This window comes from Delftia sp. UME58, from assembly GCF_014170385.1.
GTDB classification, from domain to species: Bacteria; Pseudomonadota; Gammaproteobacteria; order Burkholderiales; family Burkholderiaceae_C; genus Comamonas; species Comamonas acidovorans.
The window spans coordinates 1-57671 of record NZ_LZZV01000102.1 but is presented as its reverse complement, the minus strand read 5'-3'; the positions used below and the strand labels follow the sequence as shown (position 1 = coordinate 57671).

The window sequence follows — 57671 nt, the reverse complement described above, 5'->3', positions numbered from 1 at the left end:
GTCGATCTACGAAATCTTTAGGATTTTTAGCACCAATGGCTTGTAATCTGTTTACAAAACATTTGTTCTTTAGCATTTCCTGCGGTATTAGGTGATGCCTTCTATTAACAGATGGTCCGTTAGTGCTTCTCCAAGTAGTAGATACTCTGTTTTGCCCACCTTTGGTCTTTCCTGTAACTCGTATCAGTCCTAAAGGATCAAAGTAAAATATTGGATTGGGAGAATATAGATATAGAAGCTCTCCTCCCTCCAACCCAATCGGATCCTGATGCACAAACCTCCCGACCACAGGATCGTAATATCTGAACCGGTTGTAGTGCAGCCCCGTCTCGCCGTCAAAGTACTGTCCCTGGAATCGTAGCGGTTGCTCCACCAGCGCAAGGCTTTGTACCTCACCCTGCGCGGCCAGGGCCAGCGGGTGCTGGTCGTGAGTGAACACCGCCGCATCGTCCGTGCCGGTGCGCAGGTGCTGCAACTGCCGTGTCTGGCCCCAGACCTTGTAGCTGGCGGCCCAGACGATGCGGCCGGCTTCGTCGGTGAGTTCCTGGGGGGCGCCGATCTGGTCGCAGTGGTAGTAGTAGGTGGCGAAGCTGGCTTTGTCCGCTTCTGCCTGTGCGTTGCGGTTTTCTTCGCTCTTCCATTCCGACTCCAGCTTGGCCAGGGGCGCGAAGCTGTCGGGCTCGTAGAGATATTCGCTCAGGCGTGAGCCACGGATTTCTCCGGCGAGCAGGTCGCCGCCGTAGAGGAAGGTGGTGCGCCCGAAGGCATCCTTCTTGTCGATGCGCCGGCCCAACGCGTCGTAACGGTATTTATAGTCGAAGAAAATGCTACCATTACCGGATATTTTCTTGCCAGCGATTTATTTTTATGTCTTGCATCTGAATGCTGAGTTGTCTCTATTTTGGTAAGAAAACAATAATTTCTCCCTGGGGATAGGTCCCCTTCCATCCACAAGGCCATCCTCCTTGTTTATAAATCTCTTCAATTTGAGAGAAGAATACTTCCTTATTTCCACCTAAGCTTGAGTTTAGGGCTATGCAAAATAGGTCATAATGAATATCGTCTATGGCGTCGTATATTTGTTCTGGAATTTTATTTTCAATTTTATTAAATGCGGCATCATACCAGTATTTCAGTAACTCACTTTTTGAAAGGTTGGAATCAAAAATGCGTTCATTAATATTTTTTGTTATTTGTTCACGCAGATCTGTCCATAGTTCAAATCCTTGGATTCCCTGATCTTGGGCAAGATCTAATGCTATTCGAGGATTTCTTTCTACTATTGTGTTTTCTGTAATAGTATTTCCTGCCAAAAAGATGTTGGAATCTATAATTTCCATGGAGGTAACAAACAGGCTTTCAATAGTCATTGTGTACTACTTTCTAAATGTCTTTATTAAAGAATGCCAATCGCCAGGCTGCAAACCATTCTTGAAGTGAAGTTCCAGATTTCCCTTTCTTAAACTTTCATGCAGCTTCTGCTGTAAGCGCTGAACTGCTTTACCTTGATCATTAGGGCATGGATATGTCGCAGCTATATGATCTAACTCTTGCATTATGGCTTCATTGTAGTCACTGTGATATCCACTGTGTGCAGATCGGGTTGTTGCTGAATTTTTCTTAGCAGGCAGCATAATTCCATTGCCTTTGCCATCAAGATTGAATTTTCCGCACCCTTGAAGTGCTCGTAACATCGAACTGCCTGTACGCTTCGGATCATCATATGCCTCAGATGGAAGTATGTGGTGTGCTCTTCGTCCAGGCCAATTATCTTTTCCTGTGATGGCTTTCCCTAAAGCTGTCGAGTTACCAGTTCTTAACCCTAACGGATCTAGAAAATTTAGAGCGCTCGGGCCATAGGAATAAAAATTATTCCCACCAAACAACCCAATCGGATCCTGATGCACAAACCTCCCAACCACGGGATCGTAATATCTGAACCGGTTGTAGTGCAGCCCCGTCTCGCCGTCAAAGTACTGTCCCTGGAACCGTAGCGGTTGCTCCACCAGCGCAAGGCTTTGTACCTCACCGTGCGCGACCAGGGCCAGCGGGCGCTGGTCGTGGGTGAACACCGCTGCATCGTCCGTGCCGGTGCGCAGGTGCTGCAACTGCCGTGTCTGGCCCCAGACCTTGTAGCTGGCGGCCCAGACGATGCGGCCGGCTTCGTCGGTGAGTTCCTGGGGGGCGCCGATCTGGTCGCAGTGGTAGTAGTAGGTGGCGAAGCTGGCTTTGTCCGCTTCTGCCTGTGCGTTGCGGTTTTCTTCGCTCTTCCATTCCGACTCCAGCTTGGCCAGGGGCACGAAGCTGTCGGGCTCGTAGAGGTATTCGCTCAGCACGGTTGGGGTTGAGCAGGTTGCCTGCGGGGTCGAATGCGAAGGTTTCCAGGTTCCGGCCCGAGGTGGGCGATCCGCCGGCAGCATTTTTCTGGGCGGCAAGAATGCGGCCCAGGGCGTCGTAGCGGTAGGTGGTTTCTTCCACGGGGCCGGTGTGGCCCAGGGCGCGCTTGGCCAGCAGACGGCCCAGGGCGTCGCGCTCGAAGCAGGTGACCTTGCCGGGCCCGGCGTCGCTGCCACCGGCCTCGATGACGTGGGTCAGTTCACCGGCGGCGTTGTAGATGTAGCGCTGCCAGCGGTCGTCGAGATCTGTAGATTTCTACAAGTGTCTTAGGTGGCTTTACTTTTTGAAAGACCTGTTTTATGCAAGATCGTCAATGCCATTAATAATTTCGGTAATTAGTTCGGTGCTAATAGTCAATACTATATCCCAAGATTCACAATCTTCCCCGATCAAAAGATAAAGATCTCTGTCATCTCCTTTTTTCCAATGAACTGGGCTGTTGGCGGATTCGCCCAATTTTATATATTCAGTAGAATCTAGATTTAATTTCTTTAATTCTTCAGCTTGAGAGGATGGAATATAAACATTAATTTCAATAAATTGATTTGTTATTTTTATTAGAAATGCGGCATCTCCATTTCCATCGAATGCGTGATCAATGGAAATTTCAAAATTATTTTCATCCATTTAATTTTCCTTAATGAAGATCGTCAACATCAATTCCAGAGCTATTTAGTTGCCCGGCACAATCATGTTCAGATGGTCCACAAGGATCACGCTTAGACGTTCCGACAGACTTCAAACCAGTGACACATTTCATCAAATTCTCTTCTGCATGCAATCCTTTTGATGTTGGAACACGCCAGATACCAAGTTTATCAGTCATCTCTCTTTGTACGGCATCAAATCCATTGCTACTCCCTGCGAGAAGGTTGCCAGATTCATCTTGGCCAACTGCAATCGTTCTTTGGTTGATAGCTGGCTTATGCTTGTCTGCTTCTCGAGTTTTTTGCGCTAGTTTTTGAAGTGTTCCTTTTGGTTTTCCTGTGACAGGATTAATTTCGCAATCGCAAGGGCATCCAGATTTTCCATTAGAAAGCCCCAAAGGATCAATCCAGTCAGCAGGGTTGGATGCATATTGGAAGAGATTGGATTCACCTAATAGTCCAATCGGATCCTGACTAACAAACCGCCCAACCACCGGATCGTAGTACCGAAACCGGTTGTAGTGCAGCCCCGTCTCCTCATCAAACTGCTGCCCCTGAAACCGGAAGGGCTGTTCGATGAGGGTGGCGGAGGTGATGCTGCGCGCTTTGAACCCCACGCCCGCGCGCTGACCGGCCGATCATCGGTGCCGTTTCGCAACACGCTGCGCAGACAGCCTCACCCCAGACCTTGTAGTCCGCAGCCCAGGCTACCTGGCCTTGCTCGTCGGTCGGCTCCAGCGGCGCGCCGATCTGGTCGCACTGGTACCAGTAGGTGCTCTGTTCCTCGCCTGCGCCCTGAATGGTGGCCAGCGGCACAAAGCTGCCTAGCTCCTAGATATAGAGCGCCTGTCTTGCACCCCGCTGGCTGTGCGCCATGAGGTCGCCATCCCACAGGTAGTGGGTGCAGCCGAAGGCATCGCTCTTTGCGACGCGTCGGTCCAGGGGGGCGTAGCGGGAGTCTTGGCGGCCGCGGAGGGTGTCGGCTCGGGCGGAGTTCTGGTGATTTAAAAGACAGGGCGCCCTGGCTGCGGCGCACTTCGCGGTGCAGGGCGTCGCGTTCCATGTCGGCAATGACCTGGTGTGCGGCCGGGGGCTGGCCTGGCACCTGGAGGGACTCGATGTTGATCTGGTGCAGATGGCCCGAGCCATAGAACAGCCAGTGCAGGGTGCGGCCGTCAGGCATGCGGGTGTGGGTGCGGTTGCCCAGTTCGTCATAGCCGTGCGAGAGGCTGCGCTGCAGTTTCTGGCGGGCCTGGCCTGTGGCATTGCCGAGAGCCTGCAGGGTCTGGGTCTCGCTGAGCAACTGGCCCACGGGGTCATAGGCAAAGGCCAGGTGTGAGGCGGCGTTGCTGGCCTGGGTCAGGCGGCCCAGGGCGTCGTAGCGGTAGGTGGTTTCTTCCACGGGGCCGGTGTGGCCCAGGGCGCGCTTGGCCAGCAGACGGCCCAGGGCATCGCGCTCGAAGCAGGTGACCTTGCCGGGCCCGGCGTCGCTGCCGCCGGCCTCGATGACGTGGGTCAGTTCACCGGCGGCGTTGTAGATGTAGCGCTGCCAGCGGCCGTCGAAGCCGACTTCGTCGGTGAGCTGGTCGCGCAGGTCGTAGCGGAAGTGGGTGCGGGCGTGGTTCTCGTTGTCCAGGGCAATAAGGCGGCCGGCGCGGTCGTAGTGGTAGGCGAGGCTGCGGCCTGCGGCGTCAATCCTGGTGAGCGGGCGGCCCATGCCGTCGTAGGTGTAGCGGGTGCTCTGGCCCATGGGGTCGGTGTAGGCCAGCAGGTGGCCTTCGCCGTTCCAGACGTAGAGGTGGGTGGGGCTGGCGGGCTGGCTGCTGGGGCCTGCGGGGCTGGATGGCTCGATGACACGTATCAGCTGGCCCGCATCGTTGTATTCGTAGCGGGTCTGCTGGCCCAGCGCATCGGTGCGCAGCACGGGCTGGCCCAGGACGTCGTAGGCGAAGCGCGTCGTCTGGCCTGAGCAGTCGGTGTAGGCCACAAGGCGGTCGGCCTCATCCCAGGCAAGGCGCTTGGAGCCGCCCTTGGCGTCAATGACTTCCACGGTGCGGCCCCGGGCGTCATGGCGGTAGCGCGTGGTGCGGCCCAAGGGGTCGGTGGCCTGCACAAGGTGGCCCCGGCTGTCGTATTCCTGTTGCCATTTGTGGCCGAGGGCGTCGCGCAGCGTGGTGACCAGGTCCAGCGGGTTGTATTCCAGCGTGGTGGCATGGCCCATGGCGTCGATGATCTGGACCAGGTTGCCGCGTGCATCGCGGCGCAGGGTGGTGCGGCGGCCCAGGGGGTCTATGCGGCCTGTGGAGGCGCCGGTGGCATCGGTGGGCGTCTGCTCGATGATCTGTTCGGGCGTGCCTTCCGCGATGACGGTGGCAATGATGTTGAAGCGCGCATCCCAGTGGTAGGCCGTGGTGCGGCCCAGGCCGTCGGTGTGGCGCGTGACACGCTCATGGGGCAGGTAGGTGAAGCGGTCGTCGTCCTGGCCCGGGACCGGCGTGTCGGCGCACCAGGAGCGCAGCACGCGGCCCTGGGGTCCTTCGATGTCGTACTGGGCGAAGGAACTGTGCTGCATTGGCTTTCGTGGCCCCGTCAAAGAACGCGACATGTGTGAATTTTGTGACGCGGTCTATGGCAACAAACATGTGCTGTTTGCCGCTGGAGATCTTCATTTCGGCGCTGCCGATGTGCACGAAACCCAGCGTCGTTTCTTCAAACTTTCCGTGCCTTCGTGGCAGGTGCGTTGTGGGTTGTCGGCTGATTCCGTGACGCTGCAGGCATCGATGCAAGGCGCTATGGCTGAGCTTGGGTGCTGTCTCCACGAATTGCCCCATGAGATCGTCCATCGACAGATGCCCTTGCTTGCGCAACGCAATCGCCAAGTGTTCTTGCTCTTTGGAAGGATGCTGGCTTGCTCTGTCCCGAGGACCCATAGGCTCATCGAGCACCGAGGTGCGCGCACGCCACTTGGCCACGGTCTTGGGGTTGATGCCGTAGAGCTTGGCCAAGGCCCGATGGCAGCCGGTCGCTAGCTGGAGTTCTGCGCGGATACGCGGCGTCGTGCGGGCGCTGCCATGCGGGCGGATTGCTATAGTGCTTTCTCCTGTTCCAGGCTGAAGAATGCACCATGACTTCCTGGGACCGTACATCTAAGAAGCTTTAGACCATATTAAGCTAGCGCTAGATGTGACTTTATTGAGATTTCCTTCATTATCGTAGTGGAAATATCTGAAAAAGTCAGGTATGCCTCCAGATAATTCCAAGCTGGTATATCCTTGCGCCATAATTGGCTGGTCCGAAGAGTATTTGTAAAGAAAAATAAAACATGCTCCACGCTCACCAACACCAAGATGTAATTTGTTATTATCTTTCAGATCAATCCAGCGATGCATGCCGGCTACTTTAGATTTTCTCTTGCTTGGGGTATCGATGAATTTGCAATTTATATATTTAAATTCAATTACCCCCGGATTTTTCGCACTGAATAAGCATGCATCAAGTGCCTCCATATTTGGCTCGCTGGGCATGACAGTCACAAGATGTTTACCTGCCAGAAATCCAGCGCAGTATTTCCCTAGCCATCGAGCTTGATCAACATTTTTGTATGACCTCTTCATAAGACGTGCCGAAGGAGAACCATTGCTCTCTTCTGAGTAGGGGATGGGAAAGAAATAGTCTCCAGACGAGAACTTCCACTCATCAACATTTGAGGATATTTTCAGATATTCATCGTACCAATCCAGCTTGGGTAGTGTTTCAAACTCTTGCCTAAGCTCTGCAAGATAAGACTTTATTTCAGGATTTTCTAAAATCATATTTTATACGCACTTAGTAATTCATCGATGAATGGAGCTGGTGGAAATTTTTCTTGAACAATAGGTGCAAAATTGTTTAATAATGAATCTCCATTAAATATATTAAGATCCTAGTTGCAGCAACAAGAAAATGTCGTCTTCCAGGCGCCCGACTCCATACGCCGTCCTATGTCTTCCAATGCGTTTTCCAAATTACCACCACGCTTTTCAACACCTTTGAGCACTTGATAGATAAGCTTGTCATTTGCCTTGCTGTGAATATGACGCCCGGCGTGATAGTTGCCAGTGTTGGCTGCGGCTACTCTACCGGGATGATTCGGCTCCGATATTTGTACATTATTGGTTCCCCATACTCGAGCCCCATTTGAAGCACTGTCTATTCCAATTTTGTTCCTGGCAAGAATATCACGGGATTTTTGTACGTGACTACGTGGATTGCTATTTCTGCAATTTTTCTGAACGATATGGTGCGGGGTTTTCCCATCCGGAACTGGACGGCCCGCTAACGCAAGGTTCTTCCTAAGCTTGTCTGCAGTCAGTCCCAGCGGATCGAGATACTCGATCGGATTGGGACCAAATTCGTAGATATTCAACCCGCCGACCAACCCAATCGGATCCTGACTAACAAACCTCCCCACCACCGGATCGTAATACCGAAACCGGTTGTAATGCAGCCCCGTCTCCTCATCAAACTGCTGTCCCTGAAACCTGAAGGGTTGCTCAATGGGTGGTGGTGGAGGCGGTGCAACGGGCTTGGAGCCCCAGGCCCGCGCACTGACAGGCCGATCATCGGTGCCGGTCCGCAACACGCTGCGCATGACCGCCTCACCCCAGACCTTGTAGTCCGCCGCCCAGGCTACCTGGCCTTGCTCGTCGGTCAGCTCCAGCGGCGCACCGATCTGGTCGCATTGGTACCAGTAGGTGCTGTGCTCTTCGCCCGCGCCCTGCACGGTGGCCAGCGGCACAAAGCTTCCCGGCTCGTAGATGTAAAGCGCCTGCCTTGCGCCCCGTTGGCTGTGCACCATGAGGTCACCATCCCACAGGTAGTGGGTGCTGCCGAAGGCATCGCTTTTGGCGACACGTCGGCCCAGGGGGTCGTAGGCATAGCGCGTGGCCTGGGTGACGCCATGGCGCGTGGTGTTCGATTCGATGAGCTGGTGGTCTGCGTTCCAGGTCAGGTCCAGCACTTCCTGGGTGCCGGCCTTCTGGTTGCCCCGGGTGCGCTTTGTGACGTTGCCGTGCACGTCGTATTCAAAGTGCAGGTCCTGGTAGAAGCGCAGGCGGTTGTCGCCGACGACGCCCAGGGTGGTGTCCACGGGCTGGCCGTCTTTGCCGGGGATGGAGTCCACCAGGTTGCCGGCGGGGTCGAAGGCAAACAGTTCGCGGGCCAGCGGGCTGCCTTGGGCGGGCAGGCTGGCGAGGATGCGGTCTGTGGGGCCGTAGCGGAAGTCCTGCGGCCGAGTAGGAGTCAGCCGTATGCTACGGTAGAGCTAACTTAATATCATAAATAAATGGTTTATGTTTAATATTGGTTTGAAATTGTTAAAAAGTTTTTAATAATAGATTGGATTTTGCTCAAGAATTATTATGAGAATAACCTCGAAAATTATTACACCAAGATTCAGTGGCTAATATTTTGCTCAATTATTAATCAGGCTTTTTATTAGGTCCGGATTAACGTCATTTGGAGAAACTCCAGCATTGTTTTGTAGAAATGGATCGGCTCCATTAATTATAAGAATTTTTGCCAGTTCGAAATTATCTGACGTATTTTGAGCGAGCAATCTTAGGAGTGGAGTTGCTCCAGTGCTATTTTTTTCGTTTACGGAAGCCCCAGATTGGATGAGAAATTCTATATTTCTCTTGCATTTGTATTCGCAACTAAAATGCAGAGCCGTCCAGTTGGCACTGTCCTTTTGATTGACGTTGGCACCATTAGCTATGAGCCATTTAAGAAAATTATTATTCTCATCACTCATGGCTGCGCGCATTAAGGGCGTTGTCTGACAATTTCTCCTTGGATCGGCAGAATTTACACTTGCCAAACCTGATGATATTAGTTTCTTCATTGCTTCAAAATCATCTGAAACAAATGCATCCATCATTTCTGAGTGAATTTTGGTACTATTTTTCATGGTAGTTCGTATTTGTGGCTCATATTTAGTTTAGGATCTTCTATTTGATAGAAGTTGGCGTTGTTCATATGATCATTAAACAGGGCTTGACTCATGCATTTTTTTTCTGCTGCCGCCTTCTCTCTCCAAAATTCATGGCCACGTTTATGACCTAGATGATAAGCTCCTTTAATTGGCGTCAGCTCGTTTGCATCTAAAAACTCTCCTGCTGCATTTTTGGCAGCTTTCATCTCAACGGTTGCCCTTACATCTGCTCTAATGTAAGGCCTGTGTAGTGTAGGACAAGAATCATCACACTCGCATCTAGGCTTATTTCCAAATTGCCCATTTGATTTTCTGTCTTGTGATGTCCAATGCAATCCAAGTGGATCAAGGAAAATAAGAGGGTTTGGTGCAAATCTAAATAAATTCAATCCTCCTTCCAACCCAATTGGGTCTTGATGGACAAACCGTCCAACCGCCGGATCGTAATACCGAAACCGGTTGTAATGCAGCCCCGTCTCCTCATCAAACTGCTGTCCCTGAAACCTGAAGGGTTGCTCAATGGGTGGTGGTGGAGGCGGTGCAACGGGCTTGGAGCCCCAGGCCCGCGCACTGACAGGCCGATCATCGGTGCCGGTCCGCAACACACTGCGCATGACCGCCTCACCCCAGACCTTGTAGTCCGCAGCCCAGGCTACCTGGCCTTGCTCGTCGGTCAGCTCCAGCGGGGCGCCGATCTGGTCGCACTGGTACCAGTAGGTGCTGTGCTCTTCGCTCGCGCCCTGCACGGTGGCCAGCGGCACAAAGCTCCCCGGCTCGTAGATATAGAGCGCCTGCCTTGCACCGCGTTGGCTGTGCACCATGAGGTCACCATCCCACAGGTAGTGGGTGCTGCCGAAGGCATCGCTTTTGGCGACACGTCGGCCCAGGGGGTCGTAGGCATAGCGCGTGGCCTGGGTGACGCCATGGCGCGTGGTGTTCGATTCGATGAGCTGGTGGTCTGCGTTCCAGGTCAGGTCCAGCACTTCCTGGGTGCCGGCCTTCTGGTTGCCCCGGGTGCGCTTTGTGACGTTGCCGTGCACGTCGTATTCAAAGTGCAGGTCCTGGTAGAAGCGCAGGCGGTTGTCGCCCACCACGCCAAGAGTGGTGTCCACGGGCTGGCCGTCTTTGCCGGGGATGGAGTCCAGCAAGTTGCCGGCGGGGTCGAAGGCAAACAGTTCGCGGGCCAGCGGGCTGCCTTGTGCCGGGAGGCTGGCGAGGATGCGGCCCGTGGGGTCGTAGCGGAAGTCCTGGCGGCCGCGCAGGGAGTCGGCACGGGCGATGAGCTGGCCTGCTGCGTCGTAGGCGTAGCCGCGTTCAAGCGCAGGGATTGCGGTGGCGTTGGAGCTGCCGGGCCTGGCCACGTGGCCGCTGCCTTGCAGTGCGGCGCGGTGGCGCAGCAGGCGCCCGGCCGGATCCCAGTCGTAGCGGCTGGACAGTGCGCCCTGGCTGCGGCGCACTTCGCGGTGCAGGGCGTCGCGTTCCATGTCGGCGATGACCTGGTGCGCGGCCGGAGGCTGGTCAGGGCCTTGCGCTGGAGCGATGTTGATCTGGTGCAGGTGGCCCGAGCCATAGAACAGCCAGTGCAGGGTGCGGCCATCCGGCATGCGGGTGTGGGTGCGGTTGCCCAGTTCGTCATAGCCGTGCGAGAGGCTGCGTTGCAGCTTGAGGCGGGCCGGGCCTGTGGCATTGCCCAAAGTCCACCAGCCCAAGGCTTTGTACCTCACCCTGGGCGGCCAGAGCCAGCGGGCGCTGGTCGTGGGTGAACACCGCCGCATCGTCCGTGCCGGTGCGCAGGTACTGCAGCTGCTGGGTCTGGCCCCAGACCTTGTAGCTGGCGGCCCAGACGATGCGGCCGGTTTCGTCGGTGAGCTCCTGGGGGGCGCCGATCTGGTCGCAGTGGTAGTAGTAGGTGGCGAAGCTGGCTTGGTCCGCTTGTGCCTGTGCGTTGCGGTTTTCTTCGCTCTTCCATTCCGACTCCAGCTTGGCCAGGGGCACGAAGCTGTCGGGCTCGTAGAGGTATTCGCTCAGGCGTGAGCCACGGATTTCCCCGGCAAGCAGGTCGCCGTCGTAGAGGAAGGTGGCGCGCCCGAAGGCATCATGCTTGTCGATGCGCCGGCCCAGCGCGTCGTAGAGGTAACGCGTGGACTGGCGCCATACCCATCCAAAATAGATAGAGTATTTATGGAATGTGCTCCATTAGTGTTTTCTGAATTCTCTAAATATTCAAGCCTTTTTGCTCTATAGAAATCTATTCTACGAGATCAATCAGTTGGGAATTTTATTTATTCGTCTTGCTCATCAATCCATTTTTTGAGATTAGATGTTTCTTGCGGGCTGTTAAGGCGCGAGATCCATGAAATTTCCTTTTCATCATTCGTATAGTCTGTTACAGAAAAAACCAATATACAGTTGCCGAAAAAATTTTCGGATTTTAATTGCTCAAGTGCAGCTACACATGATTCGAAAAGATTTTTCTGAAATTTTATAAAATCTTTATTGCTGTGTTTTGTGCTATGAAATTTTGATATTTCGGCAGAAACATCGGTAAACCATTCGTGTCCTGAGAATTCGTATTTCCATTCGGCTGTACTCCATTTGTAATACTCAGGGTCTTCTGGGTCTTCTTTAATTTTCTTCTCTAAGAACGAGGTGGTGTTTGCTGATGGGCAAACAGTCATAGCGCCCTCGTCAGAGTATAGGCCAAATGCACAAAAATCCTCTTCTGGATGAGAACTTCTTAAATTGGAAAATGCTTTCAAGGCTGCGTCTTTGATGACTTTTATGAAATCCGCGCTTTCCATGATGTTCCTTATAAACCAAAGCCAGGAGGCGCTGGTCGTGAGTAGACACTGCCGCATCGTCAGTGCCTATGCGCAGGTACTGCAACTGATAGGCCTGGCCCCATACCTTGCAGCTGGCGGCCCAGACGATGCGGCCGGTTTCGTCGGTGAGCTCCTGGGGGCGCCGATCTGGTCGCATTGGTAATAGTAGGTGGCAAAGCTGGCCTGAGCTGTTTCCGTCTCTACCTGCACGTTACAGTGTTCTTCACTCCGCCATTCCAACTCCAAGAGGGCCTGGGGTGAAGGCCTGCCGGGCTGACCCTGGAGTGCGCCTTGCTGGCTGACCTTATGGGTGGTAAGGCTGCCTATTGGGTTCCAGCCATAGCGGCTGGTCAGCGTGCCTTGGGTGCGTTGGATTTCCTGGGGCAGGGCGTCGCCTGACCACTTGGCCGTCGGGGAGGATCTGGTGCAGGTGACCCGAGCCGTAGTAGAGCCATTGGACGCGGCGGCCCCCGGGCAGCCAGCAGTCCGTGCGGTTGCTCAGTTCGTCGTAGCCGTTTGAAAGGCTGCGTTGCCTTATTTAATCAGGCAGCAGCCCCGCGTATCAGCCGAATCATTTTGATATATTTTATTGCACTAATATTTATCGTGAGTAAACCACAAAATCTCCCTTCTTCCAATTTTTACCGCCAATCCATGCGCACGGGAATCCTTGCCTTAGATAAACATCTAGCATTTTTTCGAAATATGGATGAGAGCTAGGCATCATCAATCTCGCTTTCGCACATAATATCAGATCTTCATAAATGGCTTCTGATATGTCAGTGATTTCTTGGGGATCCAAAATTTTGCTAATGGCATGTTTTGAGAAATATTCCCTTAGATGCTCAAAATAATTGATGTTTCCAATTAATTCTGTTAATTTTTTTCTTTTCTCATCAAAAGGTGGTGACTCTATTTCTCCGGATGCATCTTCGGTAATGTCAATGATGAAGCGATAAGGTTTTTTTATGTCCTCATCTTGTTGCATGTACATCGCTTTATGAATATCTAATATTCGATCTTCTGAAATTCTGTCTGTTGTTTGCAGTAGTGGCCCATCTTTCATGAGGTGAAAAATCTCTTGAACATTAATAGGAAAATCATTTTCTGAAATCATTAGAAACCGCCTTTCTTTAAGATATCATCCCACAACTTGAAATTTGATCCTTCAGATTTTCTTATTGGAGTGCCATTCTTCAATTCTTTGTGCAGAAGTTTTTGCATATCACCAAGTCTTTTAGATAGTTTCTTTGGACAGCCGCCGGCAGAAGATATTTCTCTATCAATGGCATCTAGCAGCGCATCACTATATTCGTTGTGACTTCCTCTGTGAGTTGATTTGCCATAATATTTTCCTTTTTTACCGTCAAATTTTCCGGCATATTTAGGTAGATTAATAAGATTTTCAAGAGCATCTTGATCTATACACTTTAATATGGGGCGTTTTTTGAACAATGCTTGTGGAATTTTGTGATGAGTTTGGTGTTTGGGTGCTAACCCCGCGGCCTTATTCATTCTATTTCTATGAGTGCTTAAACCATTTGGGTCAATCCACTCAGTTGGATTGACACCGTATGCATAGAAATTTTCACCACCAAACAACCCAATCGGATCCTGATGCACAAACCTTCCAACCACAGGATCGTAATACCTGAACCGGTTGTAGTGCAGCCCCGTCTCGCCGTCAAAGTACTGTCCCTGGAACCGTAGCGGTTGCTCCACCAGCGCAAGGCTTTGTACCTCACCCTGCGCGGCCAGGGCCAGCGGGTGCTGGTCGTGGGTGAACACCGCTGCATCGTCCGTGCCGGTGCGCAGGTACTGCAACTGCTGGGTCTGGCCCCAGACCTTGTAGCTGGCGGCCCAGACGATGCGGCCGGTTTCGTCGGTGAGCTCCTGGGGGGCGCCGATCTGGTCGCAGTGGTAGTAGTAGGTGGCGAAGCTGGCTTGGTCCGCTTCTGCCTGTGCGTTGCGGTTTTCCTCGCTCTTCCATTCCGACTCCAGCTTGGCCAGGGGCACGAAGCTGTCGGGCTCGTAGAGGTATTCGCTCAGGCGTGAGCCACGGATTTCCCCGGCGAGCAGGTCGCCGTCGTAGAGGAAGGTGGTGCGCCCGAAGGCATCGTGCTTGTCGATGCGCCGGCCGAGCGCGTCGTAGCGGTAGCGCGTGGTCTGGACGGTGGCGGCAGGCTCTGGCTGCGCGTTCGAGCCGGCGATCTTCGGGCCGGGCCTGTCGAGGTAGCGCGTGACCGTGGATTCGAGCATCTGGTGCTCGGCGCTGTAGCGAAAGCGCTGCACGGTGTGCCAGCCGATGCGGCGCTCCACGATGTTGCCGTGCAGGTCGTACTGGAAACGCAGGTCCTGGTAGACGGCGAGCCGGTTGGTGGGCACCTGTTCGCGTTCGTTGCTGGTGCCGCCGCTGCTGAGGTCTCCACCACGGTTGGGGTTGAGCAGGTTGCCTGCGGGGTCGAATGCGAAGGCTTCCAGGTTCCGGCCCGAGGTGGGCGATCCGCCGGCAGCATTTTTCTGGGCGGCAAGGATGCAGCCCAGGGCGTCGTAACGGTACTGGCTGTCGCCGCACAGGCCGTCGCGCGTGGCGACTAGGTTGCCTGTGGGGTCGTACTGGTACAGGCGGGCGATGCGCTGGCCGGAGGGCAGGGGAGTATCCCGGTCCCAGAGGGCCTGGGGTGAAGGCCTGCCGGGCTGACCCTGGAGTGCGCCTTGCTGGCTGACCTTGTGCGAGGTGAGGCGGCCCATGGGGTCCCAGCCATAGCGGCTGGTCAGCGTGCCTTGGGTGTGTTCGATGCCGCTGAGCACTTGACTGTCAGCGAGATCTGGTGCAGGTGGCCCGAGCCGTAGTAGAGCCATTAGGTCAGTCTGTTGCTGCTTACATGTTCAGTTCTGCAGTGAGATTGTGCGAATGAAGGCTAAAGCGGTTCGAATGCTTAATTTATTGATTATTTGGCGTTTGGTATATCAAGACAAAGCCTTAATCCAGATAATTCTCCTGGCATGTTAGATAGAGGTAATTGAATTTCCGTCAATAATGTTGCGAACTGTGAATATTGCTGAAATGGATAAAATCCAGCACCTCCTCCTCGAATAATGATGTCACTGTCTTGTTGTCCAATTCTAGTAAATGTTGCTACTGATAGGGATGCTATGCCGAAGTTATTTGCGGCTTCTTTATTTAATTTTGCATCGCCGAATTGTGTAAGACAGATTTTTTCCAAAGTATTAGAATTTGGAATATCGTTTCCACTAATAAAAAGATTATTCTGATAGTCCTTTGCAACATACTCCCATTCAAAATCCCAAGGAGCCCTATAACCAGTTTTCTTTAAAAATTGAGATGCTTCGTTGACGCTTATATATATGGGAAAAGGACCATCTTCGCTGGAAAAATCCGGCCTTTCTAATTCGCTTGATAGATCAATGTTATCCTCTGCAACCCACTCATACAAAGGAAATCTGCTCATTAAAAATGGATTGACATTCTTCCTTTCGTTTCCATTTGATGGATGAATGAGATGTGAGATCATGTGCCATTCTTCAGTGAAATGTTTATTTCTTATTTCTTCCATGTGAGAGTGCGATGATCCATATTGGAAATTTCCTCCAAATATTAGATTCAGAGGCGTCTCATATTTTTCATCATAAAAGCATGGCACTTCAATAGGTTGTTTGTTGATTGGATTTTGCGCAATAAATGGCTTGATTAACTTGTATCTCTTAGGTAGCCTATTTAATATTTCATTGCATATTTCTTTTCTTCTATCATTTGATGCTGATTGCCACAATTCCACGCTCATAATTTCTTTTATATCATTCATGATTTTCCTTGATTAATCATTCGAACACATTCCTGCGGAGCGCTTTTTCTTATTCCGCAGCTTTCTTGCAGCTGCTCCGGCTTCCCATATTTTACCTTTCCAATAATATAATATCCGGGCAACTCTTCCACTATCAACTGCAGTGTTCATCGCGCCTTTGCAATGCGAGCATGGAGCATATTCTCCATGCATCTCAATTGTATCTGTTGGCGAATAGTCATCCTCTTTTAGAGCCTTTCTTTCAGTGTGCGTCACCAATGAGCATAGGGGATATCCAAGCTTCTTATCCTCTTCTGTCATCCCTCCGCTTACATAATCTCTTTCGGATTTAACATTCCCATTCTCATCCTTTGTTTTTGCTTTTAGCTTGTGTGGTGGCCGCTTGGCTAAGCCAAAAGGGTCATACCAACTTCCAGAGTTGGGGCCATAGATATAAAAATTATTACCACCACCAAACCCAATCGGATCCTGATGCACAAACCTTCCAACCACAGGATCGTAATACCTGAACCGGTTGTAGTGCAGCCCCGTCTCGCCGTCAAAGTACTGTCCCTGGAACCGTAGCGGTTGCTCCACCAGCGCAAGGCTTTGTACCTCACCCTGCGCGGCCAGGGCCAGCGGGCGCTGGTCGTGGGTGAACACCGCTGCATCGTCCGTGCCGGTGCGCAGGTACTGCAACTGCTGGGTCTGGCCCCAGACCTTGTAGCTGGCGGCCCAGACGATGCGGCCGGTTTCGTCGGTGAGCTCCTGGGGGGCGCCGATCTGGTCGCAGTGGTAGTAGTAGGTGGCGAAGCTGGCTTGGTCCGCTTCTGCCTGTGCGTTGCGGTTTTCCTCGCTCTTCCATTCCGACTCCAGCTTGGCCAGGGGCACGAAGCTGTCGGGCTCGTAGAGGTATTCGCTCAGGCGTGAGCCACGGATTTCTCCGGCGAGCAGGTCGCCGTCGTAGAGGAAGGTGGTGCGCCCGAAGGCATCGTGCTTGTCGATGCGCCGGCCGAGCGCGTCGTAGCGGTAGCGCGTGGTCTGGACGGTGGCGGCAGGCTCTGGCTGCGCGTTCGAGCCGGCGATCTTCGGGCCGGGCCTGTCGAGGTAGCGCGTGACCGTGGATTCGAGCATCTGGTGCTCGGCGCTGTAGCGAAAGCGCTGCACGGTGTGCCAGCCGATGCGGCGCTCCACGATGTTGCCGTGCAGGTCGTACTGGAAGCGCAGGTCCTGGTAGACGGTGAGCCGGTTGGTGGGCACCTGTTCGCGTTCGTTGCTGGTGCCGCCGCTGCTGAGGTCTCCACCACGGTTGGGGTTGAGCAGGTTGCCTGCGGGGTCGAACGCGAAGGTTTCCAGGTTCCGGCCCGAGGTAGGCGATCCGCCGGCAGCATTTTTCTGGGCGGCGAGGATGCGGCCCAGGGCGTCGTAACGGTACTGGCTGTCGCCGCGCAGGCCGTCGCGCGTGGCGACGAGGTTGCCTGTGGGGTCGTACTGGTACAGGCGGGCGATGCGCTGGCCGGAGGGCAGGGGAGTGTCCCGGTCCCAGAGGGCCTGGGGTGAAGGCCTGCCGGGCTGACCCTGGAGTGCGCCTTGCTGGCTGACCTTGTGCGAGGTGAGGCGGCCCATGGGGTCCCAGCCATAGCGGCTGGTCAGCGTGCCTTGGGTGCGTTCGATTTCCTGGTGCAGGGCGTCGCGTTCGATGTCGCTGACCACCTGGCCGTCGGCGAGGATCTGGTGCAGGTGGCCCGAGCCGTAGTAGAGCCATTGGACGTGGCGGTCCCCGGGCAGCCAGCAGTCCGTGCGGTTGCTCAGCGCGTCGTAGGCGTGCCGATAGCTGTAGGTCGCCAGCGCTTGCTCGTCTGCACTGGGCGCCATGTGCACCTGGGTCTCTTCCACCAGCCGCGATAGAGCGTCGTAGGCGAAGCGCACGTGCGCATCGGGGTTGCTGGCATGCAGCATGCGGCCCAGCAGGTCGTAGCCATAGGTGGTGGTTCCTCCGTCTCCATTACCTGCCGCGTCGCTGCCCACGTGGATCTTGGCGACAAGGCGGCCCAGCACATCCCTGCGAAACAGCGTGCGCTTGGGCAGGGCTGCGTCGGGCCGTGGATCGTAGGGCGTATCCGGGGGCAGGTGGGCATCGCGCTCGTGCAGTTCGGTCAGTTCGCTGGCGGCGTTGTAGCGGTAGCGCTGTATGCGGCCGTCAAAACCGGTTTCCTCGATCAGGTTGTCTGCGGCGTCGTAGGTGAAGCTGGTGACGGCGCCGTTTTCGTTCTGCAGGGCGATGAGCCTGCCCACGGCGTCATAACGGTAGCGCAGCGTGCCGCCCAGCGCATCGCGGCGCTCCACGGGCTGGTCCAGGCCGTTGTAGGTGTAGCGGGTGATGGCGCCTTGCGGGTCGGTGTAGGAAAGCAGGTTGCTCTGGGGGTCGTAGGCATAGTGATGTTCGGAACCATCAGCGCCCCACATCCGGCGCAGGCGTCCAAGCGCGTCGTGAAGGTAGCGGGTGGTCTGGCCCAGGGCGTCGGTGGAGGCCACTAGGTTGCCCAGGATGTCCCACGCATAGCGCGTGACCCGGCCCGAGCAGTCGGTGTAGGCCACGAGCTGTCCGGCTTCGTCCCACTGCAGATGGCGGGTTTTGCCCAGCGCGTCTTCTATGGCGACGGGCAGGCCGCGCGTGTCGTATTTCCAGCGCGTGGCGTGGCCGAGCGGGTCCAGGCGCTCGACCAGGTTGCCCTGGGCGTCGTAGGCCTGCCGCCAGACATGGCCCAGCGCGTCGGTGACTTCTTCGGGCAGGTTGAGCCGGTTGTACTTGAGGCGGGTGGTGGCACCTGATGCGTCCGTGACGGCCAGCAGGTTGCCCTGGGCGTCGAATTGCCAGCGGGTGGTGCGGCCCATGGCGTCCCGCGCCTGTTGCGGGTTGCCGGCGGCGTCCATGCGCGTCTCGGATCGGACGGGCTGGCCATCCGGCCCGGGTTCGACGATGGCGATGACCTCATGCCGGGCGTTGTATTCGTAGCTGCTGCGCCTGCCCAGGGCGTCGGTGACATGGGTGGTGCGGCGGCCCAGGTCGTAGTCGAAGCGGGTGTCCAGCGTGCCGGGCTCGTCGGTCCAGGTCCGCACGACGCGGCCGCCCGCGTCAAGCCGGCTCCATTCCTGGTGGTAGGTGAAACCGGTGCGGCTGCTGTAGGCCACCATCAGGTGCTGGCGATAGCGATAGTGCGCCACGCCGCCCATGGCATCCGTGGCGGACTGGAGGTTGGCGTGGGCGTCATCCGGGACGTTGCCATCCGTCCCATAGGCATAGCGTGCCAGCAGGCCGCCGACCTGTTCCACACCGTTGATCACACGGGATTCCAGGTGGATCTCCTGCAGGAGCGGGCCGGAGGGGCTCAGGTCTTCACTCCAGGTGAAGCGCAGCTTGCGGCCAGCGCTGTCGGTCAGTCCCAGCGGGCGGGGCGCGCGGCCATCGATGCCTGTGGCAGTGTAGGCCGGGTAGTGAAGGCTGATGGTGTTGCCATTGCGGTCCACCAGGTGCACCAGTGGCAGACGCCATTGGCCGGTGGCCGGGGGGGCGAACAGGTGCCGGGTGCCATCGGCGCTTTCAACGCTCCAGCCGCCTTGCTGGTGGTGGGTGACGGTGATTTTTTCGCGCGGGTCGAAGTGGCTGGTACCGGCGGCAATCACGGGCAGCTGTATGCGGCGCCCGCGGGCGTCGTAGTAGTGCACCGCATCGTGGACCAGCACCAGTTCGGTGGACAGGGGCGTGCTCCATCCCCATCCAAGCCAGCCAGGACGGCGGTCGCTGGAGCGGTAGTACCGCTGCCAGGTCAGGCCCATGGGGCCGGGCAATTCGAAATCCGTGTCGCGCAGGATCTTGGTGCCTGTGGCAAAGATCACGGGATGGCATGTGCCCAGCTCGCAGGTCGGTGGCGTGTCAATGCTTCCCTCGGAGGCGTTATCGATGATGTTGCCCTGCGTGTTGGGATTGACGCTGTTGTCCGTGCGCTGTGCCACGGGGTTGCGGCGCGATTTGGCGCGCTGGGCGATCTTGCCCAGGACAAAGCCAATGGTGATGGCGGCCACGCCATCGGCGATCACTTCGGCGACCTGGTCGATTTTTTCGTCGGTCAGAGGCGGTGTCAGCAGCTCCTGGATTTCCTGGGCGAGTTCGGCGACTTGCTCGGCCGCCTGGGCCATGGCGGCCCCTCCGACGACGAGGTTGACGCCGGGAATGAGCTTGCCCACGAGCTTGAGGGCGGGTCCGATCAGCGCGCTGGGATCGGTCAGGCTTTCTCCAAGGGCCGACAGCTGGCTGGAGAAGGCGCCCGGCAGCTTTTCGATCACCTTCTGCGCCAATTGGTCATAGGGACCGGGCAGCGCCTTCATGGCAAGGCGCATGGCCCAGCCAGGATTGATGACCATGGCGTTGCTTTTGGTCGTGTCGAAGGACCGCACGCTGCCCCGGCTCTCGAACTTGGTATCGCTGCTGTAGCTGGTGGGCTCGGCTGCGCCGCCGACAACGCCGGAACGCACGCCCGCGATACCACCGAGCTTGTCGGGCGTGGCGGGTATGGACTCGAAGCGGCTGCCGGCCACGGCCACGGGGTGCCCATCAATCTTGAGCGTGGCCGTGCCGTTTTTCAGGCCTGGGCCATGGGCCATATTGAGGATGGGAACCGGTGGTCCCTGAGGCTTGGGAAAGACGGGGTTGATCGGGCCAGGAATCATGGCCGGATTGCGGCCTTCGTGGATCGCGCGGCGGTCGTTGACGTAGGTGGCCATGGATGGACTCAGGACTCTTGGGAAATGGAGGATTGGCGCCGCCCGGCTGCGGAAGATCTTCCTGCCGTGCGGGCATGGCGATTCCAGGTGGCGCTCCAGGCGGCCACGCGGGTGTTCAGCCCGGTGACCGTGAGCAGGCCTGCGTGGCCTGCCAGGGGCGACGGCATGACGGGGTGCGTCAGCCACTGGCGCATCTCATGGAACAGGCTGAGCATGAGAGGCGCCCAGGCCGCGCCCATTTGACCAAGCAGTGCTGCCGGGTCCTGGGCTTGCGGCAGGCCGCCCTGTGACGCCAGCGCCGCGGAGAGGCTGGCCAGCTCTGCGCCCCGCCATGCCGAGCCATCCATGTCGGACCAATAGGAGTGCAGGGCGTTGACCGGCATGTGCGCTGCCTTCAGCGCACCGTGGCTGGCCTCGATCAGTGCGCGGCCATCGGGCAGGGTGTCGCTGTCCAGGCGTGAGCGTGGCTCGTCTGCAAAGAATGGTGGATAGACCGTGACGAAATCTGCAGTGGCCGGCTTGCGGGACAACCGTACAAAGGCTGCGCCTTCCGAGGCAATGAAGCCTTCGCAGACGCCGTTGACCTTGGCCCAGCGACGCTGGTAGAGCACGTCCGCGATCTCCGTGTCCACGAAGCTGTCCACTCCGCCGATGATCACTTCGGGCACCGAGGGGTTGTCGTGCATGAAACGATAGGCCTGCGACAGCGCATCGGCGCCTGCCACTGCGCCGCCCGGGTAGACCTTGATGGGCAGGAACTCTGCGGCGAGGTCCAGTGCGCGGGGAAGCTCCAGTGCGAATCGGCCGGTGTCTATCCAGCCCGGCAGTTCAGGCAAGGAGTCGGGCAGTGCCACGAAGAGGGGGATGGGCCGCTGCAGCGGCCAGCCTGCGGCAGGCGCCGGCTGGCCGCGCAAGGCTTCGTGCAGGGCAGGGGCTGCGAGCCGGATCAGGCGTTCCGTTCCTTTGCAGGCTGCATCAATGGCTTGCACCCGGGATACGGTGGCACGGTGCTCGGCCTGGCCGGTGATGACCTGCCGGGTAAAGCTCGACTGGCGTGCAGTGAAGCCGCAGCCGGTCTGCCAGGCCCGGGTGCCGATGGGGGTGCATGCGCCAGTGGCCGCGATGACGAGAGGGTTCATGGTTGTGGCCTGCCGATGTTGAATGCCGCACGTTCGATCACGGAGGCCGTGCTGCAGGCCAGGGCCTGAACGACGGCCAGATCGTCGGCCTCGATCCACAGCGCTGCGCCCACGCGTGAGAGGTGTTCCAGATAGAGCAGTCGTCGCAAGGGCGCTCCCACCATGGCCGAGGACTCTTGCAGAACCACCTGTGTGCGAGGGCGGCCCAGACGCAGTGCAGGGCCTGAAACAGGAAGCGCGGCCAGGGCAGCATCCACGCAGGCGGCACGGCCGGATGCCTCATTACCCATGTCGAAGGCGATATCGGCAGGCTCTCCTGTAAGCAGGGCCGTGGCGTCAGCCAAGATGCGGCAGGCCTCTTCATCCTCCCAGGCCGTATGGGCAGCAAGCTGGCGAAGCAGAGGAATGTCTCCCACAAGCGAGGCCGCATATACCTGCAGGCCCCAGGGCATTTGGGGATGCCGGCCTTCCCGCAAGGCGCTTGCCAGCGCATGTCCATCCCTGGCGGCCAGCAGGGCCAAGGCCACGGTGGAATGCGGCATCCGGGCCAAAAGAGTGCGTGCCACAGGCGTTTCCTGCCGGCTGCCCATGAGCGCCAGCGCCAGCAAGGCGGCCTGCGCATCGCTGTCTTGTTGCGTGGCTGCGATGGCCTTGGCTTCATCGCCACGCCCGGTGCATCGCCAATCACACAGGGCCGCCACGCCGCCCGGCAGACTGGACGTCCATGCAGAGATGGCTTGTGCGAATTCGTCGCTGACAGCTGGCCGGGAAATTGCGAGGCGCTGGAGCAACTGTGCCAATGGCGCGCTTTGCCTGTGCTTTTCCTGGGAGAGCAGCCAGGTGAAGTATTCGGCGACGGTGTTGTCAAAGCAAAACCGCATGGCGTTGAAGACCGCGTTCGGCTGGGCCTGGAGATGGGCTCCCAGCGTTCGCTCCAGCCCATCGTGGACGTGCTTGCGTTGCAGGTGCAGGGCTTGCAGGCAGGCCAGCGCGAAGATGCGGGAGGGCTCATCCAGGATTTCAGCGCCAGCTGTTTCGATGGCCTGCTGGCAGGCATGGTCCAGCTCAGGTGCGTGCATCAGGTGCTGCTTCAGGCCGCTCAGCGCCTGCACGATGCTGTCGTCGAACACGGCAAAGGCGTCGGGGCGCGACGCGGGGCGCTGCAGCAACTGGGAGCGGCGCCAGTACTGCGTTACCAGCGTGCGTGCCAAGCGGGGCACCTGCCCGTCCATGACGGGGATGTCGATGGCCCGGGGAATGGGGAGTTCAATAACGGTCATGATGAAAAGAGGCTGGTCGCTACGTCGCAGCGGCATTGCATCAGGGACAATGCCGCCCAGGAGGAACCCAAGCGATGCTGGACAATCTGACGCCGTTTGCTGCGGAAATACTGCCGGGACATGGCGCCGACGGCACCCTGTGCTCCACCGTGGTGATCAAGGCCACGCTGGATTTCGCGGGCCGCGCAGTGGCACAGGGCAAGGCGGTGCCTGTGTTTCGCGGTGATGAGTCCTTTGATGGGAGCGGGCACGTGGTGCGCCACGAGGCCGATATCGCCCCGCTGAAATCCCGCGTGGATGTTCTGTTCAATGGCCATGCCCATGCACCTGGCGGCAAGGCTGTGGCACGTTTCGACGCGGGTCTGGCCATTGGCGGCGAAAACCGCGTCATCCGCGTCTTTGGCAAGCGCGTTTGGCGCCGCAAGATGGGGCTGGTGCCTGTGGTGCAGGAGCTGGAGCCTGCGCTCAAGGTTCCCCTGACCTACAACCTCGCCTTTGGCGGTGCGGATGCCGAAAACCCCGAAATATTTCACGGCCCCAATCCGGTGGGGGCGGGCTTCAGTGCAGGCCTTCCCCAGGACGGAGCGCCGATGCATCAGCTCGAATGGGCCGATGACCCGCTCCGATCGCCAGCCGACCGGATTTCGCCAGCCGGCTTTGGCTGCATAGGACGCAGCTGGTTGCCGCGTCGTGCCTTGTGGGGCAGCTATGCGGCTCGGGAGCTTGAACAGTCGCCGGGCCTTCTCTCGCGCATGCCGGCCTCTTTTGATCCGGCTGCATGGAACTGCGCCCATCCGCGCATGCAATTCAGGCGGGACCAGGTACGGGCGGGAACGAGGGTTGCCTGGGTCCACCTGAGCGCCGAGGGCGAGGGGGAGACCATCATTCCTGCTATCCGTCCGCAGCTCGGTTGGGTGATGCGTGGTGAGCGCGGCGCTGCAAGTCCCGAATTCGATACGCTGATCATTGAACCCGAGCATGGGCATCTGGTGCTCATATGGCGGCACACGCTTGCAGGGCATGTCCTGCGTGGTCTGGAAAGCGTTCAGGTCCATCTCTGATCCAGCCTTCAGTTGATGCGGACTTCGGCCGCATCCAGATCCAGCAGGTCCCGCGCGTCCTGCTCAATCGTCAGTGCGACCAGACGGACAAGGCCCTGGGCTGTCAGCTTCAGCGTGGCTTGCCCGCAACTGAGCGTGATGCAGTCCTGCGACTGCAGGCGGATGGCACGCTGCCCCCACGGCGCTGCAGGAGAAGGCGAGAGAACGGCTGTAATGGTGGCCTGCCCGGTGGGCAGGACTGCGAGCAGGACCTCGTCTCCGGGAACCAGTTCCGGAAGCAGAACGCCAGCGGGAGCCTGAAGCGAAACCACGGGGTCTTGCGCAAGGGCCACCAGATACAGGTCTTGTTCCTGAGCTTCGATGACTCGTCCAGCCAGGAGCTGTACGTTCGACACGGCGTGCTGCAGGCTGCCGTCATCGGACGGTTCGACAGGAATGCGTGCTTGTGGGATTGCCATGGGATTTCCTTCAAGCGGGGTTGATATGGCTGTCCGGAGACGACACGGTCACCTTGGAGCTGCCGCTGATGGAGATCGTCTGTCCGTTGACCTGCACGGTGCCGTCGCTGGTCATGCGCAACACGGCCTTGCCGCACTTGATCTCGATGGCGTCGCCCACGGTGATGGCCATTTCCTTGCCCACCGTGATCGTCTGCACCTCGCCAACGGTGGTGGCGGAGTTCTTGCCGACCGTCGCCGTATGGTTGTCGGCCGTGTCGTCGGTGCGGTTCTTGCCCACGCTGGTGGACTGGTTCTGACCCGCTGAAACACTGCGGTTCATGAGCACCGTCGTGCTCTGGCTCAGCCCCACATTCACCACCATGGCCGCGCCCACATTGACGTTGTAGGCGGCGCCGATGTTCACCATCTTGGCCAGGCCCACGTTCTGCATGTAGGCCAGTCCGATGGTCTCTGTCTTGAAGCTGCCCACCTTGATCGACCAGTTGTTGCCGATCTTGTCCTTCTCGTTGCGGCCTATGGTCTTGCTGCGGTTCTTGCCGATGGAGATGTTCTCGTCGATGCCGACGTCTTCATTGCGGTTGTCGCCGATGCTGATCTTCTCGTTGTGGTCCACCCGCTCCGTGCGGTTGTTGTGCACGGTGATGGTCTCGTCGCGGTCCACGGTCTCCGTGCGGTCGCGGTGGATGACGTTGGTCTCGTCCCGGTCGATGGTCTTGCGCCGGTCGTTGCCCACCCATTTGTCCTCGTCGTTCTCGACTTCGGTGAGCTGGTCCTTTTGCGCGTGCAGCCACAGCTGTTCGGCGCCCGCCTTGTCCTCGAAGCGGATGGCGTTGGCGTCGCCCTGGCCGTTCTTCAGGCCCGCGCCCGGGGCGCCGCCCTTGCTGGATCTGGTCTTGATGCCCGATTGCGTGGCGTTGGCCGGCAGCGCCCAGGGCGGCATGTTGGAGGCGTTGTAGACGCAGCCCATGACGATGGGGTAGTCCGGGTCGCCGTTGAGGAAGTCCACGATGACTTCCATGCCGATGCGCGGGATGTGCACCGCGCCAAAGCCCGGCCCGGCCCAGCTGGTGGCCACGCGCATCCAGCAGCTGGAGTTCTCGTTCATGCCGCCGATGCGGTCCCAGTGGAACTGCACCTTGACGCGGCCGTACTGGTCGCACCAGATCTCCTCGCCCGCAGGGCCGACGACGACGGCGGTCTGCGGACCCGTGGTGCGCGGCTTGGAGGTGATGCGCTGGGGCTTGAAGGGCAGGCTGGTGGGCTGGGCCTGGAGCACGAATTTCTGTGTCGAGCCCTCGCCGCTGCCGCCGTCGCTGACGCGCGGGTTTTCTTCGAAGGCGTAGTCCACGGCCGTGACCAGGTAGGCCTGGTTCTGGTCGCCGCGCGGGTAGTTGTCCAGCGTGAAGGTGTAGCCCGGCGCCATGGCGCGGTGGTTGGAGCTGCCCTGCACCGTGCTCTGGCGCGTGAGGCTTTGCTGCAGGCGCACGCGGATGTAGTCCTCGCCGTCGCCGGTTTCGGTGTAGCCGCCCGGCCATTCGTAGATTTCATAGGCGTCGTGCGCGTGGCCGGGCGGGTTGCGGCGCATGTTGGACAACTCGGCGCGGGGCTTCTTGAAGTCGTAGTCGTCGTTGTAGTGCCGGCCGGGCTTGACGCGCTGGTGCAGCTCCCAGGCGTGTATGCATTCCTCGCGCGCCACGGCGGCCTTGCCCGGCGGGTGGAAGGGGATGACGGCGCCGCCCTGCAGCGGGTCGTGCGAGGCGACGATGTCGTCGCCCAATGTCAGCACATGCTGGCCCGCGCTGTGCTGGTGGTAGTAGCAGATGCCCTCGTGCTCCATGAGGCGCGAGACGAACTGGAAGTCCGTCTCGTTGTACTGCACGCAGTACTCCCAGGTGCGGTAGGAGCGCGTCAGGCGCTGCTGCATGGGGTGGCCGTAGATGCCCAGGACCTCGTTGATGATGTCCGGCACGGTCTTGTTCTGGAAGATGCGGAAGTCGCTGCGGCGCGTGGCCAGCCACAGCCAGGGCGACAGGCGCGCGCGGTACAGGAAGTTGCGGTGCTCGTCCTGGCCGCGCATGCCGAAGGCCGTGACCAGGCCGTCGATGTAGCGTTTGCCGCCGTCCTGGGTCTCCACCACCACGGTGGCGCCCTTGCCCAGCAGGGCCTTGGGATCGATGCTGTCGCTTTCGCTGAGCAGGTCGATCTCCAGGGTGAACAGATGGCTGATTTCCTCGCGACCCTGCAGCCGGCGCAGCTGCAGCTGGTCTGCCAGGGGGGTGTTGATGGTGACTCTGCGTGTCATGGTGTCGGATCTCGCGGTGCTTGGGGTGGAAGAGGGGTCGGGGCTTCAGGCCTGGATGGCGGGGCCTGCGTGCGCCGGTCGATGAAGGGCTTGCATGGGGTGGCTGGAAGGTCCTCTGCTGCTATCGGGCTGCGTACACCAGCCCTGGACGGGCGCCGTCGGCGTCATCCTGGGCGTCATCCGTGACGGGGTCGCTGTCGAAGGGCTGGCCCAGCGCAATGAACTGGTAGTTGCCGCGCCGGTCGGTGAAAACCGCCAGGCCGCCCGGCGTCAGGGCTACGTTGAACCAGTCGTTGTCGGTTCTGGGCTGGTCCGGGTCCAGCGTGCGGGACAGGCTCCGGGCCAGCACGCTGCCGGCCAGGCTCGCCTGGTTCAACACCCGGGTCTGCCGGCCATCCGCGCCATACAGCCGTAGCTCCCCGGTGGCTTCGACCTTGCGCAGGTCCTCGCCCAGAGGGATGGAGCGCTTCAGGCTGGCCAGCACAAACCGGCCGCCCGGCGCCAGGTGCAGGTCGGGCGGGATGTCGTTGCCACCGCTGCGGAACTCGGCCAGGTGCACGATGCGCGCCTCTGCGCCCAGTGCCAGCGCGGCGCCCATGCCGCGCTGGCCGGGCAAGGCATAGATCAACAGCACATTGCCTGCCGACCATGCCTGGGCCTGCGCGGCCATTGCGGCGGCCGGGTCCTTGTCCTGGGGCTGCACGGCCAGGGTTCCGTCAGCGGCGCGGGCCAGGCGGGGCAATGCATCGAAGCTGCCCAGATTGCGCGCTTGCTGCAGCGTCCAGCCCGGCAGGGCGAAGGTCAGCAGCTGGTAGGGCTTGCGGCCGTCCGCATCGGGGTCCAGCCGGCTGCTGGCGACGATGTTCACCACCCCGTCACTGCTGTCCTGCGCATCCTGCGTGACGACAGGGCGGGCAAGGCAACCGCCAGGTCGAACTCCTGGCCGTGGCAGCGCCGCAATGGCCGCAGGCTTGCCGCTGCGCTCTGACAGTTGAAAACTGCCTGTCTTGGTTTGCTGGACCAGGTCCAGCCTGTCAACGGTGCCGTTGCAGTACACGGCGTAGAGATAGCGGTGGGGGTTCTGGACGGGTGCCGTGGGGGCCGCCGTCTCAGCCATGCCCAGGCCAGGGCACAGCAGCGCCAAGCCGATGGCGCTGGCGGTGGCGCTTCGGTGCATGGAAAGGGATTGCTTATTGCGCTGCATAGACCAGACCAGGCAGCCGGCTGTCGTAGTCGTCGGGGTCCAGGCCCACGACCGGGTCCAGGCCGAAGACATGTCCCAGTTCGACGAAGTGGTAGTTGCCCAGTGGATCGGCGAACACGGCCAGTCCATCCGGGGTGAGCGCGATGTTGAGCCAGTGGCCGGCCGTGCGCGGTGTGTCGCGGTCCATGTCTTCCTTGGGCATCAAGACCATGGAGGGCCCAGCGACGCGGGCATCGTTCAGCGTGGCCAGCTGGCGGCCTTGTGCGTCGTACAGGCGCATCTCGCCGGTGGTGGCCAACTGCTGCAGGCCCCGCTCCACGGGTACGAGCTTGTTCAGGGTCAGCAGCACGTAGCGGCCGCCTGGCGCAAGGCGCCATCCCGGGGCCAGGCTTTGGCCGGGCAGCGCCTGCAACGGCACCGTGAGTGCGCGCTCGCGGTCCGACAGCGCAAAGCCCAAGCCGTCTGCTCCCGGGAGGCGGTAGCTCAGCAGCACGCGGCCTGCCGACGTTTCCTCCGCCCGGAGATCCTCCAGGGATTCGCCACCGGCGTATGCCCTGGCCTGCTGTGTCAACTGCGTGCGCAGGTCGCCATCCGCCTTGTGTACGGCGAAAAGGGAGCCGTCTTTGGCCCGCCGCATGTGCGGCTGGCCGTTGTCGAAGCGGCCCAGGTCACGGGTTCCGAGCAAGGTCCAGCCGGGCAGGGAAAACGTCAGCAACCGATAGGACTGTCGGCCATCGGCAGCGGCGCCCGTGCCATCGCCTGCGACCAAATTCACCAGGCCTGCGGCCTGATCCTGCATGTCGCCCGTAGCTGCGGGGCGAATCTGGCAGCTGTCGGCGAAGGAGGTGCTTGCGCTTTGCACTGGCACCGCGGGTGGTTCGCCACTTCGCTCGGAGAGCTGAAAACTGCCTGTCTTGGTCCGGCTTTTCAGATCGAGTCGATCCACTCGGCCATTGCAGTACACGGCATACAGATAGCGATACTGGCTGCGGTCTGTGGGGGCGAGTGCCTTGGCCGTTGCTGCCGTAGCGAGTGTGGCCGAAGAATGTGCAGCGGCCCCCATCTGGTCGGCGCTGGAAGAGCAGCCCACGGCCATCGCTATGGCAGCCATGGCTGCGGCAGCCGTCATGAGGTGGATGACGATAGAACGGGCGGGCATGGCTAAAAGTCCTCCCTGCCCAGCACGTTCTCTACATAGTTGGGATCGCCCTTGGTGCCGCGCTCTGAAACCGGAACCTGCTCCCATTCAGCCAGTCCCAGTGTTCCAGCGGGGTTGATCGTGACAAACAGCTGACCGTCCTGCTGGCGCACGCGGTACTCGTGGAGGCCATTGGCATAGCCGTTGAAGCCGCGCAGTGTGTCGCGTTCCAACTGCTCGGCCGTGTAGTCCGGCAGTTCCACGGGAATGGCTGGCAGCCCCTGCCTTGCCCGTGCCTGGTTCCAGGCAGTCACTAGGTTGCTGAATTGCTGGCTTTTGCGTACGTTGCGCGGGTAGTTGCGGGCGAAGCGCTCCTTTTCCTGATAAAGCGTCCAGCCGCCGCGCACATTCTCTTTCCAGCTCCAGGTCTGGTCTGCGGTAGGCGGTGGCGTTGTGAGCTGGCATAGACCCACACCGCCTTTGCCGTCACTGCTGTACTTGGGCCAGTGGCCGGGAGGTGACAGGAACTGATGTAGTGAACTTTCCTGCCGCATCTTCTTGCGGAACACGACTCTGTCTGCACCGATGCCGTTGGCGAATGCTCGAATGGCCGTGCTCGATGGGTTTTGGCCCACGATGAGCCAGCTGACGCTGGCACGGCGCTCCAAGCCTCCAGCACGCAAGATGACTTGTACGGTGAGGCTGCCACCTCGCACTTCGGTGAAGGGAATGCGCCAACTGGCGTTGGCACTGGTCTGCGACGCGATGGGGCTGTGCTGGGTGCGCTGCTTGTTTCCGAACCGTGTCTTGCTGACATCGCTGCCGCCGTCGTAAATCAAAGTGGCCGACCATTCATAGATGGGCGTGGCTCCCGCAGGCAGTGCTTCGTTCTGCAAGACGGCAGTCACGGTAATGGTGGGCATTTGCGCATCGGCGGTGATGGCGAATTGAGATCCTGCGGGTTGGCTCGTAATGGCAAGCGGCATGGTCGAAGCTCTTTGGAATAGGGTGGGTTGCGGGTCTAGCGCGACGCCTGCGCAGCGCGGGCGCGATCCAGGTGGAGCACGGCGGCATCCAGCAGAGGGTCGCCACCGGCCTGGACGGAGGCGGTGAAGGCCGCATCCACGGGAACGCGCAGGCGCGGGGCGACGCCCTGGGCCTGCGCGGAGGTGGGGTTACCGCCAGCGGGGCCGGTTTCTGCGAGCAGGGGGACTTGCACGATGAAGCCGGCCGGCAGGTGCACGCGCGTGGCAGGGCCGGTGGCGCCGGCCGTGGCGCTGGTGGCGACGATGTCGGCACGCTGGCTGTGCTGCAGCCAGGCGGCGAACAGTTCGCAGGGGCCGGCGCAGCCGGGGCCGGTGAGCACGGCGACGGGCGCCGTGAAGGGCGCGCCCGAGGCGGCCAGCGGCAGCTGGGCCGGCAGGCCCAGGCCGCCACGACTGCGCCAGACGCGGGCGGCGGGGTCGAACAGGCGCTGGGCGGCGTCCTGCATGCGCAGCGGTTTGTCGCGCGTGTAGAGCGAGGCCAGCATGTGGGGCATTAGCTGGTAGGCGTCGTCGCCCCGGTGGGCGCGCAGGTCGATGACCAGGCCCGTGACCCTGGCCTGGGTGGCGGCGGCCAGGGCGCCCTCCCAGCGGTTGAGCTGGCCGGTGGCGCCGTCGGCAAAGCTGTCGAGGGCGATGTAGGCCAGGTTGCCGCCCTGGGCGCTGCGCAGCAGGAAGGAGGCCAGGGCGGGCTCGGCCGCAGGCAGGGCCGTGGTGGCGGCGGGGGCGGCGTCCAGGCGCAGGGTCTGCTCCTGGCTGGCCGAGGGTGTGCCGGCTGCGGTGCGCAGGCTCAGCGTGGCGGGCGTGCCCAGGTCCAGCGCCAGCAGGTCGGCGCGGCGGGCGTCGGCACCGGCGCGCAGCGAGGCGGGGGCAATGCGGTCCAGGTAGCGGGCCGGGCTTTCCCCTTCGATGGCGAGGATGTCGCTGCCGGGCTGCAGGCCCGCCTTGGCGGCGGCAGAGCCTGGCGCCACGCTGGTGATGGCGATGCGGCCGTCCTCGCGCAGCCAGGTGCGCGGCATGGGCAGGTTGACGCTGCCGCGTGCCAGCAGCTGCGGGGACAGGCCCCGGTCGTTGCGGGCAGGCCAGGCCTGGCCGCCGGGCAGCAGAACGCGGTACTGGCCATCGCCCAGGCGCTGGCCCATTTCTGCCAGGGCCTGGGCCTGTGCGGCGCTGTCGCCGCGCTCGGCGGCGGTCTGCAGGCGCTGGCCGTAGTCGGCACGCAGCTTGCCGGCATCAAAGCCGCTGGCGGCCGCCAGCGGGTGGCGCTCGGCGATGAGGCCGATGAGGGCCTGGGCCGCATCGCCTGCGCCCAGGCGGGACAGGTCGATGTCCTGCGCGGGCTGGACGGCGTGGAAGGCCAGGGCGATTTCCCGGGCACGGTCGAAGCGCAGGCCCTGCGGCTCCAGCGTGACCACGGTGTAGCCGCGCGGCAGGGTGACCATGGGGTCGTCGGCGGTGAACAGGCGCCCGTCGGCGCCAAAGCCGGAAGGGAAGCGCTGCGTGGCATCGCTGGCCCAGACCAGCAGCTTGCCGCCCGTGGGCTCCAGGATGTCGCCGCTTTGGCGCGGCCATTCGGTGCGCACGGAGCTGGCGCGCAGCATGGCGTGCTGTTCTATGGCGTCCAGGCTGCGCCGGCCCGCGCGCTGGGGCACGTCGGCATGGACGGACAGGGCGAAGATGCGTACGCCCCGGCCCCCGGGACGGGCACGGCCCGTGGACAGGTCATAGGTCGTGCCTTCGGGGTCGCTGGGCAGTTCGATGGCCACGCCGGTGCTGTCGCCACGCGGCAGGGCCAGCCATTGCGACTTGGCCGGCGCCACATGGGCGGCCTGGCGCTGCACGAGGTACGGCCCCTGGTCCATGAGCGCGACCACGGCCTGCCCGCGCCGGGCGCTGTCCGTCCAGGCGTCGCCCAGCACGGCCATGACGCGGCGTGGGCCGCCCTGGTCGTCCTGCACGGGGGCGGCGCCGGAGGGCGGCGCTTGTGCCGCCTCGGGCTGGGCCTGGTTGCGGTCCCACCAGGCACGGGCCTCGCTGGCGGCACCGGTGGCCGCGTTGGTGGCTGTGCTGGCCGCGCTGCGGCCGGCCTCCAGCGCCTGCTGGCCGGCCGTGGCGGCGCCCGAGGCCCGCTGCACGGTGTCGGCAGCCTGGCCGATGGCGCCCAGGTCCAGTGCCTGCGCGGCCGGGGCTGCCAGCAGTGCGGCGGCAATCACTGCCGTGGTGGCGCGTGGAAGACGGCGCCCGCTCATGCGGGCTCCGCAGCGCGGGTGCGCACGTCCAGCGTGAAGTCGTCGCCGTTGGCGCCGGCGTGCAGGCTTTGCAGTTCCTGGCCTTCCACGGTGGCCTGCAGGAAGTGGGTGGCCATGCGCGGCAGCAGGTTCTGGGTGAGGATGCCGTCCACCATGCGCGCGCCGGACTCGACCTCGCTGCAGCGGCGGCGCACCAGGTCCACGGCGGCTTCGTCGAAGCTGAACTGCGCGCCGTGGCGTTCCTCGATGCGCCGCTGTATGCGCAGCATCTGCAGCCGGATGATCTGCTCCAGCATGGCGTCGGAGATGGGGTAGTAGGGCACCACCGTCAGGCGGCCCAGCAGCGCGGCCGGGAAGGTCTGCAGCAGCGGCTGGCGAACGGCCTGGGCCAGGCCTTCCGGCGTGGGCGCCAGGTCCGGGTCGCGGCACATGTTGGCGATCAGGTCCGAGCCCACGTTGGAGGTCAGGATGATGACGGTGTTCTTGAAGTCGATGTAGCGGCCCTCGCCGTCCTCCATCCAGCCCTTGTCGAAGACCTGGAAGAACATCTCGTGCACGTCGGAGTGGGCCTTCTCGATTTCATCGAGCAGGACCACGCTGTAGGGGCGGCGGCGCACGGCCTCGGTGAGCACGCCGCCTTCGCCGTAGCCCACGTAGCCCGGTGGCGCGCCCTTGAGGGTGGAGACGGTGTGCGCCTCCTGGAACTCGCTCATGTTGATGGTGATGAGGTTTTGCTCGCCGCCATACAGGGCTTCGGCCAGGGACAGCGCGGTCTCGGTCTTGCCCACGCCCGAGGGACCGGCCAGCAGGAACACGCCGATGGGCTTGCCCGGATCGTCCAGCCGCGCGCGCGAGGTCTGGATGCGGCGCGTGATGGCCTCCAGGCCATGGCGCTGGCCGATGACGCGCTTCTCCAGCGTGTCTGCCAGCGAGAGCACGGACTGCACCTCGTCGCGCACCATGCGGCCCACGGGAATGCCGGTCCACTCGGCCACCACGGCGGCGACCACGCCGGCATCGACCACGGGCTGCAGCAGTGGGGCATCGCCCTGCAGCTCGGCGAGCTGGCGGCGCAGCGCTTCCAGCGCGGCCACGCTGGGGGGCTCGGCAGGTTCGGTTGCGGTGGCTTCGGCGGCCGTTTCCGGCGCCGCAGCGGACGGGTCTGCGGCGGCGCCGGTGGAGAAGACGGGCGGCTTCAGGCCCATGAGGGCGGCCTCGGTTTCCAGGATGCGGCGGGCCAGCGCGCTTTCCTGGCGGAAGCGCTCGGCCAGCGTGGCCTGGCGCTCGCGCAGGCTGGCCAGGTCGGTTTCCAGCGCCTGCAGGCGCTCGGCCGTGGGCAGGCCGAGGGCGGCCTCGCGCAGCAGCACTTCCTGCTCCACGCCCAGGGCCTCGATGCGGCGCTGCACGGCTTCCAGCTGGGCGGGCGTGGCATGCAGGGCCATGGCCACGCGCGAGCAGGCCGTGTCCAGCAGGCTGACGGCCTTGTCGGGCAGCTGGCGCGAGGGAATGTAGCGGTGCGACAGGCTGACGGCCGCGGCCACCGCGTCTGCGGCAATGCGCACCTGGTGGTGGTTTTCCAGCTTGGCGGCCACGCCGCGCAGCATGTCCACGGCGCGGGGCTCGTCGGGCTCGTGCACCTGAACGAGCTGGAAGCGGCGTGTCAGGGCCGGGTCTTTTTCGATGTATTTCTTGTACTCGGCCCAGGTGGTGGCGCCGATGGTGCGCAGCGTGCCGCGCGCCAGGGCGGGCTTGAGCAGGTTGGCGGCATCGCCCGTACCGGCCTGGCCGCCCGCGCCCACCAGGGTGTGGACTTCGTCGATGAAGAGCACGATGGGCGTGGTGCTGGACTGCACGGCGTCCAGCAGGCCGCGCAGGCGGTTCTCGAACTCGCCCTTCATGCTGGCGCCTGCCTGCAGCAGGCCCACGTCCAGCACGCGCAGCTCCACGCCCTGCAGCGGCGGCGGCACGTCGCCCTGGGCGATGCGCAGGGCCAGGCCTTCGACCACGGCGGTCTTGCCCACGCCGGCCTCGCCCACCAGGATGGGGTTGTTCTGGCGGCGGCGCAGCAGGATGTCCACCATCTGGCGCACTTCGTCGTCGCGGCCCGTGACCGGGTCCAGCTCGCCGGCCTTGGCGCGGGCCGTCAGGTCCACGGTGTACTGCTGCAGCGCGCCGCCCTGGCCGGGCGCGGTGCCCGTGGCCTGGCTGGCTTCGCCCGGCGTGCCTTCCAGCCCGCTGCCATCGGCCGCGCGCATGCGTGCCTCGGGCGAGTCGGGCAGCAGGCGGGCGAAGGCATCGCTGAGCGCGGGCTCGGAGATCTTGTCGAATTCGCGCGAGATGGAGCGCAGCTCATTGGCCAGCGAGCGCGTGCGCACCATGCCCGACAGCAGATAGGCGCTGCGGATCTGGCTGTCGTTGAACATCAGCGTGGCATAGACCCAGCCGCGCTCGATGGCGGTCTCTATGTGCTCGGAGAAGTCGCTGATCGAGGTGGCGCCGCGCGGCAGCTGGTCCAGGCGGCGAAGCACATCGGCGGCCAGGCGGTCGGAGGCGATGTCGAAGTGGCGCAGGATGCGGATCAGGTCGCAATCGTTTTCCTGCAGCAGCTGGTGCAGCCAGTGCACCAGCTCCACATAGGGATTGCCGCGCAGCTTGCAGAACACGGTGGCGCCTTCCAGCGACTTGAACAGCAGCGGGTTGAGCTTGCCGAAGAGGGATTGGCGGCTGATTTCTGTCATGGGTCTTGGGTGCGGAAAAAAGTGGATGAATGGGGGCCGGGCATGCCGGCTAGCGGCGGGGGCGGACTTCGACCTTGCGGCCCTTGGCCTGGCACTGCGCCAGCAGCCTGTCGACCCAGGCGCGTTCGACGAGGAAGCTGCTGCCGGTGATTTCCTGTGCCGTTTCACGGACGTCGGTGGCGAGGTGGATGGTCTTGGCTTCAGACAAGGCATCGCCATCCCATTGCGCTTCATCCGGCGATGGTTTGGCGGTGAAGCGGCGCTGCCCCAGATTGGCGATCTGGCCACCTTCGAGCCAGACCATCCAGACCGACGATCGCGCAGGGACTGCGCTGCGGTTGTGCTGTTGCACGAAGCAAAAGCGCTGGAGGGCAGCAGGCTTTCCGGGGCCAGTCGATGCCTGGCGGCTCTTCAAATAGATACGCAGGGCGGCTGGAGAAGGAACCAGGGATTGCGCCGGACGCGAGAAATCGGAGGCCCGCCCGCTTTCAGGCGCTGCCAGCAAAGGCAGGGCCAATCCCGCCAGGGTGGCCAGCAGACACCTTGCGAGCAGGCGACGGCCTTGCCTGAAACGGCATGGCCCGGGAAAGCGGTTGCGTCCGATATGCGGCATGTGGCTATCGGGCAGGAGCCACTTTGATGGTGCGGCCCTTGGCCTTGCACTGCGCCAGCAGTCTGTTCACCCAGGCGCGTTCGACGAGGAAGCTGCTACCGTAGATTTCCTGGGCCGTTTCCCGCACGTCGGTCGCGAGCTTGATGGATTTCATTCTTGCCAGGCTTTCACCATCCGCTTTGGCGTCTTCTTTCGTCAGCGTTTTGGGCGAATAGAGATGCCAGCCCATATTGACGATCTCGCCGCCATTGAGCCAGACCATCCACACGTTCGGTTCGGGATCGGACGGATGGTCGGGACGCTGCTGCACGAAGCAAAAGGTATTGCTCTGGCGGGCTCTTTGGGTTTTCCAGACTTCATCCTTGAACTTCAGGTACTGCCGCAGCGCAGTCATGGACGCGACTCTTTCCTGCGCAGGCCGAGAGTAGTCGGCAGCCGTCGGCTCGGTTTGCTGGCTGCTGATTTCAGCCGGCGATGCTGGTGGCTGCGATGATTCGGAGGCTTGGGCACCCATCAAGCAGGCGCTCACTGCAATGGCAGTGGCAAGGCTGGCCATTGGGAAATGGCGATGCGGTTTCAAAGCGCTTGATCCGGTATGGGTTGGTGACATGGAGTGTCCTCCTTGGTTTTCGATGTGTTTGGGGATCAGTCGCGTTTGCGCAGCCGGGCATGTGTGTAGAACATGTTTCTAGCCAGCGCGGCGTGCTGCATGAAATCGGCGCCGGGAGATTTGGATTTCGCAGTTCTCCAGGCAAATAGGCCGGTGGGTGTGGGGTCCGGCGGGACCGGCCCGGTGGCAACGTCCAAGGCTGCTTGCACAAAGTCCAGATAGGCCTTGCGTTTGGGGTGCAAGCCGTTGTTGGCGTTGTCCACATAGTCGCGGAGGTTCTTGGCAATGTCGGGACCCAGCTTCGGATAGACGTTGAAGCCATGGAATTGGACCGATCCCCGGTCATCTGCCATGACGATGTCCTCGACGCTGGTGGCACCGCGAGCCATGAAGTCTTCGGGCTTATCGCTCTTCAGGCGGTTCTCGATCACTCGGCGCATCCATTGCATGCCGGTTTTCACGTTGCTCAGATCCCATGCCTCGGCGGTGTCGCCCGGCGAGACGCTTTCCGCCAGAAACAGCCTTGCCAGCATCCCCTCCGTCGTGCTCTGCGCAGGCAGCGAAATGCTTTTCTCCACCTGCACGGTGATGGCTGCGGGCATGACGCTGAGCCCGGTTCCCTGCACCGCCATGATGCTGAGCTTGGTGAGCCCGGGCTGCTGCGCCACGAAGTCGAATTGCCAGCTGTCGGCGCGGGCGTTGTGTACGGGGGGCTGGGCCGCAAGAATGCTGGGCGCATCGATCCTGGCGCCCAGCTTGTAGGTCTTTGCGACGGCCTCGATCTTGACGCGCAGGCGGTTGCCTTCGACCAGCGTCAGCGTGGAAGGGACCGGGACGTTGTGCGGGAACTTGATCTGTACGGTGGGCATGTGTGCAGGCTGGAAGTGGTGATTCAGTGGCTCGGTGATTCAGTGGCTTGGGGAGCGGGACGCTGGCGCGGACGGTGGCCGGCCGCGCACGGGCTGGCGGCGCTGGCGCAGCCAGGCTTCTGGGTCCAGGCGGAAGTCGCGCGCGTCCTGGGCGGGCTCGGCGTGGGTGAGCCAGGTGGTCCAGCCCAACTGGGTGCTGCTGCCCAGCCGGGCGGCAGGCACTTCCTGGCGGCGCAGCACCAGCACGTAGTCCCAGGCGAATTCGATGCCCAGGTAGTTGCGCACCCAGTCCACCAGGGTCTGGAACAGTGCGGCCTGGGGCAGCAGCTGCTGGTATTGCGCCAGGCCCAGCGGGCCGAGCACCAGGCGGAACTTGCTTTGCGCATCGGGCACGCGCGAGCCCACGACGGCGTCCACTCCCAGTCGCGAGTTGCAGGGGCGGCCCTGCAGCCGGGTCTGCTGCTCGGGCTCCAGCTCCAGGTGGTGCAGGCAGTTTTCTTCCAGCTTCACGGGAATCTGGAAGTAGTGCGACAGGGCCTGGCACAGGCCTTCCGGATTGCGCGTCCAGCGGGTCAGATGGCCGGCCATGAAGCGCTTGGCGTGGTCTGGCACGTGGTCGCGCGCGCGCTGGCTGGGCAGGCCGGTGCCGATGAAGCTGTCTATGTAGCGGCCGAAGGGGTCTTCGCCCGGCCGGTCCAGCGATGCCGTGGGCTGTGCGTCCGACCAGGCGCGGAACAGCAGCAGCAGCATGCGGTGGTGAAAGATGTCGGAAAAGCGTGCCAGCGTGGCGTCGTCATGCTGGCGCAGGCGCTCGCGCACGTATTCGGTGATGTGCGTGGGCAGCGGTCCGTTGGGGCCGTAGAGGCCGAAGTTCCAGACCGTCATGCGCTCGGGCTCGCCGGCACGCGAGGGCAGGATTTCGGCAATGGTGGCGGGGGCGAAGGCCAGCGACGGGTCCTGGCCCAGGCGCAGCGGCTCGTCCTTGGGGCGCGTGGCCTGGCCCAGGCGCGGCAGCGCGGGATGGCGTGCCTGCAGGTAGCGCAAGCTGTGCATCAGGTCGAACTGGTAGGGCCTGGCGCTCAGGCGCTGCCAGAACAGGCGCGCCCGGGCGTCCTCGGACGCGGAAACGGCCACCTGCGCGGTAGGCAGCGCCGGGGCCCGATCGGGCACCGGCTGGGGAAGGGGAGCGTGCGCGGCGTTGCTCATATGCCGGGCCTTTGTCCGGGGCGCGGAGTCCAGCGCGCGACGGGGCCGCGCTGGCGCGAGTGCAGTTGCAGCTCGGTGAAGCTGTTGACGCCCACATGGCGGGCGAAGAATCGCTCCAGCACATTGGACAGGGGCCAGGGGCTGACACCGGCCATGGCCGGCTCGTCCACGCTCAGGTGCACGCCCACGCCGCGGCCGTAGACCAGCTGGCGGTGCTGGGGCAGGCGGCGCGTGATGGGTTCGATGCGCATGCCCTGGATGGCGGCGATCTGCCCGGCCAGCTGGTGGTTGCCCAGGTCCAGGTACAGGCGCAGCAGCTCCTGCAGCGTGGCCGCGCCTTCCTCGTCGGACAGGTCGGTCATGGCCAGGTAGTTCAGGCTCAGGTGGGAGATCAATCGCCAGGTCAGGCCTCCGTCGGCCACGGCGGGGATGGGCGCGCTGGGGCCGGCGATGGCGCGGGCCCATTCCACGGGCGCCGATTCCTGCAGCGCAAAGTCGCCGCCCGGCTGGTTGACGCGCATGAGCAGGGGCAGGTCGCGGTTGGTGCACAGGGTGTGCATGGACAGCTGCTTGAGGTCGTCGGAGAAAGGGGCCTCGCGCTGGTCCACCAGGGAGATGAAGACTTCCGAGCCCAGGTACTGCGTGCGCGGGCCGCTGCGCAGGCTGCGCTCGGAAAACAGCCGGGGCTCGCGCCGCGTGGTGAAGTAGGCCTGCTCGGTGGAGTGCAGGCCGTGCGTGGATGCGTACAGCGGCGCGAATTCGCGGTCCTGGGTCTTGCCTTCGTGGTGGCCGGTGACGGCCTGCACGCCGTAGACCTCGAAGTCCAGCGGCCGCGTGCGGTCGGGGATGACGTGGTACTCGTGCACGTTGGAGGCCACATGCAGGCGGTCCGCCGTGTACTCGAACAGGTTGATGGCCGGAATGCAGTGCATCAGCAGCTTGGCCGCGTCGATCTGCGGCTCCAGCGTGGGTGCGGCGCGGCGCAGCAGCACGGTGATGCCCACGCCGTCATGGGCGATGCGGCGCATGCTGCGCGACAGGCCGTTGATCGAGAAAAACCGCTGCCGCGAGGGAAACGCAAAGTACTCGTGCAGCAGACGGTGGCCCTGGAAGGCGCGGTGCGAATAGGGAATCAGCGCCTGCTCGCTGTCATGGCCTTCGGCGCGCAGTGCATCGGGCTGGAGCACGTCCCAGACCTGGCGCGGGTCCTGCGGGTGGTGGACCACGATGGCCAGCGCCTGCGTGTGGATGAGCTCCTGCAGGTGGGAGGCGACGACATCGCCCGCATGGATGTAGACCCACAGCTGGTCCATCGCCAGCTGCATGCACTGCGAGGCGTCCAGCGTGGCCAGCTGCAGGCGCAGGTGGCCGCCGGCCTCGCCCAGCTGGGGCACCAGGGCATGGGGCAGGTCCAGCGCCGGGCCGCCCAGGCGCGCCTGGCGTATCTCCAGCGGCCACAGCGTCAGCGGCCCGCCGGTGCGGAATTCGCAGATGGTCTGCTCTTCCTGTGACTTGTGGGTGCGCAGCACGCTGCCAGAGGGCAGGGTGAAGCCGTCCACGAGGTTGCCTTCCTTGGCGCTGGGCTTGAGCTGGACGACCACCATGGATGGCGTGGGCGCCAGGTAGTGGGGGCAGACCATTTCCATCATGCGCTGGGACAGGCGCGGGAACTCCGCATCCATCTTCAGCTGGATGCGCGCGCTCAGAAAGCTGAAGCCTTCCAGCAGGCGCTCCACATAGGGGTCGGCCACATCGGTGTCGTGCAGGGAAAGGCGGCCCGCCACCTTGGGGAAGGCGGCGGCGAACTCGGCGCCCAGCTCGCGCAGATAGGCCAGTTCGCGGTTGTAGTACTCGACGAGGCGGGGATTCATGGTGTGGGTGGCGGCGTCCGGGCTCAGGCCCTGAGGTTTTGCAGCGAGACCTGGCCGGTCTCCAGGTCCAGGCTGGTCTTGAGCAGCAGCTCCAGCGGATAGGGCATGGACCAGAACTGGCAGCGGATCTCGAACTGCAGCGTGTTGTGGTGGTTGAGCTGCTCGGTGGAGGCCAGCAGCGTCACGGCCAGCGTCTTGGGCAGGATGCGCGGCTCGAAGGCCAGGATGCTTTCGCGGATGCTGCGCTCCACATGGCTCCAGTCCAGCTCGGACAGCAGCTGGCCGGCCAGCGGCGGCATGCCGTAGTTGATGACCGAGCGCTGCACATGCTCCAGCCCCTCCATCTCCACGTGGTCCCAGGCATCGCGCGCATTGAGCAGCCAGCCCAGGTCGCGCAGCAGGGCCTCGCGCAGGCGGGATTCGTTCACGAAGACCGCGTCGGGCCGCTCGGTGCGCAGATGGGGCTCATGGTCGGTCAGCCGGTCCAGCAGGGCGGGCTGCAGCCGGTCCTTGGCTGCGGTCGCCTGGTTCTGGCGCGTGCGCAGCGTGGGCATGGGGTTGAGGGGACTGGGGCGCATGGCTTGTTTCTTCAGGAACCGGCCGGCCGGGCAGCCGCCAAGGGGATCACGGGCTCCTTCGCCTTCAACGCCGGGTCTTGGCGGCAGGCGGAAAGAGGGCGCGAACGGGCGGAGAAGATCTGAACGATCTGCTCCTTGTCATCGGTGGACACCTTCATGCAGGCGCAGCCATAGCCGTGGCTGCCATGGCCGGTACGCACCCAGTCACGGTTTGCAAAGCGGGGCCAGTCGCCCTGGGCCTGGTGGCCGCCCTGCACGCCAACGGTCCAGTCGGTATCGCGATCGGTCAACGAGGCATTGGCGGGCGTGGGATTGTCGAACCAGCCGCAGCGCAGGGCATTGGCCGGGCCGTGGCTGGAGGCCGATGCAGGCCATGGGCCCAGGCACAGCAAGGCAGCCAGCAGCGAGCACAGGCAGCGCAGGGCATGCGGGGACGCGGGGGCGACTGTTCCGTGCATGGCCTGCTCCGTCATCGCGTGGGGGTGTCCAGCGCCAACTGGCGCACCTGCAGCATGGGAAAGTCCTCGGAGTCGGTGACCCAGGTGCGCTGGCCGTGGCCGGCCACGTGGCCCGAGGATTCGTCAGGATTGGAGGAGCCTGTGTCCAGCGGGCTCCACTGCGTGCGGCGCGACATGCGGACGGCATCGTCATCGCCGGGCGCCAGCGGATAGCGCGCGGGCATGAAGCCCTGCAGCGCGCCGCCCTCGCGCAGCGTGACCTCGCAGGGCAGCCAGATCAGGTCGCGCAGGTCCTGCACGGGCTCGAAGCCGATCTGTGCAATGGCGTCGAAGGGCAGCCAGTAATAGCTTCCATGGGCCAGCAGCTCGCAGACGGGGCCCAGTCGGGTGTCGCTGTCGGCCAGCCATTCGAAGCGGTGCTCGCCCATGTGGCCTGCGGTGGCGGGCGCCTCGTCCAGGGCGCGGGCGCGCAGGTCCTGGGCGGCCGCTCCTTCATGGGCCAGGGCGTCGATCAGGCAGGCCAGCCATTGCGCGGGCTCGCCCATCAGGAAGGGCTTTTTCTTGCCGGCGAAGACCTCGGCGCGCAGCACTTCGCAGCGGATGGCCTCGCGGTAGGCGCGCGCCATGGGCTCGCACGACGGGTCGAGCTGGGCGCACAGCTGCAGCTGCTCCAGTGCCTTTTGCCATTCGCCCAGCACGCACAGCAGCTGGAAGTAGTAGACGCGCAGGGGCGCCGAGGCCGGGGCCTGGCGGATCTGGTCCTTCAGGGCCTTGAGTTGCTCGTCCAGGGAAAGCTGTGAGGTGAAGCTGGGCAGGGGCATGGTGAAAACGCAGGAAAAAGAGAGGGGCGGGGTGCGGCTGCGCCCCGGTCAGTCGTCGTAGGAGCGGCAGCCCCAGCGCACGGCGTCGGGCGCCTCGCCATCCACATGGCCGATGACGATGCGCGGAGGCGTCTCGTCCAGGCCCTTTCTGATCGGCATGGCGCGTGCGTACTGGGCGGGCAGCTCGCCGAAACCTTCCAGGCTCCAGCTGCTGCGCGCCTGCGGCCCGGCCTTGGTGCGCTGGACCAGGGCCTGCAGGCTGCCCGTGGCGCGCGCCGCGACAATGCTGCCGCTGCCGCCGCGCACGGTGATGGAGGACACCTGTGTGCCATCGATCTCCAGCGGCGTGGCAAACAGATAAAGCAGGTCCAGGCTTTCGCCGGGCGCGCGGTCCACCACGGTCACGCCCTGCGCGCGCAGGCGCTGGGCCAGCGCTTCGTCGCGGCCATCGGGAAACTCGATGCGGCAATGCAGGGCGTCGGTGAACAGGGTGGTGATGTCCGCTGCCGTTGCTGTTGTCGTGGCGGGGGCGGCCTGCACCGTGGCGCAGGCCGTGCCGGCCAGCAGCAGGGTGAAGAAGGTTTTGGAACAGGCGTTCATGGCGTGGCTCGATGGGCGCATCAGGGATGGCGGTAGATCTTGAAAGCGGGCTTGTGGGTGCGGTAGCCGGGGCCTGCCCAGAAACCGTTCTGCTTGAAGTCCGAGATCCAGACGCTTCCGTCGAACATCTGCATGTGGCCGGCGGGCGATGAGGTGAAGCCCTCCATCACCGCCACATCGCCTTTCTTGTAGCCACCTTCGGGCATGGCGTCGTAGCGTGTGAAGCCGGCGGCCACCAGGCTGGTGCCGTAGTCCTTGGCATCGCGCGTGCGCTGCAGTGCGATGCCGCCAGCGCCGATCGCATCGCGCACATAGCGCGCGCAGTAGCCGGCCGAACTGGCGCGGGCATTGGTCTGCAGGGTGGCGACGGCGTTGTCTACATTCCAGGGCATGAAAAGCCTCTCTGAATTGGGTCCTGGAGGGGAAAGCTTCTCCAGGCCTGTTTCTTGTTATGGGGCCTGGCCCTGGTGCGAGCGTGTCGGCACCAGGAGCCAGGTGGGCGGGCAGTCTTACTTCGCGCCCTGCTTCACGGAAGGCAGCTTGGACACCAGGCGCAGCGACACGGTCAGGCCTTCGAGCTGGTAGTGGGGGCGCAGGAAGAACTTGGAGGTGTAGTAGCCGGGGTTGCCCTCGACCTCCTGCACCTGCACCTCGGCGGCGGCCAGGGGCTTGCGGGCCTTGGTCTCCTGCGAGGAGTTGGCCGGGTCGCCGTCCACGTAGTTCATGATCCAGTCGTTGAGCCAGCGCTCCATGTCGGTGCGCTCGCGGAAGGAGCCGATCTTGTCGCGCACGATGCACTTGAGGTAGTGCGCGAAGCGGCAGCAGGCGAACATGTAGGGCAGGCGCGCCGACAGGTTGGCATTGGCCGTGGCGTCGGAGTCGTAGTACTCGGCGGGCTTGGCCAGCGACTGGGCGCCGATGAAGGCGGCCACGTCCGAGTTCTTGCGGTGCACCAGGGGCATGAAGCCGTTCTTGGCGAGTTCGGCCTCGCGGCGGTCGCTGATGGCGATTTCCGTGGGGCACTTCATGTCCACGCCGCCATCGTCGGTGGGGAAGGTGTGGGCCGGCAGGTTGTCCACCGCGCCGCCCGATTCCACGCCGCGGATGGAGGTGCACCAGCCGTAGTACTTGAACGAGCGGTTGATGTTGACCGCCATGGCGTAGGCCGAGTTGGCCCAGCAGTACTTGCCGTGGTCGCCGCTGTCGGTCTCTTCCTCGAAGTCGAACTCATCGACCGGGTTGGTGCGCGCGCCGTAGGGCAGGCGTGCCAGGAAGCGGGGCATGGCAAGGCCGATGTACTTGGCGTCGTCGGACTCGCGCAGGCTGCGCCAGGCGGCGTACTCGGTGTTGGTGAAGATCTTGGTCAGGTCGCGCGGGTTGGCCAACTCCTGCCAGGATTCCATCTGCATGATGGCAGGCGCCGCGCCGGAGATGAAGGGGCAGTGGGCCGCGGCGGCCACCTTGGCCATTTCACCGAGCAGCTCCACGTCCGGCGGGCTGTGGTCGAAGTGGTAGTCGCCCACCAGGCAGCCGAAGGGCTCGCCGCCGAACTGGCCGTACTCCTCTTCGTACACCTTCTTGAAGACGGGGCTCTGGTCCCAGCCGACGCCCTTGAAGCGGCGCATGTTGCGGTGCAGCTCCTTCTTGGAGATGTTCATGACGCGGATCTTGAGCATCTCGTCCACCTCGGTGTTGGTCACCAGGTGGTGCAGGCCGCGCCAGGCGCCTTCGAGCTTCTGGTAGTCGTCGTGGTGGATGATGCGGTTGATCTGCTCGGACAGCTTGCGGTCGATCTCGGCAATGATGGCCTGCACCGTCTGGTAGGCATCGTTGGACAGCGTGATCGCCGAGCCCAGGGCCTGCTGGGCCAGCGTCTGCACGGCCGCTTCCACGGCTTCGCGGGCCTGGTCGGTCTTGGGCTTGAATTCCTTTTGCAGCAGGCTGCCGAATTCGCTGCCGGCCAGCGCCTGGGTCGATTGTTCGAGTTGGGTTGCGGTATTCATGACGTGCTTGCCTTCCTGATGTGCTGCCTCAAGCCTCGGATGCAGGGCCCGAGGCCTGCGGGGCAGTGATGTTGGGCGCGGCGGCCAGCGACTTGAGCAGCGCAGGGTCCTTGAGCACCTTGCCGATCAGCTCCTCGGCGCCCTGCTTGCCGTCCATGTAGGACAGCAGGTTGTGCAGCTGGGTGCGTGCCTCCAGCAGCGAGTTGAGCGCGCCCACGCGCCGCGCGATGGCGGCGGGGGAGAAGTCCTCCATGCTCTCGAAGCTCAGGTCGATGTTGAGCTTGCCCTCGCCCGTCAGCGTGTTGTCCACCTGGAACGCGACGCGGGGCTTGATGGACTTCATGCGCGCATCGAAGTTGTCGATGTCGATTTCCAGGAACTTGCGGTCGGCGATCTCGGGCAGCGGATCGACCGGCTTGCCCGACAGATCGGCCAGCACGCCCATCACGAAGGGGATCTGCACCTTCTTTTCCGAGCCGTAGATCTCGACGTCGTACTCGATCTGCACGCGCGGGGCACGGTTGCGCGCGATGAATTTCTGACCACTCTTGCCGGTTTTGGTAAGCGACATGCGGGTGTTCCTTTCAAGAAAAAAATAGGTCGCAGAAGTAAAAAGCCTGGAGTCCCGCCTTGCGGCGGACCGAAGGGCCGAGGGCGCAAGAGGCCCTGTGGAAACGGTCAAAGCCGTGGAAAGGCACAGATGTCATGGGGACGCCGGCTCTTTGAAGTCGAAGTCCGGCTCCAGCAGATCAGTGCAGGCTTCGCAATAGAGGTAGGACACGGAGCGTTTGCTCTCTGTGGTTCCCCAGCCTGTGCCGTCATCGATGGCCAGCCGGACTTCGCGGCCACCCTTGAAGCGCACGACGGCACTGGCGCTGCAGCTACCGGTTTCATAGGCACGCGCGTAATTGAACTGGCTGCTGGGCCTGGCGTGGCGCAGGAAATAGCGCACACGCTTTTCGTCAATGCGCAGTGAATCGCAATGGATATTCGGATCTTCGCTTTTGGCGGCGCTGACCGGTATCGTGATGCGCTCTATGACGGGCTTGGAGCGTGTATCCGCAAAGGCCGTCACGGCGAAGCCAAACGCTACGGCGAGACACCATTTCATGGCCATGTCGCGGTCTCCGCTTCGGTAACGTTCTTGTAGCTGACTGCCGGGTGGCGATGAATTTCGGTTCCTGGAATCTGCAGGCTGTTCTTCAGCTCTTCCACCAGATAGCTCAACGCGCTTTGCTGAGGCCCGTTCACTGCCTCGTAGACGGCGTTTTCGTTGATGAACTCCTGCTGCTTCTTGGGCGTGAGATTCGGGGGCATCTTTTTGCTCGGAGGCAACGACGCGACGCCAACGATTTCAATGCCGATGCTGTCCAGGTTGGAGGGGTAGCGCTCAGGGACGCTCTTGGTCATCTCCGTGCGGCTGATAGCCTTGGGGCCGCTCTTGCTGTACTGCTTGATCTCCGCTGCAGTACACCGATGCTCTGCCAGGCAGCGTGCGCGCACGTTGCCAACGTGGTTGGTCCGCCGATACAGCGAAGCTGTCTGGTAGATCGTGCCCTGCTTGCTGATGAGGAAGTGCGCCCCGTTGGCGCCAGGGACCAGGTAGCTGTTGAAAACAGCCTGCTCCGTGGAGGAACCCGTCTGGTGGACGATGATCCCTCGGACCGTGGGCATGGCCGCGCGCTCAATGGCCGTTGTGCGTCGCGGCAGGATGCGTGCGTTGTTGATCACCATCCCGTTCTTGTCGACTTCAAGCATTGCTTGCATCCTTTCGTTTAAACAGCGCCTCGTTCTTGGCGGTGGCCTTCATGTCTGCTGCTCCTGCAGATGGGCGCCCGTGATCACTTCCACCTGGGCCAGGCTGTCGGGCGACAGCTCGCGCAGGATGTCCATGAAGCCCATGCGCATGAAGCGGGCGGCGCGGCGGATGAGCAGGGGGGCGGGGTTGGAGGGCTCGGTGCGCTCCACGAAGGCGGCGATCTCCAGCAACTGGGCAATCGCCTGTTCGCGGTTGCGCGCCGGGGCGGGTGCCGAGCCGGGCGCGGGGTGGGCCGCCGTGCCGCCCTCTGTGCCGCCCTCTGTGCCGGTTCGTGCGGCCGGATCGGCTTCGGCGGCCGTGTCGGCATCGCCTGTGGACTGCGGCTGCCATTGCCTCAGGGCCAGCAGCAGCTGGCGCAGGCCGTCGAGTTCGGGCTGCTGGTGGCTGGGCAGGTGCTGTTCGCAGCAGGCGCGGATCTGGTCGAGTTCCTGCAGCGCAGGGGTGACGGCCAGCAGGGTTTCGTGGCCCTCGGCATGCGCGCGGGCCGAGGCCATGCGCAATTCGTCGGCGGTCAGGTGCGGCAGGTCCTCGGGCACGTTGCCCTTGGCCATCAGTTCGGCGTCGCGCACGCTGATCTGGCCCAGGGCGCCGCGCAGGAAGTCGGCGTTGCGCAGGTCACGCACAAAGCCTGTCACGTCCGACAGGGTGCCCAGGGCATTCATGCGCATGAAGTAGTCGTCGCCATCCTCGGGCAGGGGGTGGACATGCTCCCAGTGGCGCTCCAGCAGGGCGCAGCACAGCTGCAGGCCCTGCAGCGTGCCGGGCAGGCCGTGCAGGATGGTCCAGGCACGGCACAGCAGCACGGCCACGCGCAGGTCCTTGGTGCGCTGCATCAGTGCCGAGGCCTGGCGCTCCACGTCGCGCCAGTCCGGTGGCTCGGCGGGGATGACGGTGTCGCCGAACTGCTGTTCTACCTTGCCCTGTGCAGCGCTTTCCATGGCCTGGAAATCGTTGTCATAGGTGAGGTCCGGGCCGCAGGGCGGCTCGGCGGCGGTCTCGGTCAGCAGGTCCTGGATAGTGGCCATGGGTGGGTCGGTGTTGCTTGGGTACGGTGTGGAGTGGGCGGCGCGCTCTGGACGAACTCAGGCGCCCTTGAACAGCCGGGTGAACAGGCGGCGGTGCAGCACGTCGTGCTGGACCACTTCGTCATGGGCGTGGCGCGGCGTGGCCGAGATCCACCAGACGGAGGTGGTGGAACCCGGGCGCATGCAGGCGCGCCAGTCCATGCGCGGCAGGCGCGCGGCGTTGCCTTGCGAGGCGCCCATGTCCAGGTCCGCCAGCAGGCTGTGGATGGAGGCGCTGTCCGGCGCGCGGCCGTCCTGCTGGAACGGCCATTGCAGGGTGGCCAGCCGCTCGTCGAGCTGCTGGGCCGACAGGGGCAGGCGCCGGGCGTCGATGAGCGCATCACGGGCGCCGCTCAGAAAGCGCTCGATGTCCTGGTCCGACGCCGGCATGCCGGAGCTGCCGTCCACCGTGGCCATGATGGCCAGTGGAAAGAGCCGGCCGATGCGGTCGGAGCTGGGCCCGATCACGCCCACCATGGGCTGGCCCAGGATGGAGGCGGGGCACAGGAAGAACCACAGCGGCGAGTGCACGAAGCGCGTGGACCATTCGTCGGCCGCATCGCTGCGCAACTGGTCCATGCCGTTGCGCAGCCATTCGTCCCAGCGCATGGTCAGTGCGTGGGGCATGCGCCGGCCGACGAAATCGCCCTGGCTTGGCAGCTTGCCCCACCAGGCGGCGCAGGGTCGCTGGAGGGTCATGGCGTTCACAGCCGGTCCGGACATTCGAATTCCTCCATGGCCTTGAGCCGGAATGGGTTGAGAACGCTGCTGGTGGTGACTTCCATGCGCAGCTTGCGTCCGTCGATGGTGAAGATGGCCGTGAAGCGTTCGGGCGAGTTGCCCGGCAGGATCTGGGCACGGTCGAACAGGCGGTGCAGCGCCCAGGGGCCTTCGGTCACGATGCCGGTGTTCTGGGCGCCGGCGGCCGTGATCTGCAGGCGTGCCTGGCCGGTTCCGCGCGTGCCGGGCCAGGAGACGGCCTTGGGGATTTGCGGGCCATGCTGGTAGCGCACGATTTCGCCGTCCACGTCCAGCACCATCTGGGAGATGGAGGCATCCATGTCCAGCGGCTTGATCTCCAGCCGGATGCCGGGCGTGTTGCCGCCTGCGCGGAAGAACACGTCGCGGATGGAGGCTGCGCGCTGGAAGGCGGCCAGCGAGGCAGAGCCCCCCACCGGCGTGCCGTCCACACCCTGCTTGAAGGTCCAGGGCACGGTGGAGATGTCCACCATGGTCTGCAGCTGGGTGCGGAAGAACTCGTCCATGGTGCCGCCGGTGGCGAACAGGCGTGCGAAGTCGTCCGTGGTCACGTCGCGCGTGGCGCTGCGCGTGAAGGGGTAGCGGCCCAGGATGGCGCGGCGGCAGAAGTCGCCGATGGTGGCGTTGAGGTTGCCGCCCAGCGTGCTGCGCACGCTGCTTCCCACGAAGGACGAGGTGGACGTGGCCAGGGCCTCGTACATGCTGTTGAGCGGAGGCGGCACGCGCTTGGCTTCCGAGCGCACCTTCTCCAGCGTGCCGCTCAGCGAGGGAGGCACGCCGCCGCCCTGGATCACCTGCTGGCGCGCCGAGGCGATGACGGCCGCCGCCTCGTTGAGCACCTGCAGGCTGGCGGTGATGGGCGCCGGGCCCGAGCCGTTGCCGGTGGCAAGGCGGCGGTATTCGCGGAAGCGGAAGTCCACGATATCGGCCTCCAGCGTGCCCGTGGCCAGCATGCCGCCCACGTTCAGCGGCTTGCCGGTCAGGCGGCTGAGCTGGTGCTGTTCCTCGCGGATGCGCTGCAGCTTCTCGCCCAGCCAGCTACTGGTGCTGCCCGAGCTGCCGCCTTCCTGCTGGTCCGGGCGGCGGGCCAGCGTGGTCTCGCGGGCCACGGCGCGGATGAACTGCTCCAGGCTGGAGTTGGCGGACGAGTACAGGCGGGCCTGTTCGCCGGCCTGCTCCAGCGAGGCCGTGCGTATGGGGCGGATGTCGGCCAGGAAGGTTTCCCAAAGGCGCGCGTACTCCATCAGGTACAGGCGCTTGACCTCGTTGGCCAGCTGGCCCGTGAGCACTTCCTGGGCCACGCTGCGCCGGCCTTCGGCCTGGCCCAGCACCCAGGTTTCCTCCTTGGCCAGCAAGGTGGTGACCTTGGGCAGCTCGTGCAGGAAGAGGCCGTGGTAGCCGTCATAGGTGAACAGGCCGCTGATGCCCTGGGTGAGCGGCTTGCCGCTGGCACGCGCAAAGACCTGGGGCGCCTCGGGACCGCTGGCACGCACCACGCTGAAGTCGGGCGGCAGCTTGTCGCCGGTGTTCAGCAGCTGCTTGAGGCGGCTGTAGGCGCGCTGGGCGGGCGACATCTGGGCCAGGCGCTGGCGCACCTCGGCGACCAGGCTGGCATCGATGGGCTGGGCGGAGACCACCACGCGGCCGTCGATGAGGCGGTCCAGGTGCTCGGACAGCTGGTCCACCAGGCCGGCCTGCACCAGATGCTGGGGCAGGGTGTTTTCCCAATCGCTGCGCAGCCAGGCCTTGACGAAGGTGGCGTCGAAGTGGTCGGGCTCGTAGAGCATGAGGTAGGCCTTGAGCGTTTCGTAGCTGGCCTCGGGGCTGCCGGTGCTGACCTGGCGCAGCGAGCGCGCGACATGGCTGCTCAGGCGCGGCAGCCAGGCGTCTTCCAGCAGGCGCAGGTAGGTGGCGTGGGCGGCCGTCTGCACCTTGGGCACCTGCAGCAGGCCCCAGCGCCAGCCCAGCGGGGCCGATTCCTCGAAGCGGCTGCTCTGCGCCACGCGCGCTGCGTGGTTGAGCATGGGCACCAGGGCGACCACGTTGTCGGGGTCGGTGGCCTTGGACTCCTCCACGGCCTGGCGCAGCGTGCCGGCGTTGTCGGCCACTTCGTTCAGGTAGCGCTGGTTGTTCTCGTAGCTCAGCGTCCAGGCCAGGGCCGCGCCGCCCAGGGCCAGCAGCAGGGCGCACAGGCCGGCGGCCTGCATCAGGCGCAGCTGGCGCTCTTTCTTGGCGTTGCGCCCGGTCAGGCCGGACTCGTTGAACATCACGTCCTTGAACAGCGACTCCAGGAAGTAGCTGCGGCCCTGCTGCGGCACGGCATCGGCCGGCAGGCGGCCGCGCAGCGCAAAGCGGCGCGACAGGGCCGACATCACGCGGTCGAAGGGCATGCCCTCCTGCGTTCCGCTGGTGAAGTAGACGCCGCGCAGCAGCGGCTTTTCCTTGAAGCGCGAGGCGGAGAACGCCGCATCCAGCGTGTCGCGTACCACGTCCTTGAGGCCGGAGAATTGCTGGGGCAGTGCGTAGAGCAGGCTGCGGCGCGCAAGGTCGGGCTCGGTCATCAGCCGCTGGGGCAGCAGGCGGTTGATCTGGGCGACCAGGGCGTCGAACTCCTCCATGTACAGGGCGCTGGCGGCCTGCGGGTCGCTGGCGGGCGAGCGCTGGGTCTTTTCGTCATAGGGATAGGTGAAGCCCCAGACCTGGGCGCGTTCCTCGCGGCTCATGGCCCCGAAGAACTCGTTGAAGCCCGCCAGCAGGTCGCTCTTGGTGACCAGCACGTAGACGGGGAAGCGGATGGTCAGTTCCTCGCACAGTTCGCTCAGGCGCAGGCCGATCAGCTGGGCCAGCTGGGCGCGCTCGGCATCGCTGGCACTGAGCAGTTCCTGCACGCTGAGCGTGACGATCACGCCGTTGACCGGCTGGCGTCCGCGAAAGCGCTTGAGCAGCTGCATGAAGCCCTTCCAGGCTGCCTTGTCCTGCTCCGCATCGCTTTCCTGGGTGGTGTAGCGGCCGGCCGTGTCCAGCAGCACGGCCTGGTCGGTGAACCACCAGTCGCAGTTGCGCGTGCCGCCTATGCCGGGGATGGCACGCTTGCCGAACTGGGCCGCCAGCGGGAAGTCCAGCCCCGAGTTGATCAGGGCCGTGGTCTTGCCCGAACCCGGCGAGCCGATGATCAGGTACCAGGGCAGCTGGTAGATGTAGCGCTTGTTCCAGCGGCCGAACAGGCCGCCTTCGGTCTGGCCGAAGCGGGTCTTGCTCAGCGTGTCCAGGGCTTCCTTGAAGCGCGACTCCAGCTCGGCCACTTCCTCGGAGCCTGCTGCGGGCGTGCCGTCCGCCTCGCGCGGCGAGGTCAGGCGGGCCAGGCCGGTCATGAGGTGCTCGTTCATGCGCTGTGCGCGCCACCAGCGCAGCAGCAGGCGCAGGAACCAGAGGATGAACAGGCCGGCAATGATCCACCAGCGCACGGTGGGGCTGCCCAGCGGCTGGTAGGGCTGGATGAAGACGAGCGGGCCGACGAACCAGATGAGCAGGCTCAGGGCCACCAGGCCCAGAAGCTCCAGCATGTAGCGGTTGAACAGCCATGAGGCGATGCGACGGATCATGGGATCAGTTCCTGGTCTCGGGTGCGGCAGGCAGGGCCTGCAGTTGCTGGTCACGTTGCTGGGGCGCGACCAGCAGGACGATTTCCACCCGTCGGTTCAGCGCCCGGCCTTCTGCGGTGTTGTTGGGGGCGACGGGGTCGCTGTCGGCACGGCCTTCGGCATGCAGGCGCTGGCGGTCGCGCAGCGAGCCGCCCAGCATCTGGGACACGGCCTGGGCGCGCTCCTGCGACAGGTTCCAGTTGGAGGGGAAGCGTGCCGTGCGTATGGGCAGGTTGTCGGTGTAGCCATTGACGACGACCTTGCCCGGCACTTCGTCCAGCGCCGCTGCCACGCGGTGGATGACCTGCACGTAGCGGGGCTTGACGACGGTGGCGGCCGGGTCGAACAGGCCGTCGCCGCGCAGGATGACGGTGCTGCGGTCGGCCTCGTCGCGCACGCTGACCAGGCCTTCGCGGATCTCGGGCTCCAGGAACTGGCGCAGCCGCGGCTTGAGCGTGGCGACGGTGGCGGCCGCCGAGGTGCGCGGGAAGCGGATCTCGTTGATGGCGGCGAACAGGTCGTCCGAACTGTTGGACAGCCGGTAGCTGAACCACAGGTAGATGAAGAACGCCAGCAGCAAGGTGATGGCCGCGGCCACCCACAGCGGCACCATGGCCCAGGGCGGGGAGGCCAGGCGCTGCACGCCACGCCAGTGCACGGACAGCAGGCTGCTGCGGTCGCCACGCGTGGATTCGATGAGCTGCAGCAGGCGCGCCTTCAGCGTTTCCAGCTGGGCGCGGCCGTTGTCGATCACGCGGTAGCGGCCTTCAAAGCCCAGCATCACGCAGTAGTACAGCAGCTCGATGAGGTCGATGTGCTGGTGCGGCGTCTGCACCAGGCGGGCCAGCAGCTGGAAGAATTTCTCGCCGCCCCAGGTTTCGTTGTGCAGTGCGACCAGCAGGCTGTGCTTGGGCCAGACGCCGGCACTGCCCCAGGGCGTCTGGGCGGCGGTCTCGTCCAGCACCGTGCAGATGCAGTAGCGTGCACCGATGATGGTTTCCATGGGCACGCCGCTGGCGCCTGCGCGCTGCTCGAACTCGCGGATGTGCTCGAGCAGCAGTTGCTGCAGCGCGCGCGGGTCCTCGTTGGTGACCATGGCGCGGATCTGGGGGATGAGGTTCAGCAGCCGGTTGGCGGCGGCCACCAGCGGGTTGCCGCCGCTGACCACGTCGGGCAGGTTGGAGCGCAGCGGCTCCTGGCCGGCAGGCGCGGGGGCGGCGCTGGCCGCGCCTTCGGCACGGCCCGTGTCGGCGTCGCCGCCCCAGGGCATTTGGTGGCTGATGTTGGAACTGTTCATGTCGGAAGATGCGTCGCGCCGTCAGCGGCGGATGGCCCAGAACTCCAGTTGCAGGTCGGGGAATTCACCGGAGACGTGCATGGCAAGGCCGCCGGAGCTTTGCAGCTGGTTCCACAGATCGTGCGTGGTGTCCACCTCGAAATAGTTGTAGCCCGCGTGGTAGGGAATCTCGCGCGGGGCAATGGGCAGGGGCCGCAGCGTGACGCCGGGCAGGTGCAGGTTCACCAGGTCGCGTATGCGCTCCACGGGGCCCAGCTTGGTCTGGGTGGGAAAGTGGGTGCGCAGGAATTCCGGCGTGGTCTGGGCATGGGCGGCCAGCACGAAGTCGCAGGTGGTCAGCAGTTCGGTGGACGGGATCAGCGCCACGCGCACGCCGTACTGGCGGTCGTGCAGCGGGATCTGGATGGCGTTTTGCTCCAGCACCGAGGACAGGCTGCGCCGCAGCTCCAGCATCAGCGGCGGGAAGCTGCGCCGCAGGTCGTCGTGGTCGTAGGCGGGCAGCACCTCGGGGCGGCGGCGCTCGTGGTCGAAGGTGGTCAGCTCGGCGGCCAGGCGCAACAGTTCCTCGAACAGGCGCTCGGGGTGGATGCTGGCGGTGCGCACCCAGTGCTGGGCCGCGCCCGTCCAGTGGTTGATGAGCTGCAGCAGCAGGAAGTCGCCGACCTCGCCGATGCCGCCGCGCTCGGGCTGGATCATGCGCTGGGCCAGCACTTCGCCGCGCTGGCGCAGCAGGCCGTGGATTTCCTTGCAGAAGGTGTTGAGCACCGAGCTGGGCCCGTTGTTGACCACGGTGGGGATGAAGCCGGGCTCCAGCAGCACGCCGCCGCTGGCCTGGCGCTCCACCACATGGGCCACGGGCAGGCTGACCCAGCCTTCGGTCAGCTCGTGGGCGGGGCGCAGGCTCAGGCGCAGCCGGCCCAGCTGCACCTCGGCGGGCTGGGCACCCACGTCGTTGCTGTCCGCCACTTCGGTCACATCGCTGAGATAGCGCGCGGGGCTTTGCGTGCCTTCGCCAAAGGTGACCTCGCTGCCCGAGAAGCGGCGCAGCGGCAGCGCCAGGTGGACCACCATGTCCTTGAAGTCCTTGCCGATGTCCAGCGGCGTGGGGGCCTCGTCGTCGCCCGGCAGCTGGAACGGCGTGCCGTCGGGCAGCACGCCGTGGGCCGAACGGATTCCCAGCTTGCCCATGCGCAGCAGATCGGTGTCCAGCTCCAGTTCCGAGAAGCCCCAGAAAAAGGGCTGCCCCGGCAGGCTGCGTGACTGCAGTTGCCGGAACAGGAAGCGCTCCTGCTGCTGGAAGTGCTGGGGCCGAAGGAACATGCCCTCGGCCCAGATGACTTTGCGTTGCCAGACCATGGTGGATAGATGTGCGTTTATTGGGATGCGGGTTGAATGCGGACGGTGACCTCTTCGCGGGTCAGGTGCACCTGGTAGCGCACGGGCTGCAGCTTTTCGGTGGAGCCCATGCCCCACCAGCGTCGGCGCAGCTCGACGGAGTTGGGCGCCGCGGCCGAGGCGCGCCAGGTGCTGCGCTCCAGATCGCGGTAGGCGGCGAACAGGCCGAAGGCGCGCACATCGGGGTTGCCCTTGCGCTCTATGACCTGGCGCTGGCCGGGCGCGACCAGGAATTCCTCGCGCCGCACGAAGTCGCTGCCCAGCTGGCCATCGTCCTTGTCCTGCAGGTCGAAGAAGCCGGCGCGGTCGAAGGCGGCGGAGGCGCGCAGCTCGTAGATGCGCAGCAGCACGGGCTTGGGAATGCCTTCACGGTCGGGATTGATATCCATGTCCGCCACCACTTCGAATATGGCGGTGGGCACGGCCGTTGGCGCCACTTCGGGCGCGCGGCTCAGGGGGTTGAGGGAGCCGCAGCCTGCCAGGCCGGTCACCACGGCCGTGCCCAGGCCCAAGGCGCCCAGCGTTTGCAGCGCCTGCCGGCGCCCCTGCGATCCCTGCGGTTCCTGTGATCTCCACATGGCTTCTCCTGTCTCGATGTCAGTCATTGGTTTCACGCGGGCAGATCCACACCGTCAGCGCGCTGAGGTTGTCCTGGTGCGGGTTGCCGCTGGATACGACGCGGCCGACCATGCGCTGTATCCATTCGTCGGGGCGTTGGCTGGCGGCCAGCAACTGCTCCATTTCCGACTCGTGCATGCCTTCCCACAGACCGTCCGAGCACAGCAGGAAGACATCGCCGGGCTCCAGGGCCACGGCGTCGGCGCGGATGCTGGGCGGCACCTGGCCCTCGGCGCCAATGGCGCCGGCCAGTACGTTGCGGTTGGGCAGGCGGCGCGGGTCGTCCTCTTCGTACAGGCCGGCGTGCAGCAGCTGCTGGACCAGGCTGTGGTCTTCGGTGCGCAGGTGCATGCGGCCCGCGCGGAACCAGTACAGGCGCGAGTCACCCCAGTGCGCCCACAGCGCGCGGCCCCGCTCGGTATCGATGCACAGCACCACCACGGTGGCGCTCATGTGCATGCGCGAGACCGAGGTGGACTGCTGGCCGCTGACGCGGTGCTCCGCCTGGGAAATCAGGGAGGCCAGGCTGGCGGGGGCGAACAGCGGGTTCTGCCGGAAGCCATCCACCACGGCCTGCACGGTGAGCTGGGCGGCGAGTTCGCCATGCCCATGCCCGCCTGCGCCGTCGGCCAGCGTGCAGCACAGGCCGTGGGCGCCCAGGTCCATCAGGCCCATGGCGTCTTCGTTGCTGGAGCGCCTGCCGCTGTGGGATGCGCTGGCCACCTGGATGCTGTAGCGGTGGCCGGCTCCGTCGAGGTAGGCAATCACGGCTGGCCTTTCACGGACTGCTCGGCGTTTTCGTAGGCCTCGACGAAGGTGCGGCCCGAGAAGGCCATCAGGTCGTCCTCGGCATGGCGGCGCAGCACGTCGAAGTTGTGCTTGTAGTCATCCCACAGCGCGGCCTTGCGGCCATTCGTCAGCAGCTTGTCCAGCAGGCCGGGGTTGGTTTCGGTGCGGCGCTCCAGCTCGGTGGGGTCGAACCGGGTCAAGGCCTCGGCATAGGCGGCGCGTATGCCGGCCATCAGGGCCAGCTGGTGCACATGCAGGTCCTGGAAGGCGTCCTGCATGGCGGGCAGCGGCTTCATGAAGCCCGGGAAGGTCTGGTGGACCATCTGCATGAGCACGCCCTCGGAATTGGGCAGGAACTTGAGCGGGTTGTTGGCACCCGTGGCAATGATGGTCACGCCGGCGCGGAACTCGCGCTTGATCTCGGAGCGCGCGGCCAGCAGGTCGATGGTGCCCTGCACGGCAATGCGCAGGGCTTCGCCGAAAGTGCGCATGAATTCCGGTGTGACCTCGAAATGGGTCTTGGCCGGGTTCAGGCCTGCGCCCTCCATGAAGGCTGCGGCCAGTGCCTGCAGATCGGCGTTGGCGGCCGGCTGGGACTGCACGGGAATATCGACAGGCGCGGCAGTGGAGGGCAGGGCGCCGATGGGAATGGCGGCGTCGCCCTGGCCGAGGATGCTGGAGGCCGCGGGGATATCGACGTCGGCGCCTGTGCCAAGGGGGGGCGAGGCAGCGGCAACGGCAGCCCTGGCGACGGCCGCGACGGGTGCGACAGGCGCGACGTGGGCAAGACCGGACTTGAAGAGGTCCAGATCCAGTCCATTGGTGGGCAGCAGTCCGCCCAGCGCGGCCGGCTCGGCGGGGATCTGGGGCACGGGCGCCGGGGCAGGCGCGGCAACCGGAATGTCCTGTACCTGCGTCTGTACCTGAGCCTCTACCTGCGCCTCTACCTGTACAGGAAGCTGCTCCTGCCCTGCAGGAATCACGGTATCGATCACAGGCGGGAGCACCGGCTCTGCGGGCTGCGCATGCGACTGCATGCGCGGCAGATTGAAGGCCTGGCCCAGTTCGGAGCCCCGGCCCGAGGCCTGCTGCAGCGGCTGCGCATCGGCGGGCAGGCCGCCCTGGTCGAACAGCGCAAGCGGGTCGAGCTTTTGGGATTGCTCGAAGCACGAAGGCAGGCCGGTATGGGAGGCATCATGCAAGGCCTCGGTGCTCAGGCCCTTGAGCGGCAGGGTGTGGACCATGCCGTCATGGCGCTGCTGTATCAGCTCGCCCGTGCCTTGCGATGGCAGGCCGGCCCAGCCTTCCTCCTGCTGCCGAGCCTGCTCGGGCGGCGGGGCAAACGGGTCGAAATCATTGGGGATCAGCAGGGGGCGATGCTGCGCCTTGGCGGGCTGCGGCATGGCCAGTGCAGCCTGCTCGGGCGGGATGGCGCTCTCGATCGAAGGCACGGCAGGGGTCTGGATGGCATCCAGGCTCAGTGCCGCCAGGCCTTCCCAGGGATCAGCGATGCCGGTGGCGGCGGCAGGCAATACGTCTGCCAGCGGCGCTGCTTCCGGCAGCGGGGGCTGGGCGGCGACGGGAGGCGGGACGATCTGGGGCTGCGGGGCGGCCATGGCG

The 57671-nt window shown here is 63.3% G+C and carries 48 protein-coding genes and 3 pseudogenes; 1 reads left to right on the top strand and 50 read right to left on the bottom strand.

From position 1 onward, the window contains the following. Positions 1 to 184: 184 nt before the first annotated feature. From A9976_RS31945 to A9976_RS26085, 21 genes and pseudogenes are all read right to left on the bottom strand, one after another. A pseudogene (locus A9976_RS31945) lies at positions 185 to 580 on the bottom strand (RHS repeat-associated core domain-containing protein); the annotation flags it as partial. Between the two features lie 316 nt (positions 581 to 896). Next, complete coding sequence (locus tag A9976_RS26160; RefSeq protein WP_183021407.1) at positions 897 to 1370, bottom strand: hypothetical protein; 474 nt, start codon at positions 1368 to 1370, stop codon at positions 897 to 899. A gap of 6 nt (positions 1371 to 1376) precedes the next feature. Next, positions 1377 to 1757: pseudogene (locus tag A9976_RS31940) on the bottom strand (AHH domain-containing protein); the annotation flags it as partial. Positions 1758 to 1817: 60 nt separating this feature from the next. Further along, positions 1818 to 2469: pseudogene (locus tag A9976_RS31935) on the bottom strand (RHS repeat-associated core domain-containing protein); the annotation flags it as partial. A gap of 225 nt (positions 2470 to 2694) precedes the next feature. Continuing rightward, positions 2695 to 3024 carry a hypothetical protein gene (locus A9976_RS26150; protein WP_183021406.1) on the bottom strand — a complete coding sequence of 110 codons (330 nt, stop codon included), beginning with the start codon at positions 3022 to 3024 and terminating at the stop codon, positions 2695 to 2697. A 10-nt stretch (positions 3025 to 3034) separates the two neighbouring features. Next, complete coding sequence (locus tag A9976_RS31535; RefSeq protein ID WP_310889415.1) at positions 3035 to 3661, bottom strand: RHS repeat-associated core domain-containing protein; 627 nt, start codon at positions 3659 to 3661, stop codon at positions 3035 to 3037. Further along, positions 3585 to 3782 (bottom strand): RHS domain-containing protein, encoded by a 198-nt coding sequence (locus tag A9976_RS31530; RefSeq protein WP_259649328.1) that lies wholly within the window; start codon positions 3780 to 3782, stop codon positions 3585 to 3587. Before A9976_RS31530 ends, A9976_RS31535 begins: the two co-directional genes overlap by 77 nt. After that, positions 3721 to 5616, bottom strand: a complete 1896-nt coding sequence (locus tag A9976_RS26145; protein WP_259649320.1) for a hypothetical protein — start codon at positions 5614 to 5616, stop codon at positions 3721 to 3723. Before A9976_RS26145 ends, A9976_RS31530 begins: the two co-directional genes overlap by 62 nt. Positions 5617 to 6190: 574 nt before the next feature. Beyond that, a complete protein-coding gene (locus A9976_RS26140) occupies positions 6191 to 6856 on the bottom strand; it encodes a hypothetical protein (RefSeq protein ID WP_183021405.1) in 666 nt (221 codons plus the stop codon). A 110-nt stretch (positions 6857 to 6966) separates the two neighbouring features. Continuing rightward, complete coding sequence (locus tag A9976_RS26135) at positions 6967 to 8172, bottom strand: RHS repeat-associated core domain-containing protein (protein WP_310889414.1); 1206 nt, start codon at positions 8170 to 8172, stop codon at positions 6967 to 6969. Between the two features lie 324 nt (positions 8173 to 8496). Continuing rightward, positions 8497 to 8991, bottom strand: a complete 495-nt coding sequence (locus A9976_RS26130) for an ankyrin repeat domain-containing protein (protein ID WP_160856183.1) — start codon at positions 8989 to 8991, stop codon at positions 8497 to 8499. After that, the gene (locus A9976_RS26125) at positions 8988 to 10724 is read right to left on the bottom strand and encodes an RHS repeat-associated core domain-containing protein (protein WP_259649319.1); all 1737 of its coding nucleotides are present in this window, start codon (positions 10722 to 10724) and stop codon (positions 8988 to 8990) included. Before A9976_RS26125 ends, A9976_RS26130 begins: the two co-directional genes overlap by 4 nt. Then, positions 10648 to 11010, bottom strand: a complete 363-nt coding sequence (locus A9976_RS31525; protein WP_232245798.1) for an RHS domain-containing protein — start codon at positions 11008 to 11010, stop codon at positions 10648 to 10650. The genes A9976_RS26125 and A9976_RS31525 overlap by 77 nt, the downstream gene beginning before the upstream one ends. Before the next feature lie 287 nt (positions 11011 to 11297). Next, positions 11298 to 11816, bottom strand: a complete 519-nt coding sequence (locus A9976_RS26120; protein ID WP_183021403.1) for a DUF4303 domain-containing protein — start codon at positions 11814 to 11816, stop codon at positions 11298 to 11300. Further along, positions 11704 to 11994, bottom strand: coding sequence for an RHS domain-containing protein (locus A9976_RS31520; RefSeq protein WP_232245799.1), 291 nt, complete (start codon positions 11992 to 11994; stop codon positions 11704 to 11706). The genes A9976_RS26120 and A9976_RS31520 overlap by 113 nt, the downstream gene beginning before the upstream one ends. 444 nt (positions 11995 to 12438) lie before the next feature. Next, entirely contained in the window at positions 12439 to 12954 is a 516-nt protein-coding gene (locus A9976_RS26110; RefSeq protein WP_183021402.1) for a hypothetical protein, read from the bottom strand. Continuing rightward, entirely contained in the window at positions 12954 to 14648 is a 1695-nt protein-coding gene (locus A9976_RS31515; protein WP_310889413.1) for an RHS repeat-associated core domain-containing protein, read from the bottom strand. The genes A9976_RS26110 and A9976_RS31515 overlap by 1 nt, the downstream gene beginning before the upstream one ends. A gap of 140 nt (positions 14649 to 14788) precedes the next feature. Then, positions 14789 to 15664, bottom strand: a complete 876-nt coding sequence (locus A9976_RS26100; protein ID WP_183021401.1) for a hypothetical protein — start codon at positions 15662 to 15664, stop codon at positions 14789 to 14791. Positions 15665 to 15676: 12 nt separating this feature from the next. Continuing rightward, positions 15677 to 20425, bottom strand: coding sequence for a DUF6531 domain-containing protein (locus A9976_RS26095; protein WP_183021400.1), 4749 nt, complete (start codon positions 20423 to 20425; stop codon positions 15677 to 15679). Between the two features lie 8 nt (positions 20426 to 20433). Then, positions 20434 to 21564, bottom strand: a complete 1131-nt coding sequence (locus A9976_RS26090; protein ID WP_099752680.1) for a 3-oxoacyl-ACP synthase — start codon at positions 21562 to 21564, stop codon at positions 20434 to 20436. After that, positions 21561 to 22844, bottom strand: a complete 1284-nt coding sequence (locus A9976_RS26085; protein WP_183021399.1) for a hypothetical protein — start codon at positions 22842 to 22844, stop codon at positions 21561 to 21563. Before A9976_RS26085 ends, A9976_RS26090 begins: the two co-directional genes overlap by 4 nt. A 74-nt stretch (positions 22845 to 22918) precedes the next feature. Between A9976_RS26085 and A9976_RS26080 the strand changes: the two genes are divergently transcribed. Then, on the top strand, positions 22919 to 23905 hold the full coding sequence (locus tag A9976_RS26080) for a DUF2169 domain-containing protein (RefSeq protein WP_183021398.1): 987 nt from the start codon (positions 22919 to 22921) through the stop codon (positions 23903 to 23905). An 8-nt stretch (positions 23906 to 23913) separates the two neighbouring features. On the opposite strand, the gene A9976_RS26075 is transcribed toward A9976_RS26080, so the two are convergent. The 29 genes from A9976_RS26075 to tagH all read right to left on the bottom strand — a co-directional run. Continuing rightward, entirely contained in the window at positions 23914 to 24363 is a 450-nt protein-coding gene (locus A9976_RS26075) for a hypothetical protein (protein WP_183021397.1), read from the bottom strand. Between the two features lie 10 nt (positions 24364 to 24373). Beyond that, positions 24374 to 26668, bottom strand: coding sequence for a type VI secretion system Vgr family protein (locus tag A9976_RS26070; RefSeq protein WP_183021396.1), 2295 nt, complete (start codon positions 26666 to 26668; stop codon positions 24374 to 24376). Between the two features lie 121 nt (positions 26669 to 26789). Next, positions 26790 to 27845 (bottom strand): hypothetical protein, encoded by a 1056-nt coding sequence (locus tag A9976_RS26065; protein WP_183021395.1) that lies wholly within the window; start codon positions 27843 to 27845, stop codon positions 26790 to 26792. 13 nt (positions 27846 to 27858) lie between these two features. Then, positions 27859 to 29031, bottom strand: a complete 1173-nt coding sequence (locus A9976_RS26060) for a hypothetical protein (protein ID WP_183021394.1) — start codon at positions 29029 to 29031, stop codon at positions 27859 to 27861. Between the two features lie 2 nt (positions 29032 to 29033). Further along, positions 29034 to 29996 (bottom strand): hypothetical protein, encoded by a 963-nt coding sequence (locus A9976_RS26055; RefSeq protein ID WP_183021393.1) that lies wholly within the window; start codon positions 29994 to 29996, stop codon positions 29034 to 29036. 35 nt (positions 29997 to 30031) lie between these two features. Next, positions 30032 to 32302 carry a S41 family peptidase gene (locus A9976_RS26050; protein ID WP_183021392.1) on the bottom strand — a complete coding sequence of 757 codons (2271 nt, stop codon included), beginning with the start codon at positions 32300 to 32302 and terminating at the stop codon, positions 30032 to 30034. Then, the gene (gene tssH, locus A9976_RS26045) at positions 32299 to 35040 is read right to left on the bottom strand and encodes a type VI secretion system ATPase TssH (protein ID WP_183021391.1); all 2742 of its coding nucleotides are present in this window, start codon (positions 35038 to 35040) and stop codon (positions 32299 to 32301) included. Before tssH ends, A9976_RS26050 begins: the two co-directional genes overlap by 4 nt. 49 nt (positions 35041 to 35089) lie before the next feature. Further along, positions 35090 to 35653, bottom strand: a complete 564-nt coding sequence (locus tag A9976_RS26040; RefSeq protein ID WP_183021390.1) for a hypothetical protein — start codon at positions 35651 to 35653, stop codon at positions 35090 to 35092. 4 nt (positions 35654 to 35657) lie between these two features. Continuing rightward, entirely contained in the window at positions 35658 to 36263 is a 606-nt protein-coding gene (locus tag A9976_RS26035; protein ID WP_232245801.1) for a hypothetical protein, read from the bottom strand. 35 nt (positions 36264 to 36298) lie between these two features. After that, on the bottom strand, positions 36299 to 37132 hold the full coding sequence (locus A9976_RS26030) for a hypothetical protein (RefSeq protein ID WP_183021389.1): 834 nt from the start codon (positions 37130 to 37132) through the stop codon (positions 36299 to 36301). A gap of 39 nt (positions 37133 to 37171) precedes the next feature. Continuing rightward, positions 37172 to 38338: a type VI secretion system baseplate subunit TssG gene (gene tssG / locus A9976_RS26025; protein ID WP_259649318.1), complete on the bottom strand. Its 1167-nt coding sequence runs from the start codon at positions 38336 to 38338 to the stop codon at positions 37172 to 37174. Further along, entirely contained in the window at positions 38335 to 40209 is a 1875-nt protein-coding gene (gene tssF / locus A9976_RS26020; protein WP_183021388.1) for a type VI secretion system baseplate subunit TssF, read from the bottom strand. The genes tssG and tssF overlap by 4 nt, the downstream gene beginning before the upstream one ends. Positions 40210 to 40232: 23 nt before the next feature. Then, complete coding sequence (gene tssE / locus A9976_RS26015) at positions 40233 to 40787, bottom strand: type VI secretion system baseplate subunit TssE (protein WP_012205683.1); 555 nt, start codon at positions 40785 to 40787, stop codon at positions 40233 to 40235. Between the two features lie 11 nt (positions 40788 to 40798). Then, positions 40799 to 41245, bottom strand: a complete 447-nt coding sequence (locus tag A9976_RS26010; protein WP_183021387.1) for a DUF4087 domain-containing protein — start codon at positions 41243 to 41245, stop codon at positions 40799 to 40801. Between the two features lie 11 nt (positions 41246 to 41256). Beyond that, positions 41257 to 42066, bottom strand: coding sequence for a type VI secretion system accessory protein TagJ (locus A9976_RS26005; protein WP_183021386.1), 810 nt, complete (start codon positions 42064 to 42066; stop codon positions 41257 to 41259). A gap of 48 nt (positions 42067 to 42114) precedes the next feature. Then, complete coding sequence (locus A9976_RS26000; protein ID WP_259649317.1) at positions 42115 to 42666, bottom strand: hypothetical protein; 552 nt, start codon at positions 42664 to 42666, stop codon at positions 42115 to 42117. Between the two features lie 20 nt (positions 42667 to 42686). Next, positions 42687 to 43058: a hypothetical protein gene (locus tag A9976_RS25995; protein WP_012205679.1), complete on the bottom strand. Its 372-nt coding sequence runs from the start codon at positions 43056 to 43058 to the stop codon at positions 42687 to 42689. Positions 43059 to 43175: 117 nt separating this feature from the next. Beyond that, positions 43176 to 44669 carry a type VI secretion system contractile sheath large subunit gene (tssC, locus tag A9976_RS25990; protein WP_012205676.1) on the bottom strand — a complete coding sequence of 498 codons (1494 nt, stop codon included), beginning with the start codon at positions 44667 to 44669 and terminating at the stop codon, positions 43176 to 43178. Positions 44670 to 44697: 28 nt separating this feature from the next. After that, complete coding sequence (tssB, locus tag A9976_RS25985; RefSeq protein WP_012205675.1) at positions 44698 to 45240, bottom strand: type VI secretion system contractile sheath small subunit; 543 nt, start codon at positions 45238 to 45240, stop codon at positions 44698 to 44700. Between the two features lie 132 nt (positions 45241 to 45372). After that, entirely contained in the window at positions 45373 to 45786 is a 414-nt protein-coding gene (locus A9976_RS25980) for a hypothetical protein (RefSeq protein WP_183021384.1), read from the bottom strand. Continuing rightward, positions 45777 to 46427 (bottom strand): N-acetylmuramoyl-L-alanine amidase, encoded by a 651-nt coding sequence (locus A9976_RS25975; RefSeq protein ID WP_183021383.1) that lies wholly within the window; start codon positions 46425 to 46427, stop codon positions 45777 to 45779. Before A9976_RS25975 ends, A9976_RS25980 begins: the two co-directional genes overlap by 10 nt. A 48-nt stretch (positions 46428 to 46475) precedes the next feature. After that, positions 46476 to 47513, bottom strand: coding sequence for a type VI secretion system protein TssA (gene tssA, locus A9976_RS25970; protein ID WP_183021382.1), 1038 nt, complete (start codon positions 47511 to 47513; stop codon positions 46476 to 46478). Between the two features lie 57 nt (positions 47514 to 47570). Beyond that, on the bottom strand, positions 47571 to 48251 hold the full coding sequence (tagF, locus tag A9976_RS25965; RefSeq protein WP_259649316.1) for a type VI secretion system-associated protein TagF: 681 nt from the start codon (positions 48249 to 48251) through the stop codon (positions 47571 to 47573). A 5-nt stretch (positions 48252 to 48256) separates the two neighbouring features. Further along, positions 48257 to 51913 carry a type VI secretion system membrane subunit TssM gene (gene tssM, locus A9976_RS25960; RefSeq protein ID WP_183021380.1) on the bottom strand — a complete coding sequence of 1219 codons (3657 nt, stop codon included), beginning with the start codon at positions 51911 to 51913 and terminating at the stop codon, positions 48257 to 48259. A gap of 4 nt (positions 51914 to 51917) precedes the next feature. Next, the gene (locus tag A9976_RS25955) at positions 51918 to 53249 is read right to left on the bottom strand and encodes a DotU family type VI secretion system protein (protein WP_012205670.1); all 1332 of its coding nucleotides are present in this window, start codon (positions 53247 to 53249) and stop codon (positions 51918 to 51920) included. A 21-nt stretch (positions 53250 to 53270) separates the two neighbouring features. Next, positions 53271 to 54605, bottom strand: a complete 1335-nt coding sequence (gene tssK / locus A9976_RS25950; protein ID WP_183021379.1) for a type VI secretion system baseplate subunit TssK — start codon at positions 54603 to 54605, stop codon at positions 53271 to 53273. A 17-nt stretch (positions 54606 to 54622) separates the two neighbouring features. Continuing rightward, the gene (gene tssJ, locus A9976_RS25945; RefSeq protein ID WP_183021378.1) at positions 54623 to 55222 is read right to left on the bottom strand and encodes a type VI secretion system lipoprotein TssJ; all 600 of its coding nucleotides are present in this window, start codon (positions 55220 to 55222) and stop codon (positions 54623 to 54625) included. A 19-nt stretch (positions 55223 to 55241) separates the two neighbouring features. Beyond that, positions 55242 to 56030 carry a protein phosphatase 2C domain-containing protein gene (locus tag A9976_RS25940; protein WP_183021377.1) on the bottom strand — a complete coding sequence of 263 codons (789 nt, stop codon included), beginning with the start codon at positions 56028 to 56030 and terminating at the stop codon, positions 55242 to 55244. Then, a partial coding sequence (tagH, locus tag A9976_RS25935; protein WP_220808878.1) for a type VI secretion system-associated FHA domain protein TagH occupies positions 56027 to 57671 on the bottom strand: 1645 nt, incomplete at its 5' end. The genes A9976_RS25940 and tagH, both read right to left, overlap by 4 nt.

Bases quoted from the DNA above. Each gene is read 5' to 3' on its own strand.
- A9976_RS26160 (WP_183021407.1), bottom strand. From the start codon at position 1,370: ATGACTATTGAAAGCCTGTTTGTTACCTCCATGGAAATTATAGATTCC.
- A9976_RS26150 (WP_183021406.1), bottom strand. From the start codon at position 3,024: ATGGATGAAAATAATTTTGAAATTTCCATTGATCACGCATTCGATGGA.
- A9976_RS26145 (WP_259649320.1), bottom strand. From the start codon at position 5,616: ATGCAGCACAGTTCCTTCGCCCAGTACGACATCGAAGGACCCCAGGGC.
- A9976_RS26140 (WP_183021405.1), bottom strand. From the start codon at position 6,856: ATGATTTTAGAAAATCCTGAAATAAAGTCTTATCTTGCAGAGCTTAGG.
- A9976_RS26130 (WP_160856183.1), bottom strand. From the start codon at position 8,991: ATGAAAAATAGTACCAAAATTCACTCAGAAATGATGGATGCATTTGTT.
- A9976_RS26120 (WP_183021403.1), bottom strand. From the start codon at position 11,816: ATGGAAAGCGCGGATTTCATAAAAGTCATCAAAGACGCAGCCTTGAAA.
- A9976_RS31520 (WP_232245799.1), bottom strand. From the start codon at position 11,994: ATGCGACCAGATCGGCGCCCCCAGGAGCTCACCGACGAAACCGGCCGC.
- A9976_RS26110 (WP_183021402.1), bottom strand. From the start codon at position 12,954: ATGATTTCAGAAAATGATTTTCCTATTAATGTTCAAGAGATTTTTCAC.
- A9976_RS26100 (WP_183021401.1), bottom strand. From the start codon at position 15,664: ATGAATGATATAAAAGAAATTATGAGCGTGGAATTGTGGCAATCAGCA.
- A9976_RS26095 (WP_183021400.1), bottom strand. From the start codon at position 20,425: ATGGCCACCTACGTCAACGACCGCCGCGCGATCCACGAAGGCCGCAAT.
- A9976_RS26090 (WP_099752680.1), bottom strand. From the start codon at position 21,564: ATGAACCCTCTCGTCATCGCGGCCACTGGCGCATGCACCCCCATCGGC.
- A9976_RS26085 (WP_183021399.1), bottom strand. From the start codon at position 22,844: ATGACCGTTATTGAACTCCCCATTCCCCGGGCCATCGACATCCCCGTC.
- A9976_RS26080 (WP_183021398.1), top strand. From the start codon at position 22,919: ATGCTGGACAATCTGACGCCGTTTGCTGCGGAAATACTGCCGGGACAT.
- A9976_RS26075 (WP_183021397.1), bottom strand. From the start codon at position 24,363: ATGGCAATCCCACAAGCACGCATTCCTGTCGAACCGTCCGATGACGGC.
- A9976_RS26070 (WP_183021396.1), bottom strand. From the start codon at position 26,668: ATGACACGCAGAGTCACCATCAACACCCCCCTGGCAGACCAGCTGCAG.
- A9976_RS26065 (WP_183021395.1), bottom strand. From the start codon at position 27,845: ATGCACCGAAGCGCCACCGCCAGCGCCATCGGCTTGGCGCTGCTGTGC.
- A9976_RS26060 (WP_183021394.1), bottom strand. From the start codon at position 29,031: ATGCCCGCCCGTTCTATCGTCATCCACCTCATGACGGCTGCCGCAGCC.
- A9976_RS26055 (WP_183021393.1), bottom strand. From the start codon at position 29,996: ATGCCGCTTGCCATTACGAGCCAACCCGCAGGATCTCAATTCGCCATC.
- A9976_RS26050 (WP_183021392.1), bottom strand. From the start codon at position 32,302: ATGAGCGGGCGCCGTCTTCCACGCGCCACCACGGCAGTGATTGCCGCC.
- tssH (WP_183021391.1), bottom strand. From the start codon at position 35,040: ATGACAGAAATCAGCCGCCAATCCCTCTTCGGCAAGCTCAACCCGCTG.
- A9976_RS26040 (WP_183021390.1), bottom strand. From the start codon at position 35,653: ATGCCGCATATCGGACGCAACCGCTTTCCCGGGCCATGCCGTTTCAGG.
- A9976_RS26035 (WP_232245801.1), bottom strand. From the start codon at position 36,263: ATGTCACCAACCCATACCGGATCAAGCGCTTTGAAACCGCATCGCCAT.
- A9976_RS26030 (WP_183021389.1), bottom strand. From the start codon at position 37,132: ATGCCCACCGTACAGATCAAGTTCCCGCACAACGTCCCGGTCCCTTCC.
- tssG (WP_259649318.1), bottom strand. From the start codon at position 38,338: ATGAGCAACGCCGCGCACGCTCCCCTTCCCCAGCCGGTGCCCGATCGG.
- tssF (WP_183021388.1), bottom strand. From the start codon at position 40,209: ATGAATCCCCGCCTCGTCGAGTACTACAACCGCGAACTGGCCTATCTG.
- tssE (WP_012205683.1), bottom strand. From the start codon at position 40,787: ATGCGCCCCAGTCCCCTCAACCCCATGCCCACGCTGCGCACGCGCCAG.
- A9976_RS26010 (WP_183021387.1), bottom strand. From the start codon at position 41,245: ATGCACGGAACAGTCGCCCCCGCGTCCCCGCATGCCCTGCGCTGCCTG.
- A9976_RS26005 (WP_183021386.1), bottom strand. From the start codon at position 42,066: ATGCCCCTGCCCAGCTTCACCTCACAGCTTTCCCTGGACGAGCAACTC.
- A9976_RS26000 (WP_259649317.1), bottom strand. From the start codon at position 42,666: ATGAACGCCTGTTCCAAAACCTTCTTCACCCTGCTGCTGGCCGGCACG.
- A9976_RS25995 (WP_012205679.1), bottom strand. From the start codon at position 43,058: ATGCCCTGGAATGTAGACAACGCCGTCGCCACCCTGCAGACCAATGCC.
- tssC (WP_012205676.1), bottom strand. From the start codon at position 44,669: ATGAATACCGCAACCCAACTCGAACAATCGACCCAGGCGCTGGCCGGC.
- tssB (WP_012205675.1), bottom strand. From the start codon at position 45,240: ATGTCGCTTACCAAAACCGGCAAGAGTGGTCAGAAATTCATCGCGCGC.
- A9976_RS25980 (WP_183021384.1), bottom strand. From the start codon at position 45,786: ATGGCCATGAAATGGTGTCTCGCCGTAGCGTTTGGCTTCGCCGTGACG.
- A9976_RS25975 (WP_183021383.1), bottom strand. From the start codon at position 46,427: ATGCTTGAAGTCGACAAGAACGGGATGGTGATCAACAACGCACGCATC.
- tssA (WP_183021382.1), bottom strand. From the start codon at position 47,513: ATGGCCACTATCCAGGACCTGCTGACCGAGACCGCCGCCGAGCCGCCC.
- tagF (WP_259649316.1), bottom strand. From the start codon at position 48,251: ATGACCCTCCAGCGACCCTGCGCCGCCTGGTGGGGCAAGCTGCCAAGC.
- tssM (WP_183021380.1), bottom strand. From the start codon at position 51,913: ATGATCCGTCGCATCGCCTCATGGCTGTTCAACCGCTACATGCTGGAG.
- A9976_RS25955 (WP_012205670.1), bottom strand. From the start codon at position 53,249: ATGAACAGTTCCAACATCAGCCACCAAATGCCCTGGGGCGGCGACGCC.
- tssK (WP_183021379.1), bottom strand. From the start codon at position 54,605: ATGGTCTGGCAACGCAAAGTCATCTGGGCCGAGGGCATGTTCCTTCGG.
- tssJ (WP_183021378.1), bottom strand. From the start codon at position 55,222: ATGTGGAGATCACAGGAACCGCAGGGATCGCAGGGGCGCCGGCAGGCG.